General features: G+C 37.2%; 48 protein-coding genes, 1 tRNA gene, 1 rRNA gene, 1 other RNA gene, 1 pseudogene and 1 riboswitch. Of the genes and pseudogenes, 11 read left to right on the forward strand and 41 right to left on the reverse strand.

Annotated elements, in window-relative coordinates; translation table 11 throughout:
• The 12 genes from G8Y85_RS03675 to gltB all read right to left on the reverse strand — a co-directional run.
• Nucleotides 1-217 (reverse strand): 16S ribosomal RNA (locus G8Y85_RS03675); the annotation flags it as partial.
• 405 nt (nt 218-622) lie between these two features.
• Nucleotides 623-1,219 carry a recombination mediator RecR gene (gene recR / locus G8Y85_RS03680; protein ID WP_037564912.1) on the reverse strand — a complete coding sequence of 199 codons (597 nt, stop codon included), beginning with the start codon at nt 1,217-1,219 and terminating at the stop codon, nt 623-625.
• Nucleotide 1,220: 1 nt separating this feature from the next.
• Nucleotides 1,221-1,541, reverse strand: coding sequence for a YbaB/EbfC family nucleoid-associated protein (locus G8Y85_RS03685; RefSeq protein WP_037564914.1), 321 nt, complete (start codon nt 1,539-1,541; stop codon nt 1,221-1,223).
• Between the two features lie 97 nt (nt 1,542-1,638).
• Nucleotides 1,639-3,321 (reverse strand): DNA polymerase III subunit gamma/tau, encoded by a 1,683-nt coding sequence (dnaX, locus tag G8Y85_RS03690; protein ID WP_107401580.1) that lies wholly within the window; start codon nt 3,319-3,321, stop codon nt 1,639-1,641.
• Nucleotides 3,322-3,386: 65 nt separating this feature from the next.
• Nucleotides 3,387-3,911: a GNAT family N-acetyltransferase gene (locus G8Y85_RS03695; RefSeq protein ID WP_165805436.1), complete on the reverse strand. Its 525-nt coding sequence runs from the start codon at nt 3,909-3,911 to the stop codon at nt 3,387-3,389.
• A gap of 159 nt (nt 3,912-4,070) precedes the next feature.
• Nucleotides 4,071-4,340: signal recognition particle sRNA large type (gene ffs, locus G8Y85_RS03700), an RNA gene on the reverse strand.
• A gap of 94 nt (nt 4,341-4,434) precedes the next feature.
• Nucleotides 4,435-5,160, reverse strand: coding sequence for a trehalose operon repressor (gene treR / locus G8Y85_RS03705; protein WP_060552285.1), 726 nt, complete (start codon nt 5,158-5,160; stop codon nt 4,435-4,437).
• Nucleotides 5,161-5,175: 15 nt separating this feature from the next.
• Nucleotides 5,176-6,816: an alpha,alpha-phosphotrehalase gene (locus G8Y85_RS03710; protein WP_165805437.1), complete on the reverse strand. Its 1,641-nt coding sequence runs from the start codon at nt 6,814-6,816 to the stop codon at nt 5,176-5,178.
• Nucleotides 6,817-6,834: 18 nt separating this feature from the next.
• The gene (treP, locus tag G8Y85_RS03715) at nt 6,835-8,271 is read right to left on the reverse strand and encodes a PTS system trehalose-specific EIIBC component (protein ID WP_107371041.1); all 1,437 of its coding nucleotides are present in this window, start codon (nt 8,269-8,271) and stop codon (nt 6,835-6,837) included.
• 353 nt (nt 8,272-8,624) lie between these two features.
• A tRNA-Ser gene (locus G8Y85_RS03720) sits at nt 8,625-8,717 on the reverse strand.
• A 66-nt stretch (nt 8,718-8,783) separates the two neighbouring features.
• On the reverse strand, nt 8,784-10,241 hold the full coding sequence (locus tag G8Y85_RS03725; RefSeq protein WP_107401583.1) for a glutamate synthase subunit beta: 1,458 nt from the start codon (nt 10,239-10,241) through the stop codon (nt 8,784-8,786).
• A 13-nt stretch (nt 10,242-10,254) separates the two neighbouring features.
• Nucleotides 10,255-14,757, reverse strand: coding sequence for a glutamate synthase large subunit (gene gltB / locus G8Y85_RS03730; protein WP_165805438.1), 4,503 nt, complete (start codon nt 14,755-14,757; stop codon nt 10,255-10,257).
• A 122-nt stretch (nt 14,758-14,879) separates the two neighbouring features.
• Here gltB and gltC point away from each other — a divergent pair, with 122 nt between their 5' ends.
• From gltC to G8Y85_RS03750, 4 genes are read left to right on the forward strand one after another with little or no spacing between them, the layout of a single operon-like run.
• The gene (gene gltC, locus G8Y85_RS03735; RefSeq protein ID WP_165805439.1) at nt 14,880-15,758 is read left to right on the forward strand and encodes a glutamate biosynthesis transcriptional regulator GltC; all 879 of its coding nucleotides are present in this window, start codon (nt 14,880-14,882) and stop codon (nt 15,756-15,758) included.
• 12 nt (nt 15,759-15,770) lie between these two features.
• Entirely contained in the window at nt 15,771-16,883 is a 1,113-nt protein-coding gene (locus G8Y85_RS03740; protein WP_165805440.1) for a YibE/F family protein, read from the forward strand.
• Complete coding sequence (locus tag G8Y85_RS03745; protein ID WP_060552278.1) at nt 16,880-17,662, forward strand: YibE/F family protein; 783 nt, start codon at nt 16,880-16,882, stop codon at nt 17,660-17,662. The genes G8Y85_RS03740 and G8Y85_RS03745 overlap by 4 nt, the downstream gene beginning before the upstream one ends.
• A gap of 40 nt (nt 17,663-17,702) precedes the next feature.
• Entirely contained in the window at nt 17,703-19,961 is a 2,259-nt protein-coding gene (locus tag G8Y85_RS03750; RefSeq protein ID WP_165805441.1) for an ATP-binding cassette domain-containing protein, read from the forward strand.
• A gap of 106 nt (nt 19,962-20,067) precedes the next feature.
• On the opposite strand, the gene isaB is transcribed toward G8Y85_RS03750, so the two are convergent.
• Entirely contained in the window at nt 20,068-20,574 is a 507-nt protein-coding gene (gene isaB / locus G8Y85_RS03755; protein WP_165805442.1) for an immunodominant staphylococcal antigen IsaB family protein, read from the reverse strand.
• 226 nt (nt 20,575-20,800) lie between these two features.
• Here isaB and G8Y85_RS03760 point away from each other — a divergent pair, with 226 nt between their 5' ends.
• A complete protein-coding gene (locus G8Y85_RS03760) occupies nt 20,801-21,073 on the forward strand; it encodes a hypothetical protein (protein WP_037564939.1) in 273 nt (90 codons plus the stop codon).
• Nucleotides 21,074-21,294: 221 nt separating this feature from the next.
• On the opposite strand, the gene G8Y85_RS03765 is transcribed toward G8Y85_RS03760, so the two are convergent.
• The 3 genes from G8Y85_RS03765 to G8Y85_RS03775 all read right to left on the reverse strand — a co-directional run bounded on the left by G8Y85_RS03765 (nt 21,295) and on the right by G8Y85_RS03775 (nt 24,757).
• Nucleotides 21,295-22,311 carry a LysM peptidoglycan-binding domain-containing protein gene (locus tag G8Y85_RS03765; RefSeq protein WP_165805443.1) on the reverse strand — a complete coding sequence of 339 codons (1,017 nt, stop codon included), beginning with the start codon at nt 22,309-22,311 and terminating at the stop codon, nt 21,295-21,297.
• Nucleotides 22,312-22,713: 402 nt separating this feature from the next.
• Entirely contained in the window at nt 22,714-23,853 is a 1,140-nt protein-coding gene (locus tag G8Y85_RS03770; protein WP_165805444.1) for a bifunctional cystathionine gamma-lyase/homocysteine desulfhydrase, read from the reverse strand.
• A complete protein-coding gene (locus G8Y85_RS03775) occupies nt 23,846-24,757 on the reverse strand; it encodes a PLP-dependent cysteine synthase family protein (RefSeq protein ID WP_165805445.1) in 912 nt (303 codons plus the stop codon). Before G8Y85_RS03775 ends, G8Y85_RS03770 begins: the two co-directional genes overlap by 8 nt.
• Before the next feature lie 157 nt (nt 24,758-24,914).
• Between G8Y85_RS03775 and G8Y85_RS03780 the strand changes: the two genes are divergently transcribed.
• Nucleotides 24,915-25,334: a GNAT family N-acetyltransferase gene (locus tag G8Y85_RS03780; RefSeq protein ID WP_107401639.1), complete on the forward strand. Its 420-nt coding sequence runs from the start codon at nt 24,915-24,917 to the stop codon at nt 25,332-25,334.
• An 11-nt stretch (nt 25,335-25,345) separates the two neighbouring features.
• Nucleotides 25,346-26,683 carry a carboxylesterase family protein gene (locus G8Y85_RS03785; RefSeq protein WP_165805446.1) on the forward strand — a complete coding sequence of 446 codons (1,338 nt, stop codon included), beginning with the start codon at nt 25,346-25,348 and terminating at the stop codon, nt 26,681-26,683.
• A gap of 107 nt (nt 26,684-26,790) precedes the next feature.
• On the opposite strand, the gene G8Y85_RS03790 is transcribed toward G8Y85_RS03785, so the two are convergent.
• The 21 genes and pseudogenes from G8Y85_RS03790 to panB form a co-directional block, all read right to left on the reverse strand.
• Nucleotides 26,791-28,119, reverse strand: coding sequence for a sodium-dependent transporter (locus G8Y85_RS03790; RefSeq protein WP_165805447.1), 1,329 nt, complete (start codon nt 28,117-28,119; stop codon nt 26,791-26,793).
• 208 nt (nt 28,120-28,327) lie between these two features.
• The gene (locus G8Y85_RS03795) at nt 28,328-29,134 is read right to left on the reverse strand and encodes a pyruvate, water dikinase regulatory protein (protein WP_086375134.1); all 807 of its coding nucleotides are present in this window, start codon (nt 29,132-29,134) and stop codon (nt 28,328-28,330) included.
• Nucleotide 29,135: 1 nt separating this feature from the next.
• Complete coding sequence (gene ppdK, locus G8Y85_RS03800; protein WP_107368808.1) at nt 29,136-31,760, reverse strand: pyruvate, phosphate dikinase; 2,625 nt, start codon at nt 31,758-31,760, stop codon at nt 29,136-29,138.
• A 273-nt stretch (nt 31,761-32,033) separates the two neighbouring features.
• On the reverse strand, nt 32,034-32,699 hold the full coding sequence (locus G8Y85_RS03805) for a DUF5079 family protein (RefSeq protein ID WP_165805448.1): 666 nt from the start codon (nt 32,697-32,699) through the stop codon (nt 32,034-32,036).
• Between the two features lie 44 nt (nt 32,700-32,743).
• Entirely contained in the window at nt 32,744-33,376 is a 633-nt protein-coding gene (locus G8Y85_RS03810) for a DUF5079 family protein (RefSeq protein WP_165805449.1), read from the reverse strand.
• Nucleotides 33,377-33,387: 11 nt separating this feature from the next.
• A complete protein-coding gene (locus G8Y85_RS03815) occupies nt 33,388-34,053 on the reverse strand; it encodes a DUF5079 family protein (RefSeq protein WP_165805450.1) in 666 nt (221 codons plus the stop codon).
• Nucleotides 34,054-34,118: 65 nt separating this feature from the next.
• Nucleotides 34,119-34,799: a DUF5079 family protein gene (locus G8Y85_RS03820; protein ID WP_165805459.1), complete on the reverse strand. Its 681-nt coding sequence runs from the start codon at nt 34,797-34,799 to the stop codon at nt 34,119-34,121.
• A 55-nt stretch (nt 34,800-34,854) separates the two neighbouring features.
• Complete coding sequence (locus tag G8Y85_RS03825) at nt 34,855-35,463, reverse strand: DUF5080 family protein (RefSeq protein ID WP_107401649.1); 609 nt, start codon at nt 35,461-35,463, stop codon at nt 34,855-34,857.
• A 111-nt stretch (nt 35,464-35,574) separates the two neighbouring features.
• Nucleotides 35,575-36,234 carry a DUF5079 family protein gene (locus tag G8Y85_RS03830; RefSeq protein ID WP_165805451.1) on the reverse strand — a complete coding sequence of 220 codons (660 nt, stop codon included), beginning with the start codon at nt 36,232-36,234 and terminating at the stop codon, nt 35,575-35,577.
• Nucleotides 36,235-36,253: 19 nt separating this feature from the next.
• On the reverse strand, nt 36,254-36,853 hold the full coding sequence (locus G8Y85_RS03835; RefSeq protein ID WP_165805452.1) for a DUF5080 family protein: 600 nt from the start codon (nt 36,851-36,853) through the stop codon (nt 36,254-36,256).
• Nucleotides 36,854-36,932: 79 nt separating this feature from the next.
• Nucleotides 36,933-37,145, reverse strand: coding sequence for a hypothetical protein (locus G8Y85_RS03840; RefSeq protein WP_165805453.1), 213 nt, complete (start codon nt 37,143-37,145; stop codon nt 36,933-36,935).
• A gap of 73 nt (nt 37,146-37,218) precedes the next feature.
• Entirely contained in the window at nt 37,219-37,680 is a 462-nt protein-coding gene (locus G8Y85_RS03845) for a DUF5085 family protein (RefSeq protein ID WP_039647194.1), read from the reverse strand.
• On the reverse strand, nt 37,673-38,134 hold the full coding sequence (locus G8Y85_RS03850) for a DUF5085 family protein (protein ID WP_209104139.1): 462 nt from the start codon (nt 38,132-38,134) through the stop codon (nt 37,673-37,675). The genes G8Y85_RS03845 and G8Y85_RS03850 overlap by 8 nt, the downstream gene beginning before the upstream one ends.
• Nucleotides 38,128-38,814: a DUF5079 family protein gene (locus tag G8Y85_RS03855; RefSeq protein ID WP_165805454.1), complete on the reverse strand. Its 687-nt coding sequence runs from the start codon at nt 38,812-38,814 to the stop codon at nt 38,128-38,130. Before G8Y85_RS03855 ends, G8Y85_RS03850 begins: the two co-directional genes overlap by 7 nt.
• A gap of 11 nt (nt 38,815-38,825) precedes the next feature.
• Nucleotides 38,826-40,499: a T7SS effector LXG polymorphic toxin gene (locus tag G8Y85_RS03860; protein ID WP_165805455.1), complete on the reverse strand. Its 1,674-nt coding sequence runs from the start codon at nt 40,497-40,499 to the stop codon at nt 38,826-38,828.
• 17 nt (nt 40,500-40,516) lie between these two features.
• Nucleotides 40,517-40,909, reverse strand: a complete 393-nt coding sequence (locus tag G8Y85_RS03865) for a YwqH-like family protein (protein ID WP_107401616.1) — start codon at nt 40,907-40,909, stop codon at nt 40,517-40,519.
• Nucleotides 40,910-40,924: 15 nt separating this feature from the next.
• Nucleotides 40,925-41,197, reverse strand: a complete 273-nt coding sequence (locus G8Y85_RS03870; RefSeq protein WP_039647200.1) for a DUF5344 family protein — start codon at nt 41,195-41,197, stop codon at nt 40,925-40,927.
• 4 nt (nt 41,198-41,201) lie between these two features.
• Nucleotides 41,202-43,805, reverse strand: a pseudogene (essC, locus tag G8Y85_RS03875) (type VII secretion protein EssC); the annotation flags it as partial.
• Between the two features lie 111 nt (nt 43,806-43,916).
• Complete coding sequence (panD, locus tag G8Y85_RS03880) at nt 43,917-44,300, reverse strand: aspartate 1-decarboxylase (protein ID WP_107401618.1); 384 nt, start codon at nt 44,298-44,300, stop codon at nt 43,917-43,919.
• The gene (gene panC / locus G8Y85_RS03885) at nt 44,297-45,154 is read right to left on the reverse strand and encodes a pantoate--beta-alanine ligase (RefSeq protein WP_107401619.1); all 858 of its coding nucleotides are present in this window, start codon (nt 45,152-45,154) and stop codon (nt 44,297-44,299) included. Before panC ends, panD begins: the two co-directional genes overlap by 4 nt.
• Entirely contained in the window at nt 45,147-45,959 is an 813-nt protein-coding gene (gene panB, locus G8Y85_RS03890) for a 3-methyl-2-oxobutanoate hydroxymethyltransferase (RefSeq protein ID WP_107401620.1), read from the reverse strand. Before panB ends, panC begins: the two co-directional genes overlap by 8 nt.
• Before the next feature lie 66 nt (nt 45,960-46,025).
• Here panB and G8Y85_RS03895 point away from each other — a divergent pair, with 66 nt between their 5' ends.
• Complete coding sequence (locus tag G8Y85_RS03895; RefSeq protein ID WP_107401621.1) at nt 46,026-46,895, forward strand: oxidoreductase; 870 nt, start codon at nt 46,026-46,028, stop codon at nt 46,893-46,895.
• 127 nt (nt 46,896-47,022) lie between these two features.
• Here G8Y85_RS03895 and G8Y85_RS03900 read toward each other — a convergent pair whose 3' ends face one another.
• The 4 genes from G8Y85_RS03900 to G8Y85_RS03915 all read right to left on the reverse strand — a co-directional run bounded on the left by G8Y85_RS03900 (nt 47,023) and on the right by G8Y85_RS03915 (nt 48,497).
• Nucleotides 47,023-47,574, reverse strand: a complete 552-nt coding sequence (locus tag G8Y85_RS03900) for a hypothetical protein (protein WP_165805461.1) — start codon at nt 47,572-47,574, stop codon at nt 47,023-47,025.
• Nucleotides 47,575-47,645: 71 nt separating this feature from the next.
• Nucleotides 47,646-47,831, reverse strand: coding sequence for a hypothetical protein (locus tag G8Y85_RS03905; RefSeq protein WP_165805456.1), 186 nt, complete (start codon nt 47,829-47,831; stop codon nt 47,646-47,648).
• A 30-nt stretch (nt 47,832-47,861) separates the two neighbouring features.
• Nucleotides 47,862-48,176 (reverse strand): DMT family transporter, encoded by a 315-nt coding sequence (locus G8Y85_RS03910; protein WP_060552246.1) that lies wholly within the window; start codon nt 48,174-48,176, stop codon nt 47,862-47,864.
• Nucleotides 48,177-48,497: a DMT family transporter gene (locus tag G8Y85_RS03915; protein WP_085622274.1), complete on the reverse strand. Its 321-nt coding sequence runs from the start codon at nt 48,495-48,497 to the stop codon at nt 48,177-48,179.
• Between the two features lie 50 nt (nt 48,498-48,547).
• A riboswitch (guanidine-I (ykkC/yxkD leader) is annotated at nt 48,548-48,651 on the reverse strand.
• Between the two features lie 625 nt (nt 48,652-49,276).
• Here G8Y85_RS03915 and G8Y85_RS03920 point away from each other — a divergent pair.
• Genes G8Y85_RS03920 through G8Y85_RS03930 form a run of 3 tightly spaced genes read left to right on the forward strand, consistent with a single transcriptional unit; the run spans nt 49,277 to nt 50,985 of the window.
• A complete protein-coding gene (locus tag G8Y85_RS03920) occupies nt 49,277-49,927 on the forward strand; it encodes a DUF4352 domain-containing protein (protein WP_060552244.1) in 651 nt (216 codons plus the stop codon).
• 21 nt (nt 49,928-49,948) lie between these two features.
• Nucleotides 49,949-50,182, forward strand: a complete 234-nt coding sequence (locus G8Y85_RS03925) for a hypothetical protein (protein WP_165805457.1) — start codon at nt 49,949-49,951, stop codon at nt 50,180-50,182.
• Nucleotides 50,183-50,214: 32 nt separating this feature from the next.
• The gene (locus G8Y85_RS03930; RefSeq protein WP_165805458.1) at nt 50,215-50,985 is read left to right on the forward strand and encodes a hypothetical protein; all 771 of its coding nucleotides are present in this window, start codon (nt 50,215-50,217) and stop codon (nt 50,983-50,985) included.
• The last annotated feature ends 23 nt before the right edge of the window (nt 50,986-51,008 follow it).

Below are 51,008 nucleotides of genomic sequence, written 5' to 3' on the forward strand. Positions count from 1 at the left end.
ACCGTCTTTCACTGTTGAACCATGCGGTTCAACATGTTATCCGGCATTAGCCCCGGTTTCCCGGAGTTATTCCAGTCTTATAGGTAGGTTACCCACGTGTTACTCACCCGTCCGCCGCTAACGTCAAAGGAGCAAGCTCCTCATCTGTTCGCTCGACTTGCATGTATTAGGCACGCCGCCAGCGTTCATCCTGAGCCAGGATCAAACTCTCCATAAAAGAAGTAAGCTTGATATAGCTCGTTGATTGGTTAAGCCAATCACTCTTGAAAGTACGTTACGTACTCAAATTATTGGAATTAACGTTGACATATTGTCATTCAGTTTTCAATGTTCATGCGTCGTTTTCTTTCGACTCGACAAGAATTAATTATACACACTTTCGATTCTCAAGTCAACAACTTTTTGAAATTATTTTTTCGTTGTGTTTCGCAATCACTTTTGTGCCGCTCAACAAGATATAACTATACAGGCATTTATCATTATGCACAACGCCAAAAATTACACTCTATACAGCTTTTTGAAAACAAAACGCCTGTTTTACAACATTTAATCAAGAAAATACCTGATATCTTCGCTTTAAGCTTGGAAGATATCAGGTATTTGTATCAAGGTGGAAGTCTTTCTACATTTCAGTCCTACCAGAGATGGCTTTCGATAATGTGACTTCATCCGCATATTCTAAGTCGCCACCTACAGAAAGACCTTGTGCCAATCGTGTGACACGAATGCCTAAAGGTTTTACCAACCTAGAAATATACATCGATGTAGATTCACCTTCTAAGTTTGGATTCATCGCTAAAATCAATTCTTCTACTTCTTCGTCTTTTAAGCGATCAATGAGCGCTGGGATGTTAATATCTTCTGGCCCAATACCATCCATCGGCGAAATGGTACCATGTAATACGTGATACAACCCTTTGTATTCCTTCATTTTTTCCATTGCGATGACATCTTTATCATCTTCTACCACACATATAATAGAACGGTCTCGTTGTTTGTCTTCACAAATATAGCACGGGTCTTGTTCTGTGATATGTCCACATGTACTACAATAAGTCAGTTCACGTTTAACATCCACAAGTGCTTTGGCAAATTGTACGACGTCATCTTCTTTCATATCTAATACATGAAAAGCCAGACGTTGCGCCGTTTTCGGGCCAATGCCTGGCAATTTCATGAAACTGTCAATCAGTTTAGAAATAGGTGCTGGATAATGCATCTTACATCATTCCAGGAATGTTAAGACCTTTAGTATGCTTGCCTAAACGTTCTGCAGTTAAATCATCCGCTTTAGACATCGCTTCATTTGTAGCAGCTAGCACTAAGTCTTGTAACATTTCTACATCTTCAGGATCTACAACTTCTTCGTTGATTTGTACATCTACAACTTCTTTATGACCAGATACGATGACTTTCACCATACCGCCGCCAGCAGTACCTTCTACTTTTTCTTCTTTTAATTTTTCTTGTTCATCTGCCATTTTCTTTTGCATTTTTTGCATTTGCTTCATCATTTGTTGCATATTTCCGCCACCGCGCATATTCATCTTCCTCCTAAAAATAATTCTTCATTCATATAATAGAGGGGCGTTACCCCTTTAGATTCGTTTACAATTATACATACCTTTCAGACGATTGTCATGTTTCGTCTTCGATAACATGTACAGTATCTTCTCCAAACAAGTCTTTCGCTTTTTGAACGACGTTATCTTGTTGTTGAGATGTTGTTTGTTGTGTTTTGCCATGTTTACGCTGGTCTATATAGTCACTTCGCACTTGCATCCATTTATCTGCTGGAACACCCACAACTTCGACTGATTTATTAATAATGTCACGAACGACATTTTCAATACTTTCTTTCTTTTCATTATCTCTTTTTAAAATTTCACAATGAATTTCATCTTCAAATTTCACAAGTACTTTATCTTCACTTGCCGCTACAGGTTCTGAATTTTGTAATAAACTCACCAATGCTTTTTGGTCTCGATCTTTTGCATACTGAATAACATCGGCCCATCGCTCTTTAATACGGGCAATATCTTCCTTATTCGCTTTATCCAATACTTTTGCAATTTGTTCCACAGAATACGTAGAACCCCCACCACGACGTTTCGTTTGTTTAGGCTTAGGTGGTGCACTTTGACCTGTAATCCCTTGAGATTTCAATGTCCGTAATTCAGATTCTAATGCTTCCATACGTCTGACCATCGCATCATTACTTTCTGAAGGTGCATGATTGACGACAACGTCACCCGTTTGTGCCACTTCTTTGATCATTTCAGATAACTTTACAAGCAATACTTCAAAATGCACATTTTGATTGACGCTGAAACGTATCGATACGAGCGTATCATTAATAATATCAATCATTTTATATAAAATTTCTAAGTCGTATTGAACGAGCGCATCAAACGTTGGCGTTTCACCTGTCGTTTTAATCATAATCGTATCGCGCACGAAGTAAATCATATCGTTAATGAGGCGATTGACTTCTTTACCTTCACTGACAAAACTGTGATACCGTTCAAATGCAGCATGGACATCACCTTGTACCACATCTTGAAATAGTGCGTTTAAGTCTGATTCATCTAAACTTCCCGTCACATCTAATGCGTCTTTAAGTGTTAAACGGTCATCACCAAAAGCAATAGCTTGGTCCATAATACTTAACGCATCACGCATGCCCCCTTCTGATACTTTCGCAATAAACGCTAATGCGTCTTGATCATAAGCAATGCTTTGTGATTCGGCAACATATTGCAAGCGTTCGACAATGCTGTCAGTATTAATAGCTTTAAAATCAAAGCGTTGTGCACGCGAAATGATTGTAGGGGGTATTTTGTGAGGTTCAGTCGTTGCCAAAATAAAAATGGCGTGTGCTGGTGGTTCTTCTAACGTTTTTAATAGCGCGTTAAATGCGCCTGTTGTCAGCATATGAACCTCGTCGATAATGTACACTTTATACTTAGACTGACTTGGTGCGTATTTAACTTTATCACGGATGTTACGAATCTCATCGACACCGTTATTACTCGCTGCATCGATTTCTATAACGTCTGAATTCGTCCCTTGTGTAATACTTACACAGCTCGCGCATTCATTACACGGTTCACCGTCTGAACGCGTCTCACAATTCATCGCTTTTGCGAATATTTTAGCGATACTCGTCTTACCAGTGCCCCTAGGCCCGCTAAAAATATACGCATGTGATTGCTTCTCTTTAGCGATGGCATTTTTCAATGTTTTTGTGACATGCGTTTGACCGACAACATCTTCAAAACTTTGTGGTCTAAACATTCGGTACAATGCTTGATAATTCACTATGGCACCTCCGTTTTTACAATAGTCTCATTATAGCATGTCTACTTTAAATTGTATGTGTAAACTCAATCAAAATCGGATGAAACATACGCAATTTCTCCATGGGGTGGACTTTCAAGCGTATCCCATAAAAATTTTACGAATGTTTGCGTTTGTAACGCATGATTTGCATGTTTAATGCCGTGTTGGGAGGCCAGTTCATATCCTAACGGCTCAAAATATGCTTGTTGACCGACGACAATCATCGTTGTATATTCTAGCGCTTGTGCACGTTCCTCTAATGCACGAACGAGCGCTTTCCCTAATCCCATCTGTCGATATGAAGTTTTTACAGATAGAAAAGCTAACATTAACGCATGATACGCCTCTTGTTCGCTTTTAATGTGTATCGGTGTACATAAGGCATGACCGATAATATCACCCGCTTCATCCTTCGCGATTACTTCAAGTTCATAATGATACTCAGGGGCCAATCGTAATTGTTGTATACGTTCATAAGCGTTAGCGTCCACGTCTTGATACGCGTCTTGAATCATTTCTAGCGAAGGTTCATAGTCATTTTCTGTTAATGCACTTATATATACAGACATTTCATCGCTCCTTTCTTTACATACAATAATTACGCACATTATATCAAAATTACGAATGCCATACGTTGATAAACTGTGAAAACGACAAGATAAAAAAAGAACTCCTCATATCGAGAAGCTCTTGTAATCTATAAATGTTTTTGATTTGCATATAAAAAACCGTGCACCTTCGCGTTGTATATGCATCATAAACGTTACCAAAGTCGATAGCTAAATCTCGGCTACCCCACGGCACATATGAGAATCCACTTAATGCTGCTTCCGTCAGGACCTGACATGGTTCATGGGTTCATATTGCATGGGACCGAAATCTTCAAACACCTCGTGCTTTGGGCAGACTTCACAAATACACATCCGCAACAAAGGAATTCAGCCTCGCATAAAGCGGTTTTCGAGAATAGGGAACCGCTACCTCCCCGCTTAGCACGGTAAAATTAATATTACTATATCCTATTACGCAAATGCAAGCCCTAACTTACATTAACTTTGACAAACCATTGAACAGAACACCTATCCACTTACCCTATATTTTATGACGGCGTGAAAAATCCATAAATTTAAACTCTGTCGCGATATGTTTCGAGATATTATACTGGAACTTCGTCGTATCTTTGAGGTGTACAATACCACGTACTGTCGCTGTATATTCTGGTGTCATCGCCCCAAATGCTTCACGCTCTATTTGTCCAAATGGTTCAAACGTAATGGATTTACTGGAAAAACTAATTTCAAATCCTTTCACATTCTCAATATAATCATAGAGAGATTCTTGGACGATGACTTCTGTTAAATCAGGAAACATGTCGGCACGCACATAGTCTTCATCGATAATTTTAGTGACGCCTTCAACTTGACGATAACGTATAAAATGCCATAATGGCGTGTCCATTGAAATTTTCAATGCTTGTTTGACATGTGGCACGTCTTTTGCAACGATGCGCTCGAACGTATGGACAACGGTTTGATGTTGTAAATTCATATATTTTTTAACTTCTTTAAAGCTCATTAAATCCGCAAACGGAAACTCTGTCACACCTTGATAAATGACGACAGATCCTTTTCCTCGAATCTTTTGAATCATGCCTTCAGATACGAGCATATTCAAACTTTTACGCACTGTTTCACGTGACACGTTGTAATTTTCTACCAACTGATGTTCAGACGGCAATCGTTCACCATAACGGTAATCGCCCTCTAATATTGCGCGTCGCATATTTTCGTAAATCAGTTTGAATTTATTTTGTTTCATCGTCGTCCTCGCCTCTTATTCATTTTCTTTTGCGATTACAATCGCACTATAGCCACCAATGTCATTTTTATTTATCGTACCATTTTGTATCACAATATGACCATCTAAATTTATATCATCAGGTAGTGTCACTGTATCACCTGTTATATTGGCGACAATGAGCCATACATCACCTTTATAATGACGTTCGTAAATAAATAGCGCCGGATGCGACATGTGTTTTGGTACGATATTGCCATATGTGATAATGTCATGATCATGTCGTAAACGAATAAGGTCTCGGTACGTATAAAAGAGGGAATTTTCATCCGCTAAAGCCACTTCAACATTAATTGTCCGGTAATTATGTGCCACTTCTATCCATGGCGTGCCCGATGTAAATCCTGCATGAGCTGAAGCATCCCATTGCATAGGCGTTCTCGAATTATCCCGTGATTTCTGACCTAAAATTGTCAAAATGTCAGATTCTGCCATTCCCTTATCTTTCATCATTTGATATGCATTTAAAGACTCCACATCGCGGTATTGTTTGATTGATGTAAAGTGTGGGTTGGTCATACCGATTTCTTCCCCTTGATAAATATAAGGTGTTCCTTGCAGCATATGCAGTACTATCGCAAGCGTTTTGGCACTCTTTTGTCGTAGCACCTCGTCCGCATCGCTACCAAAACGTGAGACAACGCGAGGTTGATCATGATTACACCAAAATATCGCATTCCAACCGCCACCATCATATATGCCACGTTGCCAATCCATTAAGATGGACTTTAATTGGTATAAATCAAATGATTGATCCGTCCATTTTTCACCATTTTTGTAATCGACTTTTAAATGATGAAAGTTAAACACGCTGCTTAGTTCTTGACGATCTTCACGTGTGTATTGAATACAATGATCTAACGTGGTTGATGACATTTCCCCCACTGTCATTAATCCTTTATCTCCAAAAGTATTGCGATTTAATTCATGTAAATAATCATGCACCCGTGGTCCATCAGTATAAAATTCTTTTCCAATTGCTTCAGAATCTTTAAATTCACCTTTAGAAATTAAGTTGATAACGTCAAAACGAAAACCATCCACACCTAAATCAATCCAATGATTTACGATATCAAACACTTCTTGTCGCACTTTAGGATTATCCCAATTTAAATCCGCTTGTGTAACATCAAATAAATGTAAGTAATATTCATCAGACGTCGTATCATACGCCCAAGCATTACCGCCAAACTTAGATTCCCAATTGGTAGGAGGTCCATCATCTGAAGGTTTGAAAAAATAATAATCACGATAAGGATTCGTTTTAGACTTCAATGCTTCTTGAAACCATCGATGTTCCGTTGACGTATGATTGACAACAATATCCAACATAATTTTAATATTTCGATCATGCGCTTCTTTTATGAGCGTTTTTAAATCTGCTTCATTACCAAAATGCTTATTAATTTGATAATAATCTCGAATATCATAGCCGTTATCATTCATCGGCGAATCATATATCGGCGTGAGCCATATATAATCCACACCCAAAAACGCGAGATAATCTAACTTTTCAATAATACCTTGTAAATCCCCTTCACCATTGCCAGTTGTATCATTAAAAGATTTTACATAAATTTGATACACAACCGATTTCTTCCAATCTCGTTGTACCAATGTGATCCCACCTTAAACTTAAAGATTTTCATCTACCATTTTTTTCGTTTTCTCACGACTAAATCGAGATAAAACGATTGTTAATACACAAGGAACAATCATTGAAACGACTGTAGCTATCACGTATACTCCCCAAAACTGTTGTTTAATGGATAAAATGGCAGGAACACCGCCAACACCAACACTTCCAATGACACCTGATGCCCCAATGAAAGCACCAACGCACATAGATGTTAAAATCGCCGCAATGAATGGATATTTTAATGGTAAGTTCACACCAAACATTGCTGGCTCTGTCACACCTAAGAACCCTGAAATCCCTGATGTTGCTGCCAAACTTTGTTCTTTTTCAAGCTTACGTTTCTTATAGACATACCATGCGCCAAATGCCGCAGATCCTTGTGCAATATTGGACATAGCCACAATAGGCCATAAATATGTTCCACCTATGCTACTTCCCATCAGTTGAAAGTCCACTGCTAAAAACATATGATGTAATCCTGTAATGACTAATGGTGCATATAATAAGCCATAAATTGCACCACCAAGCCATCCTGCATTTTGGAATAAAAATGTCACTGCGCCAGTTAAGCCTTTACCTAACACTAACGCGACTGGACCAATGATTAAAAAGGCTAAAAATCCTGTTACGAGTAACGCTATAGGTCCAACTACTAACAATTTAATCGAATCATGCACCACTTTATTCAGTGCTTTTTCAATTTTAGCTAACACATAGGAAGCAAGTAATACTGGTAATACTTGACCTTGATAATTAAGTTGTTCAATTTTCAAACCAAAAATGTGCCATGTAGGAATTTTATCGACTTTTCCGATATCATATTGAGATACTAATTGTGGGTGCATCAATACGAGCCCCAGTACAAGCCCGAGCACTGGATTCCCACCGAATACGCGCATCGCACTCCAACCGACAAGTGCCGGCAAGAAAATAAATGCAGTTGTCGCAATGACATTAATGATATTCGCAAAATCAGCAATTTGCGGTACACGTTCGACGATAGACGGCGATTTATTAATCAATGGCATCGTCAAAACGTTGTTAATCCCTAACAGTAAACCTGCTGTTACAATCGCAGGCAAAATCGGTATAAAAATATCCCCTAACAATTTGATTAAGCGCTGGATTGGATTCCCCTTTTTCGCAGCCATCGCTTTAGCTTCATCTTTCGACGCTTCTGTAGTTCCTGTTTCATTAACTAACACTTTGTATGCTTCATCTACAGTGCCTGGACCAATAACGATTTGGTATTGATTATCTGCCTTAAATTGACCTTTCACAAGCGGATTTGCAGCTAATTTGTCTTTGTTCACTTTACTATCATCTTCTAATACTAAGCGTAAGCGTGTCACACAATGTGTAGCGGTTTGTAAATTGGCTTTACCACCAATGGCATCGATAATGTCACGCACATCTGATACTTTTACAGCCATCCCATACACTCCCTTTTTTTGACTTGTCTATACAAATTATATGTTGTATAGACAAGTTTTGTAAAGGCTTTCATAAATCTTTATGCAAATGTCCATAAAATAAATAACGCCCCTCATACTTAGCGCATCAATTAGGCATAATGAACGACGTCATTTTTGATTAAACTACTTTTTTATACTTTGTTCATTTAAACACTTTTGTTTTAACTCATAGCGACGTCACCTTTTTAACATTTAGTTAGTTTTAAAGGCGTCTTCAATCACACATTTTTCAACAACGTAAAAAAGCCAAATGTTCAAATCGCGTTAAACATTTGGCTTTTATATCTATTAGTCTTGGATTTTACTTATAATGGCGGAGGAAGAGGGATTCGAACCCCCGCGAGCCGTTAAGCCCCTGTCGGTTTTCAAGACCGATCCCTTCAGCCGGACTTGGGTATTCCTCCGTGTTACGAGCACATAAAATATAATATTATAGCCCGCACACAATGTCAACAAAAATTTTACAAAAATTAAACAAAAGTTTTGCGCTTTAGATGTTCATGGACAGAAACAGCGACTTCACGCCCTTCTTTAATTGCCCAAACGACTAAACTTTGCCCACGACGTGCATCACCAGCCGCGAAATATTTAGCTTGATTCGTTTTATAATCTTGCGTATTCGCAACAATCTTTTGACGATTCACTTTAAGGTCAAGCGCTTGTGTAATTTGAGACGTTACCCCTTCAAAACCAATCGCCAATAACACAAGGTCAGCTGGGATTAAAATTTCACGATCATCTCCCACAAGCGAGCCATCTGCTTGATCTCGTTGTACTTGCGCATAAATACCACGTACATGGAACATATCATCAATGTCAAAACGCATGGTTTGAATCCCGTACGCGCGTGGTTCCACACCAAATTTCGCTTCATATTCTTGGTGCGCATAATCTTTTTTCAAAACAGGTTCAGGAAATGGCCAACTATAGTTCATTTCAAAACGCTCAGGCTTTTTGGCTTTACGATTAAATTGAACGACAGATTTACACCCATCACGCAACGCTGTGGCAACACAGTCCGCACCGGTATCGCCATCACCAATAACGACCACATTTTTCCCTTTAGCAGAAATGGTTTGTTGTGACGTTTCCCCAAGTAACAATTGGGTCTGTTCAGTTAAATAATCCATCGCAAAATGAATCCCTAACCCCATACGCCCTTCTAAAGGTAAGTCTCTTGGTTTTTCAGCACCTGTACATACAACAATGGCATCATACGTACGATCTAATTCCTCTTTTGTCATATCCTTACCAATTTCTACATTACAATAAAAATGAATGCCCGCTTCTTTCATCAAATCAATACGTCGGAACACCACACTTTTATCTAATTTCATATTCGGTATCCCATATGTTAATAATCCACCTGGTTGTGCTTGTTTTTCAAAGATATCTACCGAATATCCTAACGCATTTAATTCTTCAGCCGCTGCCAATCCAGCAGGACCACTCCCAATAATGGCAACTTTTTGGTCAATACGTGCGTGAGGCATGCGTGGTTTAACCCAATCATTTTCAAAAGCTTCGTCTATAATGGTACGTTCGATCCCCTTTATGGCCACAGCATCTCGATTGATTTTCATCACACATGAGGCTTCACAAGGTGCAGGACATACATAGCCAGTAAAATCTGGAAAGTTGTTTGTTTCTGATAAGCGCTCATACGCCGTTTTGAAATCACCGCGATATACTAAATCATTCCATTCAGGTATATAATTGCCTAGCGGACAACCGAGCGTTTCGCGTTCAATTTGAACACCAGTTTGACAGAACGGTGTGCCACAGTCCATACATCGTGCCCCTTGTTGTTGTGCATCCCCATTTGTGAATCGAGACTGATACGGTTCAAAATTCGCAATTCGGTCCGTCAAAGGCAACTCATCAAGCTTTCGTTTTGGATATTTCATAAATCCTTTAAATTCACCCATTATTAGACCTCCTTTAGTAAACCGAAATCGACGTATCTAAACTTGATACAGCGAGATCAGATTGATCATTAAACGCCGACAACAAGGCTTCTTGACGGCCTTGATTTTGTTCATAATGATAAATCTTTTGCATCATACGTTTATAATCTTTCGGAATCACTTTAATACAATTTGCGAGCTGTGCCTCAAAATTTTCTAAAATACGTTGCGCTTTTGTACTTTGCGTATACGTTACATGATTGGCTAACATTTGCTTCAACATTTCGGCTTCTTTAGCATCCGTTACAGCATCAAAATCTAATGTATTTAACGCATGTGCCGCTTTAAACGCCCCGACATCTGAAGGGAAAATGTAGCTCACACCACCGCTCATCCCTTGACCGAAGTTTTTACCGACGTCTCCTAATATCACAACACGTCCACCAGTCATATATTCTAATCCGTGATCTCCAACACCTTCGACCACAACATTCACGCCACTATTACGGATACAAAAACGTTCACCTGCACGGCCGTTAATATATGCACTTCCGCTCGTTGCGCCATAAAAACATACGTTACCAACGATAATGTCACGTTCGCGTGCTTCATTAGGCGCATTCACGACGATTTGTCCACCAGATAGACCTTTACCGACATAATCGTTTGCATCTCCGGTGTGATGTAACGCAAGCCCTTGCGGAATCCATGCACCTAAGCTTTGCCCCGCATGACCTGTTGTATACACGTTTATCGTATTAGGTTCAAGCCCTTTTAAACCGTGTTGTTGTGTGATCTCACTCCCTGTAATGACACCGACATTACGTTGTTCATTACCTATTGTGAACGTACCGCTAAAAGGTACACCACGCTCAATGGCTTGACGCGTTGCAGGTAAAAGTTCAGTAAGATCAAATCCATGCTCTAGACCGTGTTGTTGCTCGATAGACTTCGTACGCTCCCCTTCATTTTGATGTAGTAATGCATTTAAATTCAGTTCACGCGCTTTTGAATGCTTACGCGCTTTATAAGAAGGTATTAATAAATCCGTTCGACCCACGAGTTCATCTACTGAACGTAAACCGAGTTCCGCTAAAATTTCACGTAATTCTTGCGCCACAAAGTGCATGTAATGAACCACATGATCTGCTTTGCCTGTAAACAGTGCGCGTAAATCTCCATTTTGTGTTGCGATACCGACAGGACACGTATCTTTATGACATACACGCATCATAATACAACCTAGTACTACGAGTGGTGCTGTCGCAAAACCGAACTCTTCTGCACCTAAAGCAGCAGCATAGGCTACATCACGGCCTGTGAGTAACTTACCATCTGTCTCAAGGCGTACGCGTGAACGCAATCCATTGAGCATCAGTGTTTGATGCGTTTCTGCCAATCCTAATTCCCATGGTAATCCAGCATGTTGAATACTCGTTTTAGGGGAAGCTCCTGTACCTCCATCGTATCCAGAAATCACTATTTTATCTGCAAAAGCTTTCGCCACACCTGCGGCAATCGTACCTACCCCTGATTTTGATACGAGTTTTACCGTAATGTCGGCTTGGCGATTCACATTTTTTAAATCATGAATCAACTGAGCTAAGTCTTCAATAGAATAAATATCATGATGTGGTGGGGGTGAAATTAAACCAATACCTGGTGTTGATCCCCTTACTTCAGCAATCCAAGGATATACTTTTGTCCCCGGAAGTTGTCCCCCTTCGCCTGGTTTAGCGCCTTGTGCAACTTTAATTTGAATTTCTTTAGCATGTTGTAAATAATGACTGGTCACACCAAAGCGACCTGATGCCACTTGTTTAATCGCACTTTTATAGTCCGCCCCATCTTCGGACACCGTATAACGTTCAAGTGCTTCGCCACCTTCTCCACTGTTACTTTTCCCACCAAGACGGTTCATCGCTTCTGCTAAAGTTTGATGTGCCTCTTGAGAAATCGAACCATAACTCATCGCCCCTGTTTTAAAACGTTTAACAATGGCTTCCACAGACTCAACTTTATCTATATGAATACTTGATTGCGTTTTGAAATCAAACAAGTCTCGCAAATGACTTGCCGTATGATGATTCGCAACTTCTGAAAACTGCTTAAACTTTTCATAGTCATTGTCGCGACACGCATGTTGTAATAACTGGATGGTCATTGGATTAAATGTGTGATATTGCCCTTGTTGGCGCCATTGGAATGTACTACCCGGTTGTAAATAAGGCTGGTCAATGGTTTGACGGCGTTTATTTTCAACATCCAAGGTCGCTAATGAAATGCCCGACAGTTTGGACGGTGTTCCTGGGAAATAATGTTCAATTACATCATCTCCTAAACCAACCGCTTCAAAAATTTGTGCCCCATGATAACTTTGTACCGTGGAGATCCCCATTTTCGCCATCACTTTTATAAGTCCTTCTGAAAAAATCGTATTCAGTTGCGCTACATTAGACGCAACGTCCCCATGTATCCGGTTGTTTTCAGTTAAATCGGCAACGGTTTTTTGCGCTAAATACGGTACGACTGCATTGGCTCCGTAGCCTACAAGACAAGCTAAATGGTGAACTTCACGCATTTCCCCAGACATCGCAACGATACTGGTTTGCATACGAAGGTCATGGCGGATAAGTAATTGATGAATATGACTGACCGCAAGTAACATTGGCATCGCAAATCGCGTTGCCTCGCTCACAGATTTGTCTTCTAAAACGACGACTTCTACCCCTTGTTGTACTGCTTCAATCACAGCTTTCCCCAAATTGTTTAACGCCTCTTTTAAGTTTTCTGTGTATCCCGTTGAAAAATAAGCCGTTTTTAACGCATGTGATGCAATATGTTGCAATTGATGTTCTGTTAACACAGGGTGTTTTAATTGCACCCGCTTCAGTGCATCTGGTCCTGGTTTAAGTACATTGCCTTCCCCACCTAAATATGTGAGCTCACTCGTGACGATTTTTTCACGGTAGGCATCAATAGGCGGATTGGTTACTTGCGCAAAAAGTTGCTTAAAGTAATTAAATAGCGATTCCGGTTGTTCATTTAATACAGCAAGTGGCGCATCATACCCCATAGCACCAATCGGGTCTTTTCCACCCGTTATTAACTCAGTTAAATATTTATCAATATCTTCTTTCGTGTAACCAAAGCGTTGTTGCATTCGAAACACAGTTTCATCAGACACATTTAACCCTTGATATGGGATGTGGTCTATATCGAGATTAATACGTTCATCTGATAACCATTGCGCGTAGGGTTGTTGCGATGCAATGGTTTGTTTCAACGCTTCGTTTCCGATGACTTGATGTTCATTAAAATCTACAAGCAATAATTTCCCTGGGTTTAATTGCCCTTTATACGCCACTTCTGTCTCATCAACATCTACGACACCCACTTCAGATGAAAAAATAATTTCGTTATTTGTTGTAATCGTATAACGACCTGGACGCAAGCCATTTCGGTCTGTTAACGCACCGAGTTTATCCCCATCACAAAACGAAATCATCGTCGGTCCATCCCACGGTTCCATGAGATAACTATAAAATTCATAAAAGGCACGCACATTGGGATCATTGCTCTCGTTGTACAACCATGGCTCTGGAATAAGCAACATCGCTGCTTGTTCTGGCGGCATCGCTAAACTTAAAAATTCAAGCGCATTATCAACGATGGCCGAGTCACTGCCCGATTCATCCAAGATGCGATGCACTTTATGCGCATCTGTACCAAATACCGTTTGAATTAAACGTTTTTGACGGGCACGCATCCAGTTCACGTTACCTTGAATTGTATTAATTTCCCCATTATGCATTAACAAACGATTCGGATGTGCCCGCTCCCAGCTCGGAAACGTATTCGTACTAAAACGTGAATGTACTGATCCGAATTTTGAAACATACGCCGCTTGTTGTAAGTCGACATATAAGGCTTTAATTTGATCTGAACGCAGCCATCCTTTATATACAATGGTACGTCGAGACAAACTCGTAAAATAGATGCCTAATTTTTCTTTACTACTATAATGTTCAATTTGTTTACGCGCGAGATAAAGTGCACGATCAAAATGTTTCGCTGAGCGATTGACCACGAACAGTTGTTGAATGGTAGGCATCGTTTTGGCAACGTGTGGTGCCAGACAAGTGACATCTACCGGAACGTCTCGGTAACCGAGAAGCGCCAACCCTTCCGCTTTAAAAATACGGGCAATTTTAGGGTGGTGCTTAGATTGAGAAATGTCTTCGTTAGCGAAATACATACCCACCGCATAATCCCCTTCTTGGGGTAAATCCAGTGCCACCACCGACTTAAAATACGCATATGGTATTTCAGTCATAATGCCAGCACCGTCACCAGTAATACCGTCTGCACCAATGCCTCCACGATGATCTAGTCGACGTAGCATTTCTAATGATTTTTCCACAATATGGTGCGAACGTTTATTATCCATATTGGCATAAAAGCCAATGCCACACGCGTCATGCTCTTCACGCGCATCATAGAGTCCATTTTGAGCATACGATAAATTGTTAGACATTTCTGACACCTCTCTTCAGTAATACAATCAACTATATAGATACTCATTTATCACATCAATATATAATTGAGATGAAATCTATCTCATTTTGAGATAATATGGACATAAATGGGGGGAGAACGTTGGAACTAAAACAATTAAAGTATTTTGTAGAAGTTGCTAAAAGAGAACATATATCTGAAGCCGCTTTAGAATTGAATGTCGCGCAATCAGCCATTAGCCGTCACATTAGTAATTTAGAAAGTGAATTAGGTACTGCTTTATTTCACCGTAAAGGGCGCAATGTATATTTAACGACAGAAGGGAAACATCTACTTAATGTTGCGCGTCCTATTTTAGAACAAGTGGATCAAACGTTAGACTATTTTCAAATGCAACAAGAAGTCCGTTCTAGTACAGTCATGCTTGGATATATTGATGGGGCAGTCGGTCAAATTTTACCTCAAGTATTAGATAAAATTGAAACTGAGATGTCAATCTCCATCATTCCTACTTTACTTAAAGCACAAGACATAAAAACGGCCTTAGTCAGCAATGAAATTGATATTGCCATCACCAATGAAGGGATTGCAGATGCGCAATTTGAGCACCATCCATTATTTGAAGAAACGTACGTTTTATATGGTCCACCACATCATCCATTAATGACCGTCCCGAATCCACCGATGTCACATATTTTAAAACATCAACTTTACATTCATGAACCTGTATCCGAAGACTTTAAAACCTATCTACACACCCATGCGATACATCCCGTTTATCAATGTAAAGTCACGCAATTCGCACGCTTTATCTTACAACGTGAAAAAGGCTTTGTCGTTGCACCATCTTATATAAATCTATATAGTCATACTCATCAATGGTCTAAAATCTCATTATCACATACCGATATGCGAAAGACCGTGTCACTCATATATCGTAAAGACTATGCACACGCGGACCACTTGAAAATGATTAACATGCTTATCTCACACTTACAACAACATGCAACTTATCATTAAAAGGAGACATTTATGACACGATTTCAATCGCATCGCTCATTTTTGTTGACGTTATTGATTACGGTGATTTTAGCAATAGCCGTCATTGTATTCACATGTTTTAACGCACGCTTTTATTCGACTCCGATTGGAAAAGTCACTGAAGTCGTCAAACATCATAAAGAAACGTCAATCGATGAACATAAAAATAAAGACATTAAGTATACAGATACGCTACATATTGAATTACTAAACACGAAAGATGAAGGTAAAACGATTACCGTCCATCACCCGTACAATCAATCTAAAACAGAAGAACAAGCCTATCATCCTGGAGACAAAGTGTTGCTCCATCTCGGTAAACACGCACACGACCATTATATTCAAGAGAAAAAACGGGATACGCTTGTCGCAACGTTAATGAGTGTATTTGCCATCGCATTATTAATTGTAGGCCACCGCGTTGGTGTACAATCCATTTTATCAATTGTATTAAATACGATAGCAATATTATCAGCAATCGCACTCTATAATGCATATACTCACCTTAATTTATTTATGCTCATGAGTATTGCTGTACTCATCGCAACCTCCATTACACTCTGGCTCGTCATCGGCTGGACGAAACGCACCGTGGTGACCATCGTCAGTACGTTACTTGGAACTTGGCTTTCAGTAGGCATCTCATGGGCCGTCATAATGTGGACACACGCAGAAGGTATTAAATATGAAACGATGAGCTTTTTAACATTGCCACCACATACGATTTTTTTAGCATCAGTGATGGTGGGATCACTCGGAGCCGTCATGGATGTTGCCATTACGATATCAAGTGGTATGTACGAAATTATGCAACGTTCCCCACATATTTCACGTAAACGCTGGATTTTAGCAGGACGTAATATTGGTAGTGATATTATGGGGACCATGACGAACATATTGCTATTTTCATATTTAGCGGGCGGTCTCCCATTACTGCTTCTATATTTAAAAAATGCGAATACACTCACCTACAGTATTTCCATGAACTGGTCTTTAGAAATCGCACGTGCGATTACAGGTGGCATCGGCATAGTGTTAACCATTCCAATCACCATTGCATTGATGCAACTTTGGCATTTTTGGGAAAGAGGTGACCGCACATGAACGCAGTCGTCGTTTTAGCGCTGATTTTATTTGTATTAATGTTGATTTTTGGCGGTAAATCGGGCGCTATCGCTTTCGGTACATTATTTTTAAATTTTATATTGCTCGTCATCGCAATTATAATGATGATTTTTGGTATACCCATTTATATCGTAACGCTGATTTTTTGTATTATCGTAGCAGCGATTAACTTATTCGCACTCAACAGTTTTAACATTAAAACTTTCGCAGCGTTTATCGCAAGCATTGTCACAACCGTCATTATGCTTGCAGCGATATATTTATCAATTCATTTTGGACATCTACAAGGTTTCACCCAAGAAGAACAAGATGAGACGTATATTTTTTCAATGAATATCGGTATTGATATGGAACAATTCATGATTTTCGTCGTAATTCTTGCAGTGATTGCGGCAGTAATTGACTTAGCCATTACCATCAGTTCACCAATGTATGAACTTCATGAAACAAATCCATCACTTTCTTCACGCGCATTATTTGAATCTGGAATGCGTGTTGGCCGTGAAATTTTGGCAACTTCTGCCAATACCATTTATTTAGCTTTTATTGGTGGTTCAATGACACTCGTATTCTGGTTTTTTAATTTACACTATCACTTTGGGCATCTCATTAATGCCAAACTATTCGTCCAAGAACTGATAACCATCGTTCTTGGTGGTATTGCCATCGCCATATGTATACCAATAACTGCTGCGATTACTGCTTGGCTCATTCACAATCATCACCGATTACCTATTTCATTTAATAGCCGTACATGAGATGACGCCATTAGGGTAAAAGAACATGGAGGTGAATGTCATGACGCATATACACATACGCGGCGCACGTCAAAACAATTTAAAAAATATTCACGTAGCGATTCCAAAACATCAACTCACAGTCGTTACCGGTCGCTCAGGGTCAGGTAAATCCTCTCTCATTTTTAGTACCATTGCGGCTGAATCTGAGCGCTTATTAAACGAAACGTACTCAAGCTACATCCAACATCAATTAACACACTATGATAAACCAGATGTAGACCAAATAGAAAACTTGCCCGTAGCCATGATTATTAATCAAAAGCGACTTGGCGGTAATTCACGATCAACCGTGGGAACGATTTCTGACATTTATGCCTCCGTTCGCTTATTATGGTCACGGATTGGCGAACCATTTGTAGGTTATTCGGATGTCTTTTCCTTTAATAACCCAAATGGAATGTGTGAAACTTGCCAAGGATTAGGCTATGTTGAAGACATTGATTTAAACGAGTTATTAGATTATGAAAAATCGCTCAATGAAGGCGCGATTAACTTCCCATCATTTAAACCGGACAGCTGGCGAGGAAAACGTTATCGCTATTCAGGTCTTTTTGATAACGACAAAAAATTAAAAGATTATACAGAAGAAGAAATGCACACTTTCTTATATACAGAACCGACTACACTTAAAAATCCCCCTTCCAACTGGCCAAAAACAGCCAAGTTCGAAGGTTTAATCCATCGGTTCCGACGCTCATTTTTAATCAATGACAATTTTGAGAAGAAACGGTTTTTAAAAGACATACAACGTGTTGTCACCACACATCAATGTCCTACTTGTAACGGACAACGGCTAAATCAGAAGGTACTTCGTTGTAAAATCAATGGTATGAACATCGCAGAATTTACTGCATTAACTATAGAAGAAACCATTCCATTTTTAAAAACGATTCAAAGCGATAAAGCTGCATTTATCATCCAACCTTTATTGACACAACTTGAAGCGCTCAATGATATTGGATTGAATTATTTAACACTTGGGCGTGAAACGACAACCCTTTCAGGGGGTGAATCCCAGCGCATCAAACTGATTCGTCATTTAAATAGCCCACTTACCGATTTAGTCTATATCATTGATGAGCCAAGTGTTGGATTGCACCCCGAAGACATTGAAAAGATCAATCAAATTATGTTAAACATACGTGACAAAGGCAACAGTGTCATCATTGTTGAGCATGACCCCGATGTTATTAAAATCGCTGATCATGTCATAGACATCGGACCGGGCGCTGGCAAAAATGGTGGCAATGTTACCTTTGAAGGCACATATCGTGACTTATTAAAATCAGATACTGACACAGGACGTGCATTAACACGCCATCATCAATTAAAAACGCATACACCGACCCATTACAAGAATTGGTATACGTTAAATCACATCTCACGTAATAATTTAAATGACGTCTCAGTTAAAATACCGAAACAGGCGCTCACGGTGCTCACTGGTGTCGCAGGTTCTGGTAAAAGCTCTTTAATCAAAGCTGGGTTTGAAAGAGAGCCGAATGCCATATTTATTGATCAAAAGCCTGTACATGCGTCTAACCGGTCGAACCTACTCACCTATATGGATGTCTTTGATGAAGTACGCGACTTTTTTAGTAAAGCAACGGGTCTTAAAAAAGGCATGTTGAGTTATAATTCAGAAGGTGCATGTCCCAACTGTAATGGTAAAGGCGTGCTCAAAACCGAACTCGCATTTATGCCAGATTTTTCACAAGTATGTGAAGTGTGCGGTGGGACACGCTATAAGCAAGAGGTCTTAGATGCCAAAGTGGAAGGTAAGTCAATTGCGGATGTTTTAGCTCTAACGGTCGAGGAAGCTATCACCCTGTTTGAAAAAGAACCAACAATCGCGTCTCGCCTTAAATCCCTACAATCTACAGGCCTTTATTACATGACGCTAGGTCAATCATTAGATACACTTTCGGGCGGTGAAATGCAGCGGGTTAAATTAAGCCGTTATTTAACAGAAAAAATGTCCAATCACGTGTTTATTTTTGACGAACCTACAACTGGTTTACATGAAGACGATATCCCAATTTTACAGTCTCGATTTGAACAATTGATCAAAGACGGCAATACAGTCATTCTGATTGAACACAATTTAACAATGATGACTCAAGCGGATTGGCTCATTGATGTGGGGCCGGGGGCTGGAACGAAAGGCGGACATATTTTATATAGTGGTCCTCCACAAGACCTCTTTCATATTCAAAACTCAGTCACCGCAAAACATCTCGCACGTTATATTGAATAAGTACCGCTCAAACCAAACGAATAGCCTTCAAAATTTATCACTCGATAAATTTTGAAGGCTATTTTTTAACTCTAAGACGTATTTATTTATATTTACTAAATAAGCGTTATTTCGCTTTAATAACGATTGAATTACCAGGATAAAATGCCACTTCAGTTGTTTTAGTATTGTACACTTCACCTTTTTTCACATGTTGTTCAATCGATGTCGTACTATTTTTAATATGATTAATACGTAATGTAAGATTTACTAATTTATTGTTGTGATCAAAACCAACAATGACACCGTTTTTTTCAAAGAACGTTAAGTCTTTTTTTCCATAATATTTTTTGAAATCAGAACCTAACGCTTTAAAAACATCAGCTTTCGTTGATTGACCCACTTTTAATCCATTAAATATAAATTGATCGGCCTTTAAACCAGCATAAAAGTTTTTATCTTCTAAAGCGTTATTATTCGGTATATTAAATTGTCCATTATACGTATAATAAGGTGTTTGAGGTTGTGACGTCGCAGCATGTGCGGTATCCGAACCTTGACTCACAGCCCCCGCCCCTACTAACATTGTCACAGATAACCCAGTTGCTAATAAAGTTTTTGAGATGTTTTTCATTTTTTGATACTCCTTGTTCTCTTTATAATATTAAGTTGTTATAAAAACATTCCCTTATTATTATGTGATTTATTCTAACAAAATGATATGAAAATATCATTCATTTTACCATCATAAATTGGATGTATGTGGGTATACTACTAGAGACGGATTTCCGTTACAGATGACATTCCATTTTGAAATGTTATACTATTACAAAGACTATGTTAGCGTAAGGAGAATGATTATGTCTAAAAAAGATAATTCAACATTAAGTGCCGTTTCATTCGTACTTTCAAGTGCAACTGTTGCCATTGACTCATACAATGAATCGAACTTTAAAAACAAAAATAAACAATTAAGCTATTTATCGTTAGGTATTGGGGTTGGCGATATGTTGCTTGATTTTTATCTTACATTCGGGGCAAAAAGTAGTATTGCCAAGGCTTGGTCACTACTCTCATTAGGTCGCCAATTAAAATCATCATTAGAACGTTATAAAACAATTAAAGCATCTTAAATACAACATGCGCTTAAAGCCTTCAAAATTCACATTAAGAATTTTGAAGGCTGTTTTAGTATATTACTGTTTTAAATATTAATTTCGTAGAGATACACACCAACCAAACATGTAGGCGTATATGGTCCCGCGTGCAGTTTAAAAGCGAAACGCAAAAAAACGATGAGTCCTTCTAACGTAGAAACATCCACGTCGTTGAGACTCACCGTGATAGTAATCAATTAATGAATATATTTAAATTGCGCTACGCTATAAGCAGGAATCGTACGATATGTGAGAATACCTGGGCTCGCACTATAGTTCATTTCTGAAACTAAAATACTGCCGTCTGCGTTCACACGCTCAACGTATGCAACGTGACCATAGTAGCCAATATCTGTTTGTAAAATTGAACCCACTGCTGGACGATTGTTGATTGTATAGCCATCACGTGCGGCATTGTCATCCCAAGCGTTCGCATTCCACCAGTACGTACTGATGCCTTTACCAGCTGCTAAACGTTTATTAAAAACGTGCCAAGTACATTGACCCCAGTCGTATAAATTTGAATGATTAAATACTGGAGAATAATAGCCAGGTGTCGATGGTTGGCTTGGTGTAGAAGGCGTTGATGCTGAACCGCTTACTTTTAATGTTTGTCCTGGGAAAATTAAGAATGACGTTAAACCATTCAATGCCATAATATTTTGATACGTTGTACCATAGCGCGCTGCGATTAAAGACAATGAATCACCCGCTTGAACTGTATACGTTTGTGCCGTACCCGTTGATGTTGATGCTGGACGCGATGGCGTACGTGGTGTACGCGTTGGCGTTGGCACAGAGGCTCTACCACTTACTTTTAGCGTTTGACCCGGGTAAATCAAAGTACTTGTTAAACCATTTAAACGCATAATGTTCGTATAAGATGTACCGTAACGTGCTGCAATTGAAGAAAGTGTATCCCCGCTACGTACCGTGTACGTAGAAGCTGAACTTGAACCGCCAGTATTCGTTACTCGAGATGTGTTAGATGACGTTCTGCCACCTGAAACTTTTAAAACTTGATCTGGGAAAATTAAATTTGAAGTTAAACCGTTGTAAGACTTAAGTTGAGCGATAGTAATGTTAAATTGATTGGCAATAGACCATAACGAATCGCCAGCTTGTACACGATACGTTGCAGCATCAGCATCGTGTGCAGCGATAGCAGATACAGCCGATGTCCCAATCACCGCTGCGATTATTTTTTTACGCACGCGCTTCCCCTCCTAAATAGTGAAATAAGTTTACTTTTACTGATATACAAATTTATTATACACAGACCTTTGCGAAAAACATATATCCGTTATATAACATTCTTATTACAAATATTCCCACCTAATTTACGTTTGAAATGAGTGTTGCCACTTCGATTTATATTTTTAAAGGGTTTAATGGCATTTTCTTTAGACATAAATTAAGCATATCTTGTAACAATTGAAATATTACAGAATATTTAAGATATCACACCTCTTATTAAGTCATCTCCAGTAACTATTTTGTAATCATTCATACCCTTGCGTTGACCAACATCACTATCTTACATATACAAAAACACCTTCAACATTCCTTTATAACAGAATATTGAAGGCGGTGTTTTTTTATAATATGCATCCTACTTAGGCATCTAGCGCTTGCTTTAAATCTGCTACTAAGTCAGCAGTATCTTCAATTCCAAGTGATAATCGAACCAGGCCATCGGCAATGCCTTCTTTCGCACGCACTTCTGCTGGAATCGATGCATGCGTCATTAGGCTTGGCACTGAAATTAAACTTTCAACAGCCCCTAGACTTTCAGCTAATGTAAAGTATTGTGTTTGCGTTACTAGTTTTTTAGCAGTTTCCACATCCTTCACTTCAAACGACACGATACCTGGCATGCCGTCTGCTTGTTTTTGATGAATGTCTCTGTTCAAGTGACCTTCTATACTTGGATGATAAATCTTCGCTACATTGTCGTGTTGTTTTAACATTTCCACAATAGCTAGAGCGTTACGTTCAATTTGTTCTAAACGTAATCCTAATGTTTTCATCCCACGAACGAGTAAATAACTGTCCTGTGGGCCGAGTACGCCTCCTGTTGAATTTTGAATGAAACCAATTCGTTCCGCAAGTGTCGCATCATTCACTACGACAAGCCCCGCAACAACATCACTGTGACCACCTAAATATTTGGTAGCCGAGTGTACCACGATATCTGCACCAAGTGTTAGTGGCGTTTGATAGTACGGCGTCATAAAGGTATTATCAACCACAGTAATTAAGTTATATTGTTTCCCAAGTTGACTGACAGCTTCAATATCCGTCACGCGTAATAACGGATTCGATGGTGTTTCAATAAACAACATTTTTGTATTATCTTTAATTTTAGCTTCCACGTCATCAATATTTGTCGTATTCACAAAATCAAACGTAATGCCGTAACGGTTAAACACTTTCGTCATGACGCGATACGTACCCCCATATACGTCAGACCCCACAATAATATGGTCACCTTGGTCTAATAGCATGACTACCGCACTAATTGCTGCCATCCCTGAACCAAACGCAAACCCATGCGTTCCATATTCAAGTGCTGCAATCACTGACTCCAGTGACGTTCGTGTTGGATTCGCAGAGCGTGAATATTCATAGCCTTGTCGTAACGCACCGATGGCATCTTGTTCGTACGTACTTGTTTGATAAATCGGTGTAGTCACCGCACCTGTATAAGGATCTGTCGTCTGACCACCGTGAATTAATAACGTTTTTTTATTCATTTTCCATTCCTCCATATGTAAATATATTTTTCGACATATAACGATCACTACCATCAGGGAAGACAACAACGATATTTCCCTTCTGAATGCGTTGTGCGGTTTGAAGCGCCCCTTCTAATGCCGCACCTGATGAACTACCGACAAGTAGCCCTTCATAACGTGCCAAGTCTTTCACATGTTGAAATGCTGATGCGTCTGATACGACTTCGACTTTATCAATCCATGTTTGTTCCAAAAATGTGGGCCACACTTCAACACCAATGCCTTCTGTATCATGTTTGCCTTTTTCTTGACCACTCAAAATAGAGCCTTGTGGTTCTAGTACTACACATCGAATTCCTTGAGAAACAAAGCGCTCTGCCACTCCCGAAAAAGTTCCACCTGACCCTGCACCTGCGACGAAATAATCGATATTTGGTAAATCATTTAAAATTTCTGATGCTAATGTGTGTTGGTATGCTTTAGGGTTTTCTATCGTTTCAAATTGATTCGTATAAAACGCATCATGTTCTATGGCATAAGCTTGTGCTGCTTGTCTTGCACCAGTCATTCCATCTTTATTTGGTGTGCGATAAATCGTTGCACCTAATGCGCGCATCACAGTCATTTTCTCTTCAGCAAATCCTTCAGGTGCGAAAATCACACATTGAATGCCGTATGGTTTCGCAGCCATTAATAGTCCTATACCCGTATTCCCAGCTGTTGCTTCGACCACTGTGCCTCCCTTTTTTAAATCACCTTTGTTTAACGCCTGTTCAATGAAGTGCTTTCCTAATCGATCTTTAATACTCCCACCTGGATTAAACATTTCCAATTTCGCATATATGTGTACATCATTCGTACTATAATGTGACAAACGCACTAGCGGTGTATGTCCTATTAAGTCTAATACTTTAGTTGTCATATCGCTCCATCCCTAATCCTTAGTTTACAAATATGAATTATAGTATATAAAAGCTAAAGATTCAATCTTCTGATACGTTTTTAAGGCGTTGTAAGGGAACCATTTAAAAGATGAGATCAAAATACGCTATACTAAATAAAAAAAGAGGTGGTTGGCATTGCAAATCATTTCGAAAGAGACACTAAATGAACAAGAGATACACGCACTCGTTAATCTTTACGCCTCTGTGGGTTGGCATGGGCACACGACTGAGAACATTACTACCATTTATAAACAAAGCACCCATATTCTATTGGCATATCACGGTGAGGACTTGATTGGGTGTGGTCGCGCATTATCCGATGGCGTGTTTAACGCAGCCATTTATGACGTTGTCGTGCGTCCAACATATCAACGTCAAGGCGTTGGTCAACACATTGTGACCCACTTAGTTAGAGACATTGGTGAAGTTTCATGTATACATTTAATTAGCACACTTGGCAATGAAGCGTTTTATGCGCAGTGTGGTTTTAGGAAGCTGACAACTGGCATGGCCATTTATCAACATCCAAAATTAGCGACACAATATTTAGACTAGAGGTGCATGACATGATACGTGTTGAAACAGGGTTAGGCGATATCTTAGGTGAATCCCATCCTCGTTATGATGTATTTAAAGGCATTCCTTATGCCATCCCACCTGTAGGAGATTTACGCTTTCAAGCTGCACGCCCCTATTCCAAGCGATTAGATGAATTTAAAGCAACGCAATTTGGCGCTGTGCCTATTCAACCTCCAAACAGTTTAGAATCATTTTTCAATGTAACGCCCACACACTACACTCAAAGCGAAGATTGTTTAACACTCAATATTTGGCGACCACATGGCACAACAGACAGTGACCGCTTGCCAGTCATCGTATACGTTTATGGTGGGAGTTTTGTAAATGGGCATAGCGCACTCGATATGTATAACCCAGAACACTTCGTCGCACAGCATCGCGTCATTGTCGTGACATTCAATTACCGTCTTGGTGCACTTGGGTTTTTAAATTGGTCAGAAATCAACCCAGCTTGGGACTACAATTTGGGGCTGTCAGATCAACAGTGCGCTTTTCAATGGGTACACGACCATATCAGCTTTTTTGGCGGCAATCCACATTGTGTGACCGCGATGGGGCAGTCTGCCGGCGCAATGAGTATACAAGCGTTACTCTGTCATCCTAAAACGCATAACCTTATACATCGAGCTGTTTTATTAAGCGGCGCATTACAATGGATGACCTATGACACGTCGACTTTAAAAGCCCAAGAATTTGAGACGTTAAAACAGACTCACTTCCCTTCTATACCATGGACTGCACTATCACCCAATCACATCTTAACGTTAATGGCGCATCAGCAAGTGATGTATGGAAAGTCTAAAGGACTTGAATTTTTATATGCGCCCATCAAAACATCGCAGTTTACTAACCGTTTTGCACATTTAAGACTGCCCGTCCTCATTGTTCAAACGGAAGCAGAAGGAGATATTTACATTAAGTCCGAAAAACATACGTTAGACCCGCAACAATTTCAAAAAGTAGCCGAACGAAATGGTTTAGACGTCCCGCATCGTTCACAGATTCAAACTGCATCACAACAGCGCGATTGGATTACCACACATTATTTTCATCGTCCAATAGCGACACTTTCTAAAGCGCTATCGACTTATACTGACACTTGGTGTGCAACATTTGCGTGGTCTCGTCCCGATCACCGAGACTATGCGTCAAGCTATCATATCCTCGACGTTCCGTTTTGGTTCGGGCAACTTGAAATTTTAGCTGCACACGGCTTGAGGTTACGTGCGCATGATTACAATGTAAGCCAAGACATGATGCAAGACTTAAACACTTTCGCTCAAACAGGCTATCTACCTTGGGATGCGCATAAAATATATCAGTAAATCTCGGTACATAAAAAGCCATCAATATTCATTTTTATAAATGAACGTTGATGGCTTTTGGGATATTAAATTAATGCGCGTTAGACTGTTTGAGGTCATTCATGCCTCTATAATAGCTGCATAATGAAAACAGCTAAGATCACAAAAGGTAATACATATTTCACTAAAAAGTACCAAGGGTAAATGAGTTTAAAACGGTCAGGTCCAAAACCTTCTTTTAATGCATTAAAATCAATGACATAACCGACAACAAGTGTCGTTGCTAAAGCGCCGATTGGCATTAAAAGGTTGGAAACTAAAAAGTCCATATTATCGAAAATGGTCCCTGCCCCAAACGTCACATGACTAAGTGTGCCGAAAGACAACATCGCTGGAATACTGATGATAAACACGGCAATACTAAAGATTAAAGCAACTTTACGGCGTTTACGGTTATCATTACGCGTAAAATTCGACACATTTAACTCTAAAAGAGAAATTGATGACGTTAATGCCGCAAATAAAAATAAAATTAAGAAGGCAATATAAAATAATCCACCTAACTGCATACTTTCAAATACGAGTGGTAATACTTTGAATAATAAACCAGGTCCTTCTTCTGGTTTATATCCAAAAGCTTGTAATGCAGGGAAAATAGCTAATCCTGCGAGTATTGATATGACAATGTTCATCACGACAATTGTCAGCGCAGATGTTTTAATCGTCATCGCTTTAGGCGCATAACTCGCATACGTAATCATCCCAGTTGTCCCTAGTGAGAGTGCAAAAAAGGATTGACCCAATGCGAACAACATCGATTCCATCGTTATATCTTCAACACGCGGTTGTAATAAATAACGCACACCATTCATAGCCCCTTCTAATGACAAGGCTTTTATCACAATAATAATTAAAAAGATAAATAATAGTGGCATCATGATTTTTGATGCTTTTTCGAGTCCCTTTTCGACCCCTAACATCACAATGATACATGTTAAACCGATAAATATAAATTGACCGAATAACGTATAAACGGGATTACTAATAATCGTTTCAAAATGAATATCACGTAAAGATGACGGTAAGATGTGTAATAATTGAAGTAAAACAATACCAATATAAATTATAATCCATCCACCGATAACACTGTAAAATCCAAATAATACAAAAACAGCTAAATTCCCGTTCCATCCAATGACATTGAGCCATTTTTTTCCAGTTAATTTGCCATAAATTTCAGTCGTATACGTACGCCCAAGCTTTCCGACTGTAAATTCCATAACCAGTAATGGCAAACCAACAAGTATTGTAAAAATTAAAAACATCAATAAAAAAGCCCCGCCCCCATACATACCTGCCATGTATGGAAATTTCCACATTGCGCCAAGCCCAATCGCTGATCCAGCGCTTGCGAGGATAAATCCCGTAGATGTTTTCCACTGTGACTGTTGAGACACAGAATGACCTCCCTTTCACTTTAAAGCGGTAAAGTTTAAAAACGAATTGTTGAAAATATACCATAATATAACGTATTTATCAATCTCTTGTGTCACATTTTTTAGTCTAGTGATGATTGCTGTCACACTTTGTTAAAATATCATTTCATTTTAAATCCAAAAATGAACGGTCTAAGCGTGGAGGCACTTAGACCGTTAACGGAATAGGTTATTGTAGAAATTTTTCAATATAAAACGCAGACTCTTCGATTGAGCGATATTCAGTATTTATGACTGTCGCATTCAATCGCTTAAAAACTTCCTCGGCATAAGCGAGTTCTTTTTTAATACGTTCGAGATCATTGTAGTTGGCTTTTCCCTTCATACCCAATACTTTCACGCGTTCTGTGCGGATATTCATGATGTATTGAGGACTGGCAGTTAAGCCAAATACTTTTAAGTTACGATGTTTAAACACATCTTCTGGAATACCCACTTCTGGAACGAGTGGGATATTCGCAATTTTATATCCTTTATTGGCTAAGTACATGCTGAGTGGAGTTTTGGATGTACGGGACACCCCAACTATCAGCGCATCCGCTTCTCCGATGTCCGTAAAATGTTTGCCGTCATCGTACTTCACGGAATATTCGATTGCATCGATACGTTTGAAATAATCATCATCGAGCTTACGAATACGTCCTGTCTCTTTCGCAGGTTCTAATTGGGTTTTGTCTTCGATTAATGCCATGAGGGGCGACATATAATCGACATATGGAATACCATGCGCTTTCGCATACGCTTGACCCGCCGCGTTATATTCTTCCGTCACAAGCGTTGTGACCACGATAGCACCTTTAGTTTCTGCTAATTTTAGGACGTTTAGTAATTCTTCTTCATTTTTAATAAATGAAAACTTCTTCACTTCGATTTGGGTTAAATCTGGAAACTGACTAATGACCGCATGTATCATGCGTTGTGCCGTTTCTCCAATGGAGTCCGACACCACAAAAATGGTAAGTTGTTTTTGCGTCACATTATCGCCCGCTTTCCACAACACTTTGAGCTGTCGCTAAAATCGCACCAGGGACACGGAATGGTGAACATGAAACATAATCAATTTGCATTCCGTTGAAGTGATGGATGGATTTAGGGTCACCACCAAGCTCACCACATACGCCAATTTTAATCGTTGGCTTCGCTTGTTTTGCTTGGTCTACCGCTGTTTGTATCATCGCACCGACACCATTCACATCGAGCGTTTGGAAAGGGTCAACCTCTAAAATGCCACCTTGGATATAGTCATTAATGAATTTACCCGCATCGTCACGTGAGAATCCATATGTTAATTGCGTTAAGTCATTCGTACCAAAACTAAAGAAATCACATTCTTTTGCGAGTGCGCCGGCTACCATACATGCGCGTGGTGTTTCAATCATTGTTCCAATAAGGTAATTTAACGATTGACCTGTTTTTTCTTCAATTCCTTTAATACATTCAACAATTTGTGACTTTAAGGTTGTAAATTCTTCAACCGTCGATACGAGTGGAATCATAATTTCCGGCTGACATGCGATACCTTCAGCTTTTAAACGTGCCACACTTGTCATAATCGCTTCCGCTTGCATTACGTACAATTCTGGGTACGTAATCGCAAGACGACAACCACGGTGACCTAACATCGGATTCGTTTCGTGAAGTTCTGCGATACGCTTATTTAATTTGTCTTCCGAAATACCTAACTGTTGTGCAACATTTGTGACTTCTTCACCTGCTTTAGGTAAAAACTCGTGTAATGGTGGGTCTAACAAACGAACGATTGATGGGCGTTCACCTGATAAACGGAAAATTTGTTCAAAATCTTCAGTTTGGTATTCCCGAATTTGATTTAAAGCTTGGATGCGTGTCTCTTCATCCGAAGATAAGATGAAACGACGCATTTCAACAAGACGCTCTGCACCAAAGAACATATGCTCCGTACGCACAAGGCCAATACCTTTCGCGTTAAATTGGTAACCCGCTTCAATATCAGGTTTCGTCTCTGCATTCATGCGGACATTCAGACGTGCAATATCTTCCGCCCATTGCATAAATTGTTCAAACTCTTCACTATGCTCTGCGTTTGTTGTTTCAACTTTACCAGCGTAAATGTCACCATTTGCGCCATCAACAGATACCATATCTCCTTCATGCAGCGTACCACCTGGATACGTGATTACTTTTTCAACCGTGTTGATTTCTAGATTTGAACATCCAGTCACACAACATTTACCCATCCCACGAGCAACTACTGCCGCATGCGATGTCATCCCACCATGCGTCGTTACAATCGCTTCACTTGCGATCATACCTTCTATATCTTCTGGAGACGTTTCAGGACGCATTAATATGACTTTCTCACCTTGTTCAGCGCGCGCTTTCGCTTCTTCAGCCGTAAAGACGATGTGACCTACCGCAGCACCAGGACTTGCAGGTAAACCAGATTGCGATACCACTTCAGCATTTGCGAGTGCTTTCTCTTCAAATGTTGGATGGAGTAGTGTATCGATTGATTTCACATCTACTTTTGTCATCGCTTCTTCTTTAGAAATAACTCCTTCTTCTACAAGGTCTACCGCAATTTTCATCGCTGCTTTCGCCGTACGTTTACCGTTACGCGTTTGTAAAATATAGAGCTTCTCATTTTCAATCGTAAACTCAATATCTTGCATATCTTTATAATGCGCTTCTAATTGTTCAGAAACCTCTACAAATTCTTGATGCACATGTGGCATTTGATCTTTTAACGTTTGAATGTCTTTCGGCGTTCGAATCCCCGCTACGACATCTTCACCTTGCGCATTTAATAAATATTCTCCGAAAAGTTTCGCTTCGCCAGATACAGGATTACGTGTAAATGCTACACCTGTACCACTTTGGTCACCACTATTTCCGAACACCATCTCTTGGACGTTGACAGCCGTACCAATATCATGTGGAATATCATTTAAATCACGGTATACACGGGCACGGTCGTTATCCCAAGACTTAAATACCGCTTCAACCGCTTCAGTTAATTGTGTCAGTGGCTCTTGTGGGAACGGTTTAAACACTTCCTCTACATAAACTTCTTTATATTTTTCACAAATATTTTTAAGTCCTTCAGCTGGAATATCCGCATCCGTTTCATAGCCATGTTCTTTTTTATAGCCTTCAAAATATGTATGGAACGCATGCATCGGAATGTTGTAAACGACTTCACCAAACATTTGAAGTAAACGACGGTAACAGTCATAAGAAAAACGCGCATCATTTGTTTTTTGTGCTAATTTTTCAACGTTGTCATCATTAAGCCCCAAGTTTAAAATCGTGTCCATCATACCTGGCATGGAAATCTTTGCACCACTACGTACAGATACAAGAAGTAAATTTTGATCATCTGAGAACGCTTTACCCGTACGCGTTGAAAAAGCTCCTAATTGTTCTTTTAATTGTGTGATGACAGCCTCAGGAAGTGTCTCACCTTGTTTTAAGTATTCAATACACGCTTCTGTTGTAATCGTAAAACCATCAGGTACTGGTAAGCCAAGACGTTTCATTTCAGATAAATTCGCACCTTTACCACCCAGCAAATCCTTCATGTCTTTTTGACCTTCATCAAAAGCATAAATGTATTTCGTCATACTGTTTCACCTCAAATAGTTTAATATGTCATACTAATAAATATGAGTATGTCACATTATTTTTGAAAACGCAACGAAAAAAAGATAAATCATAAAAAATTTAAGAATTAATGACACCAAATTGTTAAGATTAAAGCTTTATATACGTATCATATTCTTAATTTAGAATCATTTAGTTAATTGACGTGACACAAATCATTGATTTGCATGTGACATATAAAAAAGAAGCTTAAGTCACAACACCGACGTGTCACTTAAGCTTCCCGCGAAACATTATTGAACATTTGATTGGTGGGATTCCATTTTGTATGGCCCATTACGTAATTCATCCATGAAGAGTGCGTAATTTAAGAAGGATCTAATTAATAGCGCATCAATACATATGATTAAAACTATGAGCAACCATATATACATATTCTCGTCAGAGGTTACTGGCACTTTAAAATTAAAATATAAAATCATTCCCAGACTAACTATCTTTAAGAATATTGCTAAAACATTCAACCATCTTCTTGCTTCATTTACAATAATATGAAATTCATTCAAACAAAAAAGCACTAATCCAATTAATGATAATAATATTGCTAACACTACCCCTAGCCAATCGTCAGTAACATTCCAATGTGTTCTAGTCATTTCAATTACATATAAACTGGAAAAAGTTATAATTTGCATATAACCAACAAAAACATTCACTAAGAGATATCTCAATGCAGCACTTCTACCTATTTTCACGTTTTTAAAACTATCTTGTTTAAAAATGACTATACAAGAGAGAAACCATATTACTAAGATTGTATAAATATAGATGGGTAAATCTGCCCACGTTTTAGTAACATATAAAGTTGATATACTAAAAAAAGCAATTATAATCATTAATAAAACTATAAACGGCTTCATATGAGATTTTTTCAAATTTGTAATATACGTTTTTAACATGACATCCCCCTTTATTTCTCACTTATAGATGCATTTCTCGGCTGTTAAAAATCACCATTAAGTGTTCTTACCACAAGACCATAATTAAAGAATGATCTTAAGATGAATAAATCGATACACAATATGACTATGATACTCATTCCAACGAAATTATTTTCCTCAGCCATGGTTGGTACTGTCCAAAATAAATAACCTATCCACGCTAAACTTATTAACTTCAATATAATGGCAAATATATTTATTGAACTCCTAGCCTTTTTAACTACAATATGAAATTCATTCAAAGAAAAAAAGAGTATGGCTAAAAAAGATAAAATAACCGCTCCTATAATAGAGTACAAATACATTAGACCATGCCACGGTGTCTTTATGATACAGATTAAGTATATAGAAGCCATTGCGATAGGTTGTAAATAACCAGCTATATTATTTATGATTAGATAGCGAAGAGCACTAATTTTATTAATCTGTATATTTTTATAGCTATCTTGAAACATCAATATGACATTAAAAATCATCCATATAGCATATGTCACATATAAATATATAGGTATGTCAAACCATGCATTCGACAGATTCAAAATAACCATATCAAAAAATAATACAAAAATAATGATAAAAATGATGAACGGCTTCATATGAGATTTTTTCAAATTTGTAATATACGTTTTTAACATGACATCCCCCTTTATTCCTCACTTATAGATGCATTTCCCGGCTGTTCAAAATCACCATTAAGTGTTCCTACCACAAGGGCATAAAAAAAGAATGATCTTATTAAAAATGCATCTATTACTATAAGAACAATAATAACCGACCAAATATAAAGTGTTTCTTCACCTATTTCAGGAGCAATAAAATTGATATAAATAATTAATATGATGCTTACCAATTTCAACAAAATGGCTAAAATTCTCAAACTTGTTTTGGCATTTTTAACTACAATATGAAACTCATTGATACAAAAAAGTAGAAGACCAAGAAAGGAAATAAATATAGCAAATTGGACCCATAACCAATAATTGAGCACATTCCAATGCGTATAGGCATTTCCTAATATATAGCCTGCAGTAAAAGCGACGAGTTGTATATATCCTGCAAATAAATTAACCAATAAATATCTTAATGCCGAAAATTTATCCACTTTAATATTGTTATAACTATCTTGTTTCATGATAATTAAACATGAAATAAACCATATACCAAATAATACGTATATCATTGTTGGTACGTCTGCCCACCCATTTGAAAGTATTAATCCTAATGCATTGAAAATAATAATAATAATCATTAAAAATATAATAAATGGTGTCATATGTGATTTCTTCAACTTTGTAATGTACGTTTCTAACATGTCGCTCTCCTTACTCATAAGCTTTATTTCATATATCAAAGTGCGGTTTTAACCACCTTTTATAGCTATTCCAATATCATAATTTTTTCGACAATTTTATAATCAACATATCTTTTAATAAACATAAAGGTAACAAAGTGTAACGGTATAATTATTAATATGGATCCTGAAACTAAGAACTTTGAGTCTGCTATATTAGGAATTGATAAATATTCTATAAACTTAGTAATGTAAATAAACTTCGAAAGTAATACTGTTACCAAGCCAATTTTCGACCTCGTTTTTCCATTAGCGAATCGAGCGATAATTTTACCTTCATTTAGCATCATTAATGCACCGATAGAAAGCAATAGAAAACTTATTATCATTGTTACAGTGTTGTGTAACCAATATTCAAACAAGTCAACATTATGCTGAATTCCCATATAGTAAAACAAATTATTAAAAGCTAAGATGGCATTCACACAAGAAAGCACATTGATGATTGATAAGAATTTAGCGTACCGTTTCTTTTTTAGCTTACTCGATGTATGATTTATTCTTACAAATGGAATCCACTGTAGGATGCTTATAATGATAATAATTAGCTGTATTAGAGTGGATATTTTTAAATACAAGGGAATATTTTCATAATCCAGACCATTAAATAAAGTTATACTTGTAAAAAGAATCATAAATAATGCAAATAAATTTAATGCTTGTCCTGCAGGTTTACGTATTTCGTCTATCGTTACTTTCTCAAAGATTTCTGTCTCACCTTTAGACTTTTATTATTTTTTACTTTAAAGACATGTCAATAATTTAAATTGTTCCCAGGGCTCTTAAGAAGATAATTAAAAAGATAAATGTAAGTAAAGGGCGAATCGTAATAAAGGCAAAAACACCGCGTTTCATCCATAAATAAACATCGGCAATTCCCCATATTATGATGGCTATAAATAAACCTAAAATATATGTAATACTCGCATCGATAAGTTCTTGAGCTATCGCATGATTTATTTTAAAATAAATAGCCATGCCACAGATGATAGCTATTACAGTAGAAATAATCCCTCTATATTTTGCAGCTTCTAAGTTTATTTTCATGCTTTCTAATTTATCATATTCTTCAGCACGTTTAACTTTGCCACTTTTTAAAGTGATGTCTTCTAACTTAAGTTTATACGGACGGGTCCAAAATGACTTAATGGCTAACCACGTATAGAGTAAAAAACCAATACTCAGTACTAACGCATAATTAGATATGTTTTGATAATCATCCCCTATAAAGAGAAATACAATACCTAAAATCCCTAGCGCAACACTATATACGATAAGTTGAAGTAATTTAAATCCTTCTTGATACATTACAGCTGTGAAATAAACTACATAATACATCGCAAAGACGAGTATTAATAATATAAAAAACATCCGGTATGCTCCTTTAAATAACTTTAATAGTTGATTTCTTGATTTTTCTTGAGAACAATCATGTTGGATTTAACAACTAAAGAATTTGCAACATCCTATCATAACTAATATTTACAAACCTTCTGCGATTATAAATCTCCTATACTCCCAAATGAGGGCTAAAATAGCTATTTGAAAACCAATTATTATAAAAATAGAAATAAGAATTAAAAAGGCATTATCTGCAATATTAGGTATTTTAATAAACAAGTATATTCTGACAACATAGATGAAGTAAGATAAAATCATGCAAATCAACCCTATATATGTCCTAGTTTTAGGCGTAATGAAATTTAACAATATTTTACACTCTGAAAGATACAATATCCCTGATAATACATAGAGTGCAAAGCTTATCATCGTCGTGACAATATTGAAACGCCAAAATGGATATAAATCTATGCCATTTTGAATCACAGCAAAATAATAAATATTGTCAAAAGCAATAACAATATTTATCAAAACAAGAATGTTAATCGTTGTTAAAAACTGAGCGTAATATTTCATGAATAATTGACTTCTTTTAATATTAAACCTCACGCTTTGTATCAATCCTACTGTAAAAAATATGATTGAAATATAACTCGAATACTTTAAATAATTAGGTACATTTTCAAATTTGAGACCATTAAATAAAGTAATACTTGTAAAACCAATAATGACAAATCCTAATATACTTATAACGAGGCTCGTATTTCCTCCCAAACTATTAATCGCATTTTTTTCATCCATTTTAATTTACACTTCTTTCTTACACATAAGGTAAATACAGAACAATTGAATTGACGAATATATAAAGTGTAACGACTAACGGCACAATGGTTTTAAACAAAAATACACCATATTTAATTTTTCGATAAATGTCTAAAATCAACCAAATGATTGTAATTATAAATCCTATAAAAATGATGACTGGATCGACTGAAATGATATCTTCTTGTAGAAGCGGATGCATATGTATATGTGTAAACCACATTAACACTATAGAAATGATTAAATAATAAACCGAACGAACTCTTGAAGAACGCAAGTCAGATTCTTGAACTTCTAATTGTTCTTCATCTTGATTTTGTTCTTTTTCAACCATATATTTTAAAAGTCGTGGCTTAGTCCAAAATGTTTTAATCGTGAAATACATATAAATATAAGACCCGAAATAAGTAAACACCAAATAATTCCTTAAATCATGGAGCTCAAGATGTCCCCCAATAACATAAATTACAACGAGTCCGATAATTATCCCTAAATCAATGAGTAAACTGATGAATAAACCACCTTCAATTTTAAAAAGACTCGACATGATTGCGGCATAAAAAATCACAAACAAGCCGAATAAAACAATAAATATCATAATGATTCTCCTTATTATGTTTTGCACGCCATAGTTTAATTTTTAAAATTACGCATAACATGAGTTATGCGTTAAAATCCTATATAATTCCAGTATATGCAAAACCATTAAGTACTAACGAAACGATACCTACGATAATCGCAATGTTTAATAATTTAGCACCTTTTTCAGGATCGTATTTTTTGTATTTATTACTACAAATAATACTTCCTATCGCAAATAATGGTGTAACGATTGAAAGGACGATAAATACCCATGCCCATACTTTTAAAGCTTTACCTTGTTCTTTCATCTGTAATGTCTCCTTCTAAAATTATGTACTATTATAAAAATTTTTGATGATATCCATAGAAAGCGCATCAAAATTATGATTCTTTTTCACATACTTTTGCCTTTACATCTATCCACGCATGCGTGCCTTTATAATTGGTTTTCAATGTGTGATAATAAGGCGAAACAAAAGTTAAATTATTTTCTTCAGCAAATTGATTCATTTCTTCTAACAAAGCTATCTCATCTTCTATAAAGTTATCTGTCACTATTCTTCCGTGCAGCATTTTATTTAGTGTAAAATAACTACGAAAACCGAGTTCGTCATCAGGTAAGAACCCTTTTGAAACTGGTATACAAACAAAAACATTCATTTGTTTTTGTTGATTTATATGTGTGATTGCATAGGTTAAATCGCCCACTGGTTCAGCATCTCTATCCATACAACTTTTCACAAAATCTTGAAACACTTTTTCCATATCATCAATCTCAACATTCACATAAGACTTATACGCTACATTTTTTAACATGATAGAACTGTAACTGGTCTTATTCATCGTCTGTACCTTCTATCGACTCTATTTCAGCATGTATTTCAAAAGCTTTGCCTCCAGGATAATCAATCATCACGTGGTAATATGGTTGATCTTTAAGGTGAAAACCATTTTCCTGAGCAATGAATTCAATTTTTTTATAAACCAACTCTAATTCTTCTTCGTCAAAACATTTTTCAATTAATGTCGGAGCTACTTCTAACTTATCCACGTATTCAATATTCAAGTCAGGAACATCTTGAATCGGTTGATTTAATGCGATAAACGCTTTATATTCAACCTCTCCTAATCCCACTGTTTCTCTCTTAAAAATAATAGGTCCCGTTGGATAAATATCCTCATCTACAAAAAACGTATTAACCGTGTCTAAACCCTCTAACCAATCTTCATTTTCATCAATATCAAAAGTGATCTTGGCACAATAGGGCATCATTAACATGCCTACATCCACTAACATTCACCCTTTTCCTCAAATTCCTCATCATTGTCATTAAAATCCATTTTAGGTGGCCCATTTCTTAATTCGTCAGTGAAAAGTGCGTAATTTAAGAATGATCTTATTAAAATTGCATCTATAGGTATCAAATTTACAATAACTAACCAAAAATAAACTCTTTCATCTCCGATGCTAGGTGCGGTTAAACTGATATATATTATTAATCCAATACTAAATAATTTTAATAAAACTGCTAAAATATTTAGACTTGCTTTCGCATCTTTGACAATTATATGAAACTCATTGATACAAAAAAGGACTAGACCAAGAAAGGAAATAAATATAGCAAATTGGACCCAAAGCCAATAATCAAGTAAGTCCCAATGTGTATATGCATTGCCTAGTATATATCCCACAGAAGTAGCAACTAATTGCATATAACCCACAAATAAATTAACTAATAAGTACCTAAACGCTGAGAATTCGTTCATTTTGATATTGTTGAAACTATCTTGTTTCATAATAACTAAGCACGAGATAAGCCAAATGCCAAGTGTCACATATATAGTAATAGGCACCTCAGACCACGCTTGAGTAAAAATCATTGCTAAAGTAAAAAAAATGCCTAAAAGTATCATTAAAAATATTACATAAGGTTTTAAATATGATTTCTTCAAATTAGTAATGTACGTTTCTAACATAATTTGCACCTCTAAGTAAAAATTGATTTTAATCCATTTCCTACTGAACTCATACCTGACTTAAACATATCAACACCTTTATCTATCCCCTTATTTATTCCTTCTTTTGCTAAATCAGTTACAGATTTATTTACACCTGGAATTTTCGCTTCTAGCAATAAACCAACGCCAATTCCAGCAGCGGCGCCAGCTAAGGTTCCAACTACTGGAAGTGGAAAAGCTGTGCCAACCGCAGCCCCTGCTGCAGCGCTAGCACCAATTGCTCCTAAATCAACGCCCATCCCTACAAGCATCTCTTTAGCCGATTTTTCATCTAAATTATCGGTAATTGCTGAGACAAGGGCTAAAGGTTTTAACACTTTGCCTCCTAATTTCATGCTATGTTTTAGTTTACCAATGACGTTTTTAGAAGTGAAGTCTCCTTTTAATGTTTTTAATCCTTCATCAACATAATTTTTCAAATTTTTAGTAGCGGCTGTTCTTGATTTAAAATTTTCCTTTTTAAGTATATTGTCTCTAAAATTTTGAGATGAAAATGTATTTTTGAATTCAGTAGAGGCTGCTTTTTTCATTTCAGCTTTATCGAAGAATTGCTTAGAATCTCCAAATTTATATTGGAAGTTTTTATCTTTTAATTCTTCTTTTAATAACGCACTCGTTTTACTGTCTAAGTTTTGGACATTTTTCATCCAATCGACGAGATTTCCTTTTTTAAAAGGATTGTTTTTTACAAATTCTCCCGAACTTTTTAAAAGATTTTTTAGATTTACGTTATCTACATCTGTATGCATAAATAAAGCCATATTTTTCAATTGTTTTGGTGACATATTATCGATGAGTTGATTAACATCTTTACAATTCATATATTTTTTAAATCCTCTATAAACACTACCATTACCTATAGCTTTTAACGCTAACATTTCACGTCCAGCTTGTCTAAAAGCATTCAACCCTTTTTTGGTTTTAGGCGGAAAAGCATTCATTTCGTCACTACATTTTTCGAGAAACTTTTGCCATCTTTTTAGTTCTTCACTGGTTTGATGACGGATGATTGCACTTTCAATCTTTCCAGAAGTACCTGAAATTGATGAACGATTGGCTGGTAAATCATTTTTCACATATGTTGTTAACCCTTTGAGTTCTGTGATCGAGTTGTTAGTTAAATCCCCATCTGTAGAATTAACTGCATCAAAATTAACTAACTTATCAATCGTTTCGTCTACATGATCTTTAAACGTTGTTGCTGTTGAGGTTAAATCATCATTCTTAACTTTTTGTGCTGTCGTTAAAGTATCTACTGTGCCAATCCAATTATTGACGTATTCAATCGTTTCTTTCATAGACTTTACTTTTTTAGAAATGTCATCTTTATATGTTTTTATTTTATCTTCATGTAATATCGCTGCTTCATCGTTATCCACCTGATTACTGAACTTGCTGATAGATTTATCCATGTCAGCCACATAATCTTTATTGGTATTTTTTATTTTATTAATCGACTGGTAATGAAATGTTCTCGTATATGATTTAACGCTTGAGGCCGTCGCACCTTTAAATTGATCAGTATTAATGAGCGAAGACATACTTTCTTTTAACGTATCGACATCACCATTTGTTTTATCCAACTCAGATTTGATGGCGTTTTTCATATTTTGAACTTCATTCATATTAACTTTTACACCCATAATTTCACCTCCATATATTAAAGTAACGCTTCTAATTCTGAAATTGCTAAATTTGTCGTATTCAATCTAGATTCTGCATCTGAAATCTCATCATCTTTTTTACTGACGTCACTTTTGAGAGCGTCTCTTGCTTCTTCAATCTTAGTTTTTACATCATCGGCAGAAGTTGTAAGATTTTCTAAGTGCTCATCGCTTTTGGTTTTCGTTTGACCTTTCCAGTGACTACTAGCAATAGTGATACCTTTATATTCATTTAAAGTATCACTAAATGTTTCATTATGCGTTTTGACTTTCTCATAAGCTCTATTTAATTCCTCACGTTCACGTCTAAGTTTTGTTAATTCATTTTCAATAATTTGCGCTTCTCTTTGTTTGGCTGCTATAAGTTCACGTATTTCACTTTTCCCCACTCAAACACGCCTCCCCTAATTGTGTTTAATTTGATTCGCAATATCTTGATCATTTTGCACAATTGCTTGAACTGCACCCAACATTGCATCTGAATCTTGCGAAGTGATTGTTTTATAATTATCTAGAGCGGCTTTATAATTTTTGAACATGGTTTCATATTCTTTAAACGTAATTAAATTTGTTTCTGACAAATGCGCTTCACTGTCAGATACTGATAATTGATTGGCACTTGTTTTCATTTTATCTATTATTGCAGTAACATCTGTTTCTCCCAATTTGATGACCATCTTATCACTCCATTAGCATCAGTTTTTGATATTCTTGGTTTTTCACCATATAACATTCTCTTGTTTTCAATTCTGGTTCGCCATATTGGTTTTTAACTGGTAAAAATTCTTGTTCAGATATTTTATGACTAATAACGGCTTGGTTTACAATACGCGTCATCATTTTGCTTTGTTTATCATAAGCACCGATTGTATCTGAATACAAACCACTTGCGATGATCATAATGTTATAGGTAGGTGCTTCATTAAATAATCGACGTACTTCATCTTCTGTTACCCCTGTGACTTGCACAAATCGTTTGATGTTATTTATGAATACCACTTTTCTTTCTTCACATGAACGCTTTCCTGTTTTTCTCGCTTCGATTTCTTGAATAAAGCCTTTTCGAATCATTGAAAGTTCAGTAGCACTTGCGTAATAAGACGTTACTTTGTTTGAAAATCTTTCCATATTTTCATCGGCATCTACTAATATGACTGTTCCTTGTTGTTTATAAATACCTAGGTAATTTATGATGATGTCATTTAAATGCTCTTGTTCAATTGGCTTTATTGCCGTCACGATACTTGGTGCATTTAAATCTAATCGAACTAATTTTACAGTTTCAAAATCTAATCCTAATGGAATTTGATGTGATTTTGTTACAATATCCTCTAAATTATATTCTTTTTCCAACTCGGTACGCAATACTTTTTCAGGCATCATAGGAATATGTGCTGGCATATCGCCTACAAAGTTTTCTTTCATCACCGCAATTTCATTTTGAATTTGATCATTATACGTAAGACCTTCTTCAGGTTTAAATGGTAAGGCGATTTGAAACTGTGTATAATCGTCATCATTGATCACTGCACGCCCTTTAATATCTTTCACGCCTTTTTTGTACGAACCGATGACATTTGTAATTTCACTATGTTCAAAGAGGTATAGGGCAATTTTTGTTTTAATGTTTGTGTAAATCGGTGTACGTATACTGCTCGTATTAGACCCAGTTAAAATTAAATACATACCTAACGCGAGTCCTTCACGTGTCAGTTTTGTCATCATTGCCTCAAATGCTTCTTGGTACGGCGTTTCTTTAATTGTGTCGTAATTATCAATGATGATAAAAAGATTCGGAACTGTATTCCCTGTAAACTGATAATATTGTTCTATATTGACGACACGGTTTTGACTGAGTATTTTTTTACGTTCGCTAACCGCTTCATGGATTCGTTTGAGCGCTTTTTTTATTTTATCCTCTTGGTCTGCGGTAAAGTAATCGGCCACATGAGGTACATCAACGACCGGCATTAATCCATTTGTACCGAAATCAAACAAATACATATGTGCTTGATCTGGACGGTAATGGCGCGCAATATCAAAAATTACATTGTGTAAAAATGTCGAACGGCCGTATCCAGGACTTCCGATAACTGCCACATGACCGGCTTGATTTAATTTCAGTTCAAGTGGTCCTTGATATTGGGCTTCTGGTACGTCTTTTAATCCTAATGTCAGCGTCACAGGCTTTAATTGATCATCCCATAACTGTTGAAATGCGGTTTCAACCAAGTCACTTTGATACACGTGCGACGGTAGTGGTGGTAACCATGGGCGTTTGACACGCGGCACGTTCATTGCTGTTGTAACGTCTTGTAAATGACGAATCACCGCTTCAAGTTCTGTCTCATTTGATGCTGTTTCTACTTCTTCTAATCCACTCAAATCTTTATTAATAGCTTGTAATTGTCCGTAGTCATTAATCAAATAAATGGTTTGATCTTCTGTTTCAGCATGTGCCCCTGTTTGGTCATACGTACCTCCGCTGTATGCAGATTGGAAAAGTTCATAAATTTCATTATTACCTACTTGTAAATACGCACGCCCAGGTAACGTGATATCTGCAGCGTCAGGTGTTTTTAAAATTTCATTACTATCTTGTTTATCTTGAACTTTCAATGCCAACTTAAATTTCGAGTTGGACCAAATTTGATCATCTACAACCCCTGAAGGTTTTTGTGTCGCAAGAATAAGGTGAATTCCTAATGAACGTCCAATACGTGCTGTGGACACAAGCTCTTTCATAAATTCAGGTTGTTCCGATTTCAACTCCGCAAACTCATCGGAAATGATGAATAAGTGTGGCATTGGGTCTTTTGCGACACCTTCTTTGAAAAGTTTGTGGTAATGATTGATATGGTTAACATCATGTTCCCCAAAAAGGCGTTGACGACGACGTAATTCTGCTTTAATCGATGTTAACGCACGCATCGCTTCATCCCCATCAAGGTTTGTAATCGTACCCACAAGATGCGCTAAGTCTTTAAACAAGTTCGCCATACCCCCACCTTTGTAGTCGATTAGTAAAAATGCCACTTCGTGAGGATGGAAATTGACTGCTAATGACAAAATGTAGGATTGTATAATTTCAGATTTACCTGAACCTGTTGTCCCAGCGATGAGCCCGTGAGGGCCGTGTGCTTTTTCATGTAAGTTTAAATAAAGGATGTCATCCTTACCTCTCACTCCTAGTGGGACTGCCATTGTTTTATACGTTTCATTTTCACGCCAACGTTACTTGACATTGAGCGCTTCCACATTTTCGACTTGATACATTTCTAAAAATACATCACATCAACACGTACAATACCTGCAAGTTCCGTACACGCCCACAACTATATACACTAACGATAAAAATCCATGAACAGCGTTATAGCCATTCATGGATTTTACGATTTAAACGATAACTGTATTTTCTTTTTCAACAATCATGTGGTCAATTGCATTATGTTCATTCATCACTGCGACTTTCGGGCTATGTGTTGCCAATTCATGTTCATTTAGTTGAACATACGTCATGATAATGACGATATCGCCGACTTCAACAAGACGTGACGCCGCGCCATTCAAACATATTTTACCGCTTCCTCTTTCTCCAGCGATGACGTACGTTTCAAAACGCGCTCCGTTATTGTTATTCACAATTGCGACTTTTTCATTAGGTAAGATATCTACCGCATCAAGTAAATCTTGGTCAATCGTAATACTTCCAACATAGTCTAAGTTTGACTCCGTGACACGTGCACGATGAATCTTACTATGCATCATTGTTCTTATCATTTTATTTCATCTCCAATAATAATATTATCTATTAAACGTGCTTTTGAAAATTTTACAGCTAAAGAGATGAAAATCTGACCAGCAATGGTCGTTTGTTGTACTAACTCAGGATAACTGTATATGGCAACTTCTTCAATTGTGCCATCGGTATGCGCTTTAAGATATTCCGTGACCGCTTCGATTATCTTGTCACTTTGACGTTCCCCATTTGTATACATTGCATGCGCCAGCTGCAAACTTTTATATAAGTGCGGTGCTTGTTGACGCTCATGTTCCGTCAAATATACATTTCGCGAACTTCGTGCAAGACCATCGCGCTCACGCACAATATCCACCCCTTCAATTACGACAGTGTGGTTCATTTCTTTTACCATTTGTGTCACTATCGCCAATTGTTGCGCATCTTTTTTACCAAAATACGCCACATGAGGTTGAACGATATTAAATAATTTATTAACAACCGTCACGACACCATCAAAATGACCCGGACGTTTTTCACCTTCTAAAACAGACGCGAGACGTCCTACTTTTAAAGTAATATCTAAATGTTTGGGATACATATCTTCAACATTTGGATAAAAGACATAATCGACACCAATATGGCGTGCTGCTTCCGTATCTTGTTCAATTTGTCGTGGATACGCATCAAAATCTTCATTTGGTCCAAACTGTAAAGGATTAACGAACACACTTATGACCGTGATGTCATGATATTCGATGGATTGACGCATCATCGTTAAGTGCCCTTCATGTAAGGCGCCCATTGTTGGCACAAAGCCAATACTTTTACCTTCTAAACGTAATCTTGATGTCAATTGTTGCATTTCTTGTATTGATGTGATGACTTTAGTCATTGAACTCACCCATAATTTGTTTTTGATACATATATGTTTCAGACGGGAACATACCTGCCTTGACTTCTTGATGATACGTGTTTAATGCCTCTATACCGACAGAAAAATCACCATATTGTTTTACGAATTTCGCATAACGGTCAACGCCATAATTTAACATGTCATGATAAACGAGTACTTGTCCATCTGTGTCTTTACCCGCACCTATACCAATGACAGGGATGGTAAGTTGTTCCGACACGACTTTGGCTAGATCACTTGGAATGGCTTCAAGCACAAGCGCTACTGCCCCCGCTTTTTCAACTGCTTTTGCGTCTTCAATCAGTTTTGATGCTGCTGCTTTAGTAGCACCTTGCATTTTATACCCTAAAATGCCAACGCTTTGTGGTGTTAAACCGAGATGTGCCACAATCGGAATACCCATTTGCGTGGCCTGTTGTATAAATGATGTTAAGTGGTCCCCCTCTACTTTCAGGGCATTACCTCCGCTTTGTTGATATAAACGTACTGCATTGTTTAAATCTGTTGTCATATCTATTCCGACAGAACCAAATGGCATATCTACTACAATAAATGTATTTGGCGCACCACGACGCACCGCACGACTATGATGCAACATATCGTCTAAAGTCACTTCAACCGTACTATCATAACCAAGCACTGTCATGCCAAGTGAATCACCGACTAAAATCATATCGATTTCAGCAGCTTCTACTTGTTTGGCACTCGGATAATCATAGGCCGTCACCATCGTGATCTTTTCATTATCTCGTTTCATTTGATGTAATTGGCTTAAAGTTTTCAATGTCATCACCCTTTTTTGATATACTTCATGATAAGTATATCCAATTCACTGAAAGGAGCAACTCATATGACTACGATTGGCATCATCGGTCCAGGCGCTGTCGGTTCTGGCATTGCCCATGCATTAGAAGGCAGTGCTTTTCGCGTTGATCTTTTAGGTAAACGTGAGGAAACAGTAACATTTTATGAGTATGCAACAAAAGAAACTTTTCCGATAGAAGTTAAAGCACTAAACGCGACACAAACACTATACGATTGGTTAATTATCGCAGTTAAAACGACGCAACTGGATGCAATTTTATCTGATGTACAGCGTTTGATACACCCACATACACGTATCATACTGGCACAAAATGGTTACGGACAACATGAGAAAATCAAACATAGCTTGATTTATCCAGCTGTCGTGTACATTAGCGGTCAAAAAGCGGGTTCACGCATTACCCATTTTCGTGATTATCGTCTTAAAATTCAAAAAGATGCGCACACCGAAGCCCTTCAACAAAAAATCTCAGAAACACAGTTAACATTAGATCTAGACCCACACATTGAACGCCAAATTTGGTATAAACTACTTGTAAATTTAGGCATCAATTCCTTAACTGCACTCTCACGTGATACCGCAATCGTTTTAAAATCCTCGTCCATGTCACAACTGTGTCGACAGTTAATCGAAGAAGGTCGGAAAGTTGCAGAAGCAGAAGGAATTCACTTTGATGCACATACCGTTGAAGAAATCATGACGATTTATGCGGGATACCCCGATGACATGGGGACAAGTATGTATTATGACCTCATGAGTCATCGGCCATTAGAAGTTGAAAACATTCAAGGATATATTTTGCGCCAAGCTCAAAAACATCATCTTGATGTCCCATATTTAACGATGGCACATACATTATTACAATACGAACACCAAAAAGCGATGAGGTTATAGCATATAAAAAGCGCCTTCAAAACACATAAACGGCTGTATTTTGAAGGCAATTTCATATTTTAAATTTTATTTTGTTAAAAACACGTTGAATGAGAGATGATGCATTTATGATGTTAAACTTACTGATTTACATGTTGTCGTTTTCAGATGTTTGTATGAATTGGAGCTCATAAACATCACGGTCTTGATAACTATTAAAGTGATCAATTTTACCTTTCAAATAAAGTATCTGTTGTTTTCGACTCGCATTATGTTTGAATTGAATTTTAATTTTTAAATTCGATTCGTAGCCATTATTTTGAATCGTACTTTCTAACTCATGAAACACTTCATTATTAATAGGCAACATATATCCCTCTTTACTCGGCAAAATGCTGGCATATTTTTGCTGTAAAACATTATCTTCGTCAATATAGATTTTGATTTGGAGTTCTTTTGCCGCTCCTGCCCCCATATTGTACAGTTTTAAAAAGTCATCACCCATACTGTCATGATTCGTATCTGTTGTATTTCTTAATGTTAAATGATTCCCATCTCGCGTCATCAAAATTTGATTAAAACCGAGCGCCGGCAAAAAACTCATCTTCATTTGGTAAAGTTGAACGGAGACGGAAATGAAATAGAATAACGCCATTACAAATGTCCCTACTGAACCTATTGCGGACAAAACGTTAATGATATTCACCAAATACCTCCTTTAAAAGCAGTATTTGTGTTATTCCACATACACTTTGACGTAAAACGAAAATATTAACGGTGTTGACCTAAAAAAGCTTTCGGAGCAATCGGGTGCAATGTCCATGTGAGTAATAAACCAAATAACACGGCACCTACCGTGATATTCATCCAGTCTATCGCGTGCCCAACTACCGCAAGAACAGCTAACCCTAAAAACCCTAATATACTCATACAAATCCAACTGATTACAAATTTCATGTTTAATTCCTTCCTTTATATATATGTTATTTAATGCATTAATTTTAAACCGATCGTGCAGCCTAAGATCACCGCTATACACAATAAACGTAATGCGTGTTTGCTTTCACCATAAAAGACGATGCTTACAAGCGTGCCCCCTACTGCGCCAATACCTGTCCACACAGCATAACCAGTGCTCATCGGAATCGATTGCAGTGCCATTGACAATGTCGTTAAACTCAACATAAATGTGAAGGCTACACCTAAAATAGCCATTTTCTTACGATGTTGCGCATATATATTCATAAACACGATGCCTATCATTTCAAGCAATCCCGCGATGATTAAAAATACCCAAGCCATTTATGCCGCCTCCTCTGTTGTCGTCATTTTAAGCCCTATCACTCCTAGTAAAAGACAGATGATTAACAGTACTTTCGCCATGCTAAATGGTTCACCAAATATGAGAAAGTCCACAAGTGTCACGCCAGACGTCCCGAGGCCTACAAATGTCGCATATGCCGTACCGACGGGTAATGATTGGCTCGCATTGAGTAACAGTGCGAAACTCAATGCAATCGCACTCACGGTTAATATCCACATCCATACCGTTGTCGCATGTGTAATCCCAATGACCCAAGCCACCTCAAAACATGCGCCAGCCACTACTTTTAACCAATTCATGAGATCATCCTCCTCAAATAAAAGAACCCGAGAGACTTATGCATTCATAAATCTCCCAGGCTTTTGTCCTTCCGTGTCATGTAACGCCACATTACATGGATTTTCTCTCGGACCAGACTATTCCTAAGAATACGGAACCCTAGAAAATCTTAATATTCATATCATTGAATTGAACGTCCACCATGGTATCACACCCTATGTCATGTGTAAACCTTAACAGACGTTTTTATGCTTAGACCATCATGAAACTGCAAGGCCAGACATTTGGGAAGCCTTGCTGTCCTTTTTAGAAAAATTTTTAAACATATAGAGAAAAAGTTAAGTAATTTGAGCATTTTTAATTTGTTTCTAATGTTCATGCATTATAATCATACGTGTTAGAAATTGAAAAACGATCGAATGTCTATCATTTTTCCAAGTTTTGATACAGACAATCCTAATTATTTCAATTTCTAACAACATAATCCTCTTAGCACGTGCTATTAGTGTAGGCCGGAACCCCACTTCCGGTCTTTTTTAGTACGGCTGTCTTACTAATATACCCTGTTTAAGTGCACTTTTTCAATCTCTCCCGACGTTTTTTTATTTTTTATCATATTTTTCATTAAGTTTAATTCCGTAAAAGTAAAATGAAAGCTATATCTAAATCAATAATAACTAAAAGTTATCACCGACCACACTTATTAAATTATTAATTATCACCATCAATCAATTATATATTGTAAAATAATGATATGCATTCCATGTAATTTTATTTTAAATATGTAGGGGGATTCTAAATGGGTGAAAACAAAAAAATAAAATCAGAAGATGGGATTACGCCTGATGAGAAAGATTACATCGATTTTGAAAAACAACAACAATCGGCAAAATACCAAGAATTTCAAAAGCAACGTGACAAAAATAATAAAAAGAAATGGTTATGGGGATGTGGTGGTTGTTTAATAACCTTCATTATATTATGCATTATTTTTACTGCTTGTACTGGAGCATTTGTTAACGAAGTAGACAAAGCAGTAAATGAAAAAGGAAATTCAAGTAAAAACAAAAATACTGAAATCAAACAAGTAGGTGAAACTACTGAAATTGATGGTGTTTCATTCACATTGGATAACGCATCATACACTGACGAAAGAAATGAATTTTCAGAGATACAAGCTGACAGAGTATTAAAAATTGATATGACTGTGAAAAATAATTCAGACCACGATATACCTGTTGGTACGGATATTAAAGTTTATGCTGATGGTAAGCAAGTTAAAAGCTATCCAATAAATGATACTTTACTAGATTCTTTATCACCTGGTAGAAGTATAAGTGGTTCTGGTGGATTCGCTATAAATGGGAACCCTAAAAAAATTGAGCTAGAATTCCAGCCACTCACTACTTTTTCAAACAAACGATATATTTATGAAATAAACGTAAATTAATATTAATAACCGAGGGTCACAATGAAAATCAAATACATTTTAACATTGTTTTTATTAATTGTATTAACAGGATGTAGTTTTATTAAACCTGAAAACAACAGCAATGATAAAGATAACAATAAAGTCAAAACTAGTGATGCACTTGAATTTGCAAAATCATCAAAAGGTAGTATTTTCCAACTGAATAATAAAAAATATAAACTTCTAAAAAAATATACGAATGGAAGTTCAAATAACCAAGACTCACAATGGTAAATAACAAAGATTTTAAAACTAACTTTAGTTATATGCTAATTGAAGAAACTTCAAGTAAAAAGAAATATTTAAGTTACTTCGGTGAAATTAAAAATGATACTGATGTAACAGTTGAATTTTTAAATTATGTACACTTTATAACTGATACTGGTGAGCAATTAAAATCTGAAGCAGGTTTAAATTCAGGACCATTAGCCAAAAACTATCACGCCAAAACTAAGGGTAAAGGTTTTTCAATGGTTCCAATTGATTACCAAGATAATTTGCCTAAAGAGATTGCTGTAACAATAGAACCTCCACACGATAATCATTCAATGTCTCCATATGGTAATGAAATATATCTTAAACTTTCTGAAAATGGAGAGAAACTCAAATCAAAAATAAAACCGTTAGTTACTGTATCTAACGAAAATAAAACGTTAAATGAAAAAACGACTAATTCAAAAATTTCTTCCAAAAATTATAAAATTGATAAATCTGAAAATGATGATGAATTATCTGAGGAAGTATTAATTCCTCCCAGTGAATATAATTATTTTGTGGATGAATATAATAAACTCGTGACACCTGATAAACAAATGAATCACGTAACTAGAGATGTAACTATAAAAGAATATGATGATATCTATTATAGATGGGAAAAAGCACACGAACAGAAAATGGCTCAAGAGGAAGCCGAGTTTCAACGTCAGATGAGAGAAGAAGATGCTGAATTTGAACGGCAAATGAAGAAAGAACAAGCTAAAATGGATAGAGAAGATGCTGAGTTAGAGCGCCAATTAGAAGAAGATTCATCTTATTAAAACCATACACTGAATAACCTCAA

This window comes from Staphylococcus sp. 11007852 (assembly GCF_011394325.1).
Taxonomy (GTDB): domain Bacteria; phylum Bacillota; class Bacilli; order Staphylococcales; family Staphylococcaceae; genus Staphylococcus; species Staphylococcus agnetis.

Bases quoted from the DNA above. Each gene is read 5' to 3' on its own strand.
- recR (WP_037564912.1), bottom strand. From the start codon at position 1,219: ATGCATTATCCAGCACCTATTTCTAAACTGATTGACAGTTTCATGAAA.
- G8Y85_RS03685 (WP_037564914.1), bottom strand. From the start codon at position 1,541: ATGCGCGGTGGCGGAAATATGCAACAAATGATGAAGCAAATGCAAAAA.
- G8Y85_RS03695 (WP_165805436.1), bottom strand. From the start codon at position 3,911: ATGTCTGTATATATAAGTGCATTAACAGAAAATGACTATGAACCTTCG.
- treR (WP_060552285.1), bottom strand. From the start codon at position 5,160: ATGAAACAAAATAAATTCAAACTGATTTACGAAAATATGCGACGCGCA.
- treP (WP_107371041.1), bottom strand. From the start codon at position 8,271: ATGGCTGTAAAAGTATCAGATGTGCGTGACATTATCGATGCCATTGGT.
- G8Y85_RS03725 (WP_107401583.1), bottom strand. From the start codon at position 10,241: ATGGGTGAATTTAAAGGATTTATGAAATATCCAAAACGAAAGCTTGAT.
- gltB (WP_165805438.1), bottom strand. From the start codon at position 14,757: ATGTCTAACAATTTATCGTATGCTCAAAATGGACTCTATGATGCGCGT.
- G8Y85_RS03740 (WP_165805440.1), top strand. From the start codon at position 15,771: ATGACACGATTTCAATCGCATCGCTCATTTTTGTTGACGTTATTGATT.
- G8Y85_RS03745 (WP_060552278.1), top strand. From the start codon at position 16,880: ATGAACGCAGTCGTCGTTTTAGCGCTGATTTTATTTGTATTAATGTTG.
- G8Y85_RS03750 (WP_165805441.1), top strand. From the start codon at position 17,703: ATGACGCATATACACATACGCGGCGCACGTCAAAACAATTTAAAAAAT.
- isaB (WP_165805442.1), bottom strand. From the start codon at position 20,574: ATGAAAAACATCTCAAAAACTTTATTAGCAACTGGGTTATCTGTGACA.
- G8Y85_RS03760 (WP_037564939.1), top strand. From the start codon at position 20,801: ATGTCTAAAAAAGATAATTCAACATTAAGTGCCGTTTCATTCGTACTT.
- G8Y85_RS03770 (WP_165805444.1), bottom strand. From the start codon at position 23,853: ATGAATAAAAAAACGTTATTAATTCACGGTGGTCAGACGACAGATCCT.
- G8Y85_RS03775 (WP_165805445.1), bottom strand. From the start codon at position 24,757: ATGACAACTAAAGTATTAGACTTAATAGGACATACACCGCTAGTGCGT.
- G8Y85_RS03785 (WP_165805446.1), top strand. From the start codon at position 25,346: ATGATACGTGTTGAAACAGGGTTAGGCGATATCTTAGGTGAATCCCAT.
- ppdK (WP_107368808.1), bottom strand. From the start codon at position 31,760: ATGACGAAATACATTTATGCTTTTGATGAAGGTCAAAAAGACATGAAG.
- G8Y85_RS03805 (WP_165805448.1), bottom strand. From the start codon at position 32,699: ATGTTAAAAACGTATATTACAAATTTGAAAAAATCTCATATGAAGCCG.
- G8Y85_RS03810 (WP_165805449.1), bottom strand. From the start codon at position 33,376: ATGTTAAAAACGTATATTACAAATTTGAAAAAATCTCATATGAAGCCG.
- G8Y85_RS03815 (WP_165805450.1), bottom strand. From the start codon at position 34,053: ATGTTAGAAACGTACATTACAAAGTTGAAGAAATCACATATGACACCA.
- G8Y85_RS03825 (WP_107401649.1), bottom strand. From the start codon at position 35,463: ATGTTTTTTATATTATTAATACTCGTCTTTGCGATGTATTATGTAGTT.
- G8Y85_RS03830 (WP_165805451.1), bottom strand. From the start codon at position 36,234: ATGGATGAAAAAAATGCGATTAATAGTTTGGGAGGAAATACGAGCCTC.
- G8Y85_RS03835 (WP_165805452.1), bottom strand. From the start codon at position 36,853: ATGATATTTATTGTTTTATTCGGCTTGTTTGTGATTTTTTATGCCGCA.
- G8Y85_RS03840 (WP_165805453.1), bottom strand. From the start codon at position 37,145: ATGAAAGAACAAGGTAAAGCTTTAAAAGTATGGGCATGGGTATTTATC.
- G8Y85_RS03845 (WP_039647194.1), bottom strand. From the start codon at position 37,680: ATGAATAAGACCAGTTACAGTTCTATCATGTTAAAAAATGTAGCGTAT.
- G8Y85_RS03850 (WP_209104139.1), bottom strand. From the start codon at position 38,134: ATGTTAGTGGATGTAGGCATGTTAATGATGCCCTATTGTGCCAAGATC.
- G8Y85_RS03855 (WP_165805454.1), bottom strand. From the start codon at position 38,814: ATGTTAGAAACGTACATTACTAATTTGAAGAAATCATATTTAAAACCT.
- G8Y85_RS03860 (WP_165805455.1), bottom strand. From the start codon at position 40,499: ATGGGTGTAAAAGTTAATATGAATGAAGTTCAAAATATGAAAAACGCC.
- G8Y85_RS03870 (WP_039647200.1), bottom strand. From the start codon at position 41,197: ATGGTCATCAAATTGGGAGAAACAGATGTTACTGCAATAATAGATAAA.
- panD (WP_107401618.1), bottom strand. From the start codon at position 44,300: ATGATAAGAACAATGATGCATAGTAAGATTCATCGTGCACGTGTCACG.
- panC (WP_107401619.1), bottom strand. From the start codon at position 45,154: ATGACTAAAGTCATCACATCAATACAAGAAATGCAACAATTGACATCA.
- G8Y85_RS03895 (WP_107401621.1), top strand. From the start codon at position 46,026: ATGACTACGATTGGCATCATCGGTCCAGGCGCTGTCGGTTCTGGCATT.
- G8Y85_RS03905 (WP_165805456.1), bottom strand. From the start codon at position 47,831: ATGAAATTTGTAATCAGTTGGATTTGTATGAGTATATTAGGGTTTTTA.
- G8Y85_RS03910 (WP_060552246.1), bottom strand. From the start codon at position 48,176: ATGGCTTGGGTATTTTTAATCATCGCGGGATTGCTTGAAATGATAGGC.
- G8Y85_RS03915 (WP_085622274.1), bottom strand. From the start codon at position 48,497: ATGAATTGGTTAAAAGTAGTGGCTGGCGCATGTTTTGAGGTGGCTTGG.
- G8Y85_RS03920 (WP_060552244.1), top strand. From the start codon at position 49,277: ATGGGTGAAAACAAAAAAATAAAATCAGAAGATGGGATTACGCCTGAT.
- G8Y85_RS03925 (WP_165805457.1), top strand. From the start codon at position 49,949: ATGAAAATCAAATACATTTTAACATTGTTTTTATTAATTGTATTAACA.
- G8Y85_RS03930 (WP_165805458.1), top strand. From the start codon at position 50,215: ATGCTAATTGAAGAAACTTCAAGTAAAAAGAAATATTTAAGTTACTTC.